A 56,494-nucleotide genomic window follows, 5' to 3' on the forward strand; every position below is an offset into this window, starting at 1 on the left:
GGCCGCTTCCCGCAGGTCTCCGGCCTGAAGTTCGCCTGGACCAAATCGAAACCGGCGGGCGAGCGTATCGTTTCCGCGCAGGTCATGGAGAACGGTGCGTGGACCCCGATTGATCCGGACAAGGTCTATGGCGTCGTCACCAACAACTACATGCGCGGCGGCGGGGATGGTTACAAGATCTTCGCCTCCGCGGGCATGAATGCCTACGACTACGGCCCCGGCCTGGAGGAGGTCGTTGCCGCATATCTGGGCAAGGCCAATGGCTATGCGCCCTATACGGACGGCCGTATCACCGAGGAATAGGCAGGCCGACCTGACCCGAATGCAGACGAGAGGCGCGCCGGAAGGACGGTGCGCCTCTTTTTTGCGGTTCAGTCGTATTTGAAGGACGATCGGTCATTATTTGTGCAGGCTGCCTTTGAAGTCCTGGGTTCGATTGGCAATTATTGCTCGACATGTCCAAATCGGATGCGTAGAAATTGAAGCATCAATATTTTTTAACTTTTTGACGCCGCAACGGAAGCTGCAGTGTGAGATTGGGATTTCGGAGCGCGACTTTGGGAGAAAGCCGTCTTACTTCTCCATTTCGGAAATTTGCCCGGTCATTTGCCGCGGCATTGTTGGTCGCTGCCGGCCTGACCGCGACGGATGCGCGCGCGCAGACCGCTTCTCCGGGCAACTCGGCGTTGCAGGCGCAACTGGCAGTGCGCCAGCAGCAACTCCTGCAAGTCATGCTGCGAAGGCCGGACGATCTGGATGCCGCGTTCGAATATGCAACCATATCCGCCCAGCTCGGTGACTATGAGGCTGCGATTTCCACTTTCGAGCGCATGCTGGTCTATGCCCCGGGCCTGCCGCGGGTGGAGCTTGAACTCGGAGTTCTCTATTTCCGGCTCGGTTCGTTGGACGCCGCCCGATATTACTTCGAATCGGCTTTGAAGGCTCCGAACGTGCCCCCGGAAGTCGAAGAGAAGGTGAGCGTTTACCTGGCGGCAATCGACAACCGGGAGGATCCTGCCAAATTCACGGCATCGATCGCACTTGGTGTGCGCTATCAGTCGAACGCGAATGCCGGACCGGGCGGGCGACGGGTGGTCTTGAACGGCACGCCGTTTCTGCTGAGCGAGACGTCGACCGGCCAGTCTGATGTGAATGCATTTATCGCAAGCCGTATCCATGGCGCCTATGACCTGGGCACACAGGGCGACTTGCTGGAGGGCGATCTGCTTCTCTACGGCGCGCGCTACTATGATCAGGTCAGGCTTGATTCCGGCATTGGCGAACTCACGTTCGGCCCGTCTTTCAACATGGAACGGTTCAACATCGACGATACGCGTGTCGGCATATACGGGATTCTCGCCGGCGTCAGGCTCAACCACGATGGTTACTCAGGTTCCCTGGGCCTGGGGTCGCGCTTTGTCACCGAGGTTTCGCCAACGACAAGGCTGACGGGCAAGGCTGAATTCCGGCGGCGGTGGTACAATGATACCACGGAGTATCCGACTGTGTCGGATCGCAGCGGCTACGTGATCCTGGGTGACCTTGTCCTCTATCGCCAGATTTCCCGGTCTGTCCTTTTGCGGTCCCAGATATTCGGCGATTTCGAAGAGGCGAAGAAAAACTGGAATCAAAGTTGGGAAGCGGGCTTCTCCGTTGGCGGAACATACAAGTTCGCGTCACTGGTCAAGTCTTTGCCGGATCCCTGGTCGATCGACATGGAAACAGGATTTGCCTACCGCGATTTCGACAGCCCCGATCCGATCATCAGCACGACCGAGTCGGAATATGATTACGAGGGCTGGGTGCGGGGTGTATTCTCCGTGCCGTTGCGGGAAAAGTTTACCGTGAACCTGACAGGCGAAGTGCGGCGGCAATACTCGAATTATGACCTGAGCACCTATACCAACGCCTCTGCCATGTTGAACGTGGTCAGAAAATTTTGAGAAGCGGGAGGTTTCCATGAGAAAAGTCTCCAGTCCCATAACGCGTCGCCGCCGGCTCGGTGGCGTCAGGGTGTTTCTGTCGGCCGCCGTCTTGTGGATGCCGGCGATGCCCGCTTCTGCTGTCGAAGTTGGCGTTGCCGCGGCGGTCAACAGTGCCGCCTTCGGAACGCCGCCGGGTGGAAACAGAACCACCAAGGTTCTTGGCGACAACGTGATTTACAACGAGCGCATCGAAACCAGCACGGGCGGACTGGTTCAGGTGTTGCTGGTTGACGGATCGACCTTCACCGTCGGCGCCAATTCCGATCTTGTCATCGATGAATTCGTCTATGATCCGAACGCGGGCACCGGAAAACTGGTCGCCTCCTTCAGCAAGGGCGTTGCCCGGTTTGTCGGCGGCAAGCTCAGCAAGAACCAGGGCGGGGTGACGGTCAAGACGCCGGTGGGGACGATCGGGATCCGGGGCGGCATCGCAAACCTCAATCTCTCCGGCAACAATCCGACCTTCTCGCTGCTGTTCGGCAAGGAGCTGAACTTTCTGGGCACCAATGGGCAGCATCTGCGCGTCTACGAAAGCGGCTACACTCTGAACGTCAATCAGCTCGGCGCGGCCAGCATTCGCCGCACGACCCAGGAGGACCTGGGGCAGGTCCAGAGCGCCATGACCAGCCGCAACGGTCAGCGTGGCGGTGCGAGCAGATCGCCGACCGACGACAGCGTTTCCGGATCGGGTTTTGTCAACAGCAATTCGGGACTTGGCTTGATCAGTACCTTGCCGCGGCCAAAGCCTGAGGTGGTTCTGAGCACGAAATTTTCCGATGTGGACGATACGCTTATCAACATAAACCAGGCGAATACGGAAAATGCCGAGACGGAGGTCGAAACATCCGAAACGACGAATGTGCGGGTCCTGCGGGCCGGCACCACGTATTCGCCGTCCTTCAACAGCTCTCTGGTCATCAGCAATCCGGGAAATCAGGGTCTGATCGGAGGGCCTGACGGCACGGATATGACGGCGACGTTCAAGAGCGGAAAGATTTTCAGCGGTAATTCCAAGGCTCTCTATATCGGGTCGGTCGGTGGCGATCCGGTCTATATTTTTGATCCGAAGAATAATGGGCTGAAATATTTCTCTCAGGTGAGCACAGATCAGGGGAACGTCTTCGAGAATTACTCTTCATCTTATGTCCCTGCCGTTCCCCTTCTCAATGGCACCACATACGGCAATGCCAAGACAAATGCGCAGGGCGTGATGGTGACCGGGGATCAGTTTGCCGCTGCGGCCTATTTCCTGGCCACGGGGCAGATCGGGACCAGCAATCCGACCTTCAATTACGGCGGACAGGACGTGATCTACCTGTTGTATGGCGTCGGGACGGATTTCTCGTCGTTCGGAAATGCCAGCGATCCGCTCAAGGTCCGGTCCTACAAGCTCTATTCCGATCCGCTGACCATGTTCCAGCTGGGAACCAGCAACTCCGACGGCAGTTTTCAGCCGGTGACGACCAACGCCCTGTTCGTCAATCCGCTCGTGGCACAGGACCTCGGCGCAAGCTTCATGTCGAATGTATCGTCCACCGGCCTGTTGATGATCGAGGACAGCCCGACGACGCTGGACAATGCCAAGTTCCTGGCATCTTCCTTCCGGATTGAGGGGACCGGTGCCAGTCAGAAATCGATGATTTCCCTGGGCGTCGGCACCATCTTTGAGGAAAGCGGGGTGCTGCAGACCAGCTTCGGACGCCGCGGCAGCCATCGAACGAGCACCACCCAAAGTTCCGCCGTTTATGGCGGGGCTGTCGGCACCGAGGCCGGACCCGATGGCGGCCATTTCTTCGGCTCCAACGCCCAGAACCTCCTCCTTTCCGGCGAGGTGGAAAATGCGGATGCCTACAGCGACAGCTACCTGAACCTGCCGAGTGGCACGTCTTCGGCCGATACCGTCAGCAACACGGTTCACCCGGCCGAATTGCAAACCGAATATAACGTCAGCAGTCTGTCCCGTACTTCGCGCACACTTTACGGCTATGGCGCGGGCATGGTCGAGTCGAGCGAAAATACCAATCCGGTCGCCTTCAGCAGCTCCAAACCGGACGAACTGATGCTGACGTTCAATGCCGGCAACAACTCCCTGCTGGCGACATTGAACATTACCGACAGACAGGCGCAGGATTCGAATGTCGGGGGCTACACGTTCAAGTTCGGGACGGAGAGTGACGGATCAGGCGCTTCCCGCTCGGCCTTCATCGACGACGACAACTATGCCGCCCGCGATTCCAAGACGCCGACCGATACCTCTGCCACCCTGATCGACGACCTCGGGGGCGTTAACGTGCCGCATGTCGCTGATGACAACGTCAACAGCTACATGGTTCCGAACACGCTGGTGGGCGATGCGGACAATGCGATCATGTCCGGTGTCAACGAATGCACCTGCGCATTCCTGGAGTGGGGGTATTGGGGGACGAAGGCCAACTTCAAGAACGCGAACTTCAGCGGTGGCGAACGGACCGACTATGTTCATCTGGGAACCTGGGTCGCCGGCAGTATGACGAACTCGGCCGACCTGCCGACGACCGGATCGGCGACCTACGCCGGACACGCGGTCGGCAATGTCGTGAACGGATCGGACCAGTACCTGGCCGCCGGCAATTTCAACATGTCCCTGGATTTTCAGTATCGCACCGGGACGGCGTCCGTATCGAACTTCGACGGCAAGAATTTCAGCGCCACCCTGTCGGAAACGACGGTCAGCAGCGGCAACCTGTTCAACGGCTCGGTTTCCGGAGCCTTCAGCGGGGAAATCAACACGTCGGTCGTTGCCGGTCCGTCGACCAACCACGACGGCGTGATCGGCAGTTTCAACGTCAAGGAAGGAAGCACCTGGAAAGCGACGGGTATCGTTGCCGGTCAGCTGCAGTAAACAGTGGCGATGCTCCAGGCTAAAGCACTGAAAAAGAAGGGGTATCAGGGCAGAGAAGAGGGGTTGGCAGAAAGCGCGGGCAGCCAACCCGTCCTTGTTGAAAAACTTTGCCGGGGCGCTGGACAAGGCCCGGTCCAGCCTCTATAAGACCCGAGCTTTCAGCGCTCGGACGGCCCCGCCGCCAAGTGCAACAGGCCCGGATAGCTCAGTTGGTAGAGCAGCGGATTGAAAATCCGCGTGTCGGTGGTTCGAATCCGCCTCCGGGCACCACTTCCCCTATTTCATTTCAGATGACTCCCCGTTAGATCCCGTATCGCGACGGATGATCAATAGAGCGACTTTGCTTGCGATTTTGCCTCCTGTCTGCAATTGACCCGATGCTCAATCTTCGCCCACTTTGGCGAGGAGCCTTCTGCCGGATTTTGCACCATAGGAACTTGCGATGACCGAAGTCGGAAAAATTGTTAAGTTGTCTATATCTGTCATTTCGTTGTCTCTGGGGTTGTTCTTATCCCTTCCATATTTGAATTCAAATTTTGAATACATGATTTATACGAAATTTGATTATCAAATAATCTTCATAATTTTGTATATTTTATTGCGTCAAAAGGGGGGTGTTCAAAAGATTCTGGATCTATTGGTTATGTCGGTGTTTCTTTACATTAATCTCGAGATTATTCCGATGAATTGCCTACCGATCATCGGACAATAACGTCGACGGTTATCCATTGTCTTCCTTGGGGCGACGAGTGTTACGGTGATTTCATCCAACCAGCGAACCAAGCGGCACACCCCACCTTCAAGAAGCGGATTCGCCTTTTTTAGCTCTGAGGCGGTAGCGAAAATGACCGGCAGGCAGTCAAGAAATTGCAGTGTGCGTGCGCGGAAAAAACATCGGCAGGAGCTTGGTATTCGGCTGTTCCGCCTCTGCTGCCCCGCAGTTTAGGAGCTGTCCATTATTTTCTGATAATCGAAGAAACGGATCGCCGGAAGCCGGTGGTCTGTGAGATTATTTTTGGTAATTTTGCAGGGCGCGGGAAAGCGTCATGTTGAGGCGGGGGGCAACGCATGACCGTCCTGATCACCGGCGGCGCCGGATATATCGGATCTCATTGCTGCGTGGCCTTTCTGGCCGCAGGGCATGATATCGTCGTACTCGACAATTTGAGCAACTCCAGAACCGAAAGCCTGCAGCGGGTCGGCGAGATTTCCGGCCGGAAGATCGCTTTCGAGAAGGTCGATGTCCGGGATCAGGCGGCCGTGGAAGGCATTCTCCGGCGCTACGGCTGTGACAGCGTGGTTCATTTCGCTGGCAGCAAAATCCCCCGGGAGTCCATCGACCGGCCACTGGACTACTACGACAACAACGTCGTCGGTACGCACCGGCTCCTGTCGGCCATGGCCGCCGCGGGCGTTCACCGGCTGATCTTTTCCTCCACGGCCGCCGTTTACGGCCAGCCGCAGTTCTTCCCCGTGACCGAGGACCATCCGCTGGCGCCGGGTCATCCTTACGGGCGGACGAAGCTGATGGTGGAGGACATGCTGCGCGACGTTTCGGCCAGCGACGACCGCTGGCGCTTCGGTATCCTGCGCTATTTCAATCCGGTCGGCGCCCATCCGAGCGGGTTGATCGGAGAAGATCCCCTCGGCGTTCCGGCCAACCTGATGCCCTTCATCGCGCAGGTGGCGATCGGCCGGCGCGAGTGCCTGCAGGTGTTCGGCAATGATTACGACACGCCGGACGGCACGGGCGTGCGCGACTATATTCACGTCATGGATCTGGTCGAGGGCCATCTCACCGCTCATGACGCGCTGGATAGCGCGACGGAGGACAACCGCTGCTACACGGTCAACCTGGGCACGGGCACCGGCTACAGCGTGTTGCAGATGATCCATGCCTTTGAGCGGGCGTCGAACCGGACCATTCCCTATGTCATGGCCCCGCGGCGCGACGGCGATGTGGACGAGTGCTACGCAGGTATCGAAAAGGCGGCGGACGTGATCCACTGGCGGGCGAAGCGCGATCTGGAGGCCATGTGTCACGACACCTGGAACTGGGTCTGCAAGAACCCCAGGGGCTACGAAGCCGCCTGAACTCCTCGTCCTCGCTGACTTGCCTTACGCGATCAGTTGCCGGGCAAGCAGGGTATCGCTCATCTCACGCAAGGCCCCCTTTCCGCCGGAGGCCTCCAGTACGATATCGGCTACGGCAAGCGCATCGGCATGAGCATCGGCGGGCGCGAAGGCCAGGCCGCAGGCCGCCATGCAGGCAACGTCATTGATGTCATTGCCGATATAGGCGATCTCGGCCCATTCCAGCCCGTGCTCGGTGCGCCAGGCGTCCAGGGCGGAAAGTTTGTCGTCCACGTGGTTCTGGACCGGCATCTTCAACTTGGCCGCGCGGGCCTTCACCACCGGGTTGGCTTCCTTCGACAGGATCAGGAGGCGGACACCCCGGTCCCTTAGCCGTTCGATCCCCATGCCGTCCCGCCGGCTGCACAGCACGGCTTCCTGGCCGTCCTGGCTGACCAGCACCCGGTCATCCGTGTGGACGCCATCGAAATCGGTCACCACTGCCTTGATCCGGCCAGTCCTCGGCTCCCGGCGCGGCGGCCGGACCTTACGGGAGACCTCAAAAGCTTCGGCCATGTCCCAATCTTCCGGGGTGTCGATTTCGATGGTCGGCGCGGTCACCGGAACCAGAACCGTGCGGCCGCAGAACCGGGTTTGCTCGGCCAGGAACGGCTCCACGCGCATGGCATAGATCGCCCCGTTTTCCCGGTAGCGCGGCGTCATGTCCTGGCGGCGTTGCCGGGGCTTTGTATGGTCGTGAGTGATGCCTTCGGCGAAACCGGCACTGTCCTCCTGCCAGATGAAGCCGTGATCCTCGACCGCCGAAAACGCGCTCTCCGCTTCTTTCTGGAGCATCGTGTCGACCACAAGGTCGATGTCCGCCGACGTCGTGAACGGCGAGGTGCATTGCAGGAAGACGAGAATGTCCGGCAGGCCGGCTTGGTCCGCCTTCAGGTGCTCCAGGGCATGCAGCAGTGCGGATTCGGAACTGGCGGTGGCACCGCTGATCTCTGCGGGCCGGACGATGGCATGCGCCCCGGCGGCCCGGGCCACTTTCAGGATCTCCACATCGTCGCTGGAAACGAAGACGCGCTCGATTGAGGCGGCATGGAGCGCGGCGTCAACGGTGCGGGCAACGAGCGGCACGCCGCCGAGCGGACGGATGTTCTTGCCCGGAAGCCCTTTCGATCCCCCGCGGGCCGGAATGACCGCGACGACCCTCATGTTACGAGACTTGCCGGATCTGTCCGCGCTGCTTTGCTTCCTGCCATTTCAGCTTGTCATGCTGGACCTGCTCCACGTCGAGGAGATCCTTTTCCTTGTAGCGAAGCGTCTTGGAGACATTGCGCAGGTCGCGACACAGGCGGCGCAACCCGTCCGGCTCCAGGCTGGCGGCGTGGTCCGTGCCCTTCCAGGTGCGGTTCAGGGTGAAGTGGCGCTCGATATAGGAAAGGACGCCCTGGCCGTAGCGCTGGAAGCCGAGGACGCCGGCGGTCATGGCGGCGATATCGGTCGCGATGCCGTGATGGTGTCCGGAAAAGCCGATCGACTTGACCCGGTCGCCGTAGATTTCCTGCAGGCGGTTGATTTCCAACAGGCAGACATCCTCGAATTCCACCGGATAGCCGGAGGTGCAGGCATAGACCACCAGGTCCTTCGCCCGGCCGCGTTCCTCGTAGAACTCGACCATCCGGGCGATCTCCGCCCGGGTCGTCATGCCCGTGGAAACATGGATCTCGCCGTCATAGTTGCGGCAGAGATAGTCCTGAAGTTCGAAATGCTGGTTGGTGGCGGACGGGATCTTGATCAGCATTGGCTGCAGGGCGACGATTTCCTTCGCCGAGGTCAGGTCCCACACGGAGGTGGAATAGTCGATGCCGGCCAGCCGGCACTCTTCCTGCAGTTCCTTGTGCTGGCCCGCAGTGAATTCCAGGAACTCCCGGTGCTCGCCATAGGTGGCGCCGTAGGAGTTGTGCGGGACCGGATGGGGCGTTTTGAACTCGGAACCGGACAGCAGTTCACGATTGTTGCGCTTCTGGAACTTGGCCACATGGGCGTGGCAGACATTCGCCGCGACCTGGATCATCTCCTTGGCGATGTCCATGTCGCCCTTGTGATTGCAGCCGATTTCGGCAATCACCTTGATTTCGTGAGCCATGGTCTGAAGCCTTTCCCGGCGGCTTGATCTGGTGACGTCGTGCACTGACGTTCCGCGTCGACCGGCCGGGCGATCGATCCGATGATCGTGACGTAAAGCCCGCGAATCGCCCGAATCCCAGGACGCAGTTCAGATAGAATGCCTAAAGACCGGGCAATGCCAAGGCACTTGCCATGGTTATGCTCAAGAGTTTGCTAAACGTGTCTGCCCGTTTCGAGCTGTCCGGAACGCCTGTGATAATTATACGAAGACCCGGGCGAGCGAGGTGACGGCCATGGCGGTGATCGCCCGGCGCGGGCCTTCCAGGGCGCCGTCCTGTTCGGGAAGGGTCATGGCGATCCGGTTGAGGTCGGTTGCGTCCATACGGTCGAGATCCGCTGCCTTGGCGGCCTCTTCCGCCGCAAAGCGGATCGTATCGAACAGCTTCACCAATTGCCGCCAAACGTCCAGCGGCGGGCTGTCCGCGGTCTCGCACCAGCGGATAATGTCGCTCGGTTCCGCCTTCAGATAGCTGGCGGCTTCTTCCGGTGTCAGTCCGAACAAATCAATGATCGTCTTGAAATTACTCATCTCTGTGATCCGCTGTTGGTCTCTCCGAAACCTCTGAACCGTTCATATTGCACTGCAATATGGCGAAATGTCGAGCGGTAAACTGTCGTTGGGTTAATCGGTGGGGATAAGCGGATGGAGAGAGGTCGGTTGTCGGGTCAAACGAGGGGCATCTTGTTGCCTTGATCCGAAATGTGACTACAGGTGAAATGCTTATGGCTTCGCTTCCGCTCAGGGCCAACTTCCGGCGTTGGTCAGAAATCAGGGCGGCGTCAATGAATTCGGTTTGGAGCAGTTTGCTCCAAAGGAGGGACGATGAAACGAGGTGTGTTAGGAGCAGTTTTAGCGATAGGTCTGTTCCACGCGGTGTGTGTGCCTGCCATGGCCGGTGACGGGGACATGCGGATAGAGATCCGGCAGGGCTATGCCGGGACCACCCTAAAACAGGTTTTTGACGCCTCCTCGATCAGGCAGGGCGATTATACCAAAAAGGTCTTGATCAATGGCGAGACTCTATTCGTCACGCAAGCCGCAGCGGAAAGATTGCAGGAATGGGCCAATTCGAAAAACAGCGTGTTTAGCTATAGACTTGTGAAAGAGTCTGATGACCCTGCGCGCCTTCCGCTTCCTTCCGGAATTCCGGGCTCGGAGCGGAATAAGGCCTTGCAGGGCGACATCTACCAGACCTTGGTCACCAGTGGACCGAACGAGTGTTACAATCGCTGCCTTGGCGACCAGGGCTGTGCGGCCTGGATGTTCTACGAAGGCATGATCTGTGCCTTGTACACGAATGCCGACTATTCCTTCGACCGTCCCGACACGATTTCTGGAAGGTTGTCTCGCTAAAAGCCGGTTCCTGCGCGGCAATGACGGCAGGGGGCGGAAATTCCGCCGCATATTTGGCTGTCACCCAGGCCCGGTTTTCAGCCCCTGCTTTCAGGCGACACGGCAAAGCGTATGGATGATCCTGATCTCATCCGCAAAGTCTTCGTTTTCCGGAAGATACCGGCGCGGTTCGCTGATGTGGAGCGCGGTCCACAGGCCGTCGCTTTCGAGCAAGCCGATCAGTGCGGCGAAATCGAGCGACTCCCAGCGGTCGGTACGCTGGGTAAAGGCGATGACGCCGCCGGTGCGCACGCAGCGGCACAGGTCGCGGAACAGCGCTTCCGCATCCGCGATATAGGTCAGAACCCCGACGGAAATGGCGGCGTCGTAGCTGTCGTCTTCAAGCGGCAGGGGATGTTTTTGAAGATCGTGGCATACCAGCTTCTCGTAGCCGCCGCGCGTCTCCGCCAGCTTGAGAGATTCAGCCGAAATATCGATGCCATCGATGTGAAACTCCCCAAACCGGCTCAGCGCATCGGCGACCAGTCCGGTGCCGCAGCCGACGTCCAGGATATGCGCCATCGGAGCAAGATGAGGCGCGAGCAGGGCGGCCGCATCTTTCGGCGCCTGATAGTCCCACGCGGCAAGCGTCTCATCGTAGGTTTTGGCCCAATCGTCGTAATAGTCCGCGATTGCGTCCGGGTCCGTTGATCCTGCCTTAAGCGAGGGAAAGCCGCCGGATCGGGATTTGTCGTCTTGTGCCATGCCGTGGTCCTTGATCGATGGGTTCCGGATACGCCGTTTTTTTGCGGTGTTCCGGAAACAGGGGTCAGGGGGGCGATCAGGAGTAACAGGCCGCAGGCGACGGAAGCAAGGCAGGGCAGGGGATAAGGCGGCGCGGCTCCCCGCATGGATGCGGGGATTGCCGAAGACCCTGAGGAATGCGCTCTCCCGGCAATGACGGCGGAGTTTGCGGTGTGGTTGTAGCCAACAAACCGGCTCCGAGGCGGAGCCGCACCTCGGATCGCTCACCCCTCGTGCACGATCTCGCGGGTTTCGCGGAACTTCACGTCCGGGTATTTCTCGCCGATATAGCCGACTTCCCAGGCGTTCTTGAACAGGAACACCGGCCGGTCGTCGCGGTCGTTGGCAATCGACATGCGGTGGTTCTCGATCATCTTCTGCAGCGTCGCCGGGTCGGTCTCGATCCAGCGGGCGGTGGCGTAATTGACCGGTTCGAAGCCGATTTCCGCGCCGTATTCCGCCTTGAGCCGGTCGACGACCACGTCGAGCTGCAGGATGCCGACGACGCCGACGATCCAGTTGGAGCCGATGTCGGGTTTGAAGATCTGAACGAGGCCTTCCTCGGCCAGGTCCTGCAGGCCCTGGCGCATCTGCTTGACCTTCATGGTGTCGCCAAGACGCACCCGGCGCAGGATTTCCGGCGCGAAGGCCGGCAGGCCGGTGACGTGGATGTCCTCGCCCTCCGTCAGCGTGTCGCCGACCCGGAGCTGGCCGTGGTTGGGCACGCCGATGACGTCGCCCGGATAGGCGGTCTCGGCGATCTCGCGTTCCTCGGCGAAGAAGAAGATCGGCGCGGTGACGGCGATCACCTTGCCGGCGCGCACGTGCTTCAGCTTCATGCCGCGCTTGAACGTGCCCGAGCACAGGCGCACGAAGGCGATCCGGTCCCGGTGCTTGGGGTCCATGTTCGCCTGCACCTTGAAGACGAAGCCGGTGACCTTGTCCTCGTCCGGCCGGATGGTCCGCCCGCCGGTGGCCGGTTGGGAATGCGGAGGGGGGGCATAATCCGCGATGAAGTCGAGCAGTTCCTCGATGCCGTAGTCGCGCAGCGCGGAGCCGAAGAACACCGGGGTCAAATGGCCTTCCAGGAAGCTGTCCCGGTCGAAGGCCGCATAGCCTTCCGCGCCCAGTTCGACGTTTTCGGTGAACTCGTCCATGATCCGGTCGAAGACGGTGTCCACGAGGATCGGGTCCTCGAGGCCGGAAACGTCGAGGGTGCGGGCGTAGGCGCCGCCGCGTTCGCCGGCAGAGGTGTGGAACTTCTTCTTCTGCCAGTCGTAGACGCCGAAAAAGTCGGAGCCCATGCCGACCGGCCAGGTCTGCGGGGACACGTCCAGCGCCAGCGCCTCCTGGACCTCGTCGAGGATTTCTAGCGCGTGCCGGCCTTCCCGGTCGATCTTGTTGACGAAGGTGATGATCGGAATGTCCCGGAGGCGGCAGACCTCGAACAGCTTGCGCGTCTGGGCCTCGATACCTTTTGCCGCGTCGATCACCATGATCGCCGCGTCGACGGCGGTCAGCGTGCGGTAGGTGTCTTCGGAAAAGTCCTCGTGGCCCGGCGTGTCGAGCAGGTTGTAGATGATACCGTTCCGCTCGAAGGTCATCACCGAGGACGAGACCGAGATGCCGCGTTCCTGTTCGATCTTCATCCAGTCGGACCGGGCGCGGCGGCGCTCGCCGCGGGCGCGCACCTGGCCGGCGGCGCGGATGGCGCCGCCCGACAGGAGCAGCTTTTCCGTCAGCGTCGTCTTACCGGCGTCCGGGTGGGAGATGATCGCAAAGGTGCGTCGCGTCAGATAGGGCGCGCCGTTCATGGTGGCCATTCAAAAAGCTCCTCGGGCTCCGGCCGGTACAAGGACCGGAGGCGCGCGACGCTCTGGAAAACTCCGGGGCGCGCCGGTCTGTCAGGCCTGGCTCGAAAATGGGTGTTGCCGTTGGCGCTTGGTTCTAGAGAAAGCGGGCCGAAAAGGCCAGCAAAGAATGCGGCTCTATGCAGTGCGGCTCAGCGCTTCGGCGAGGAAGTCATAGACCAGACGAATGCGGCGGGACGTGTTGAGTTCGCGGTGGGTAACGAGCCAGACCGGAAAACGGATCGGCGCCATTGCGGGAAGGACCCGGACAATGCCGGGCGTGCGTTCGGCGACGTCCTCCTGCATGATGCCGATGCCAAGTCCCTGGCGCACCATCTGCCAGCCGACAACGCCGCTGGCGGAATCGAACCTGATGTTCGCAGCGGTGGCCTTGAGGCCGAGCCCGTTCAGAAACCGGACCATTTCCTCCCGATTGCCAAAGCCGACGAAGACCTCTCCGGTCAGATCCTTGAGGGACTTCGGACGCCCCGTTCGCTCCAGCAGGCTTTCGGCGGCGTAGAAATGGGCGCTCGCCTCCCGGATCAGCCGGGCGACCAGATCTTGATGCTGCGGCCGGACGTGGCGGATCGCGATATCGGCTTCCCGGCGGCGAAGGTCGGAAAGCGCATTCGAGGCGATGACTTCGATTTCGATGCCCGGTGCCGCAACGCGCAGCTCGGCCAGGATCTCCGGCAGTACGAAGGCGGCCATCACGTCGCTCGCCGAAATGCTGACCCGACCTTCGATCGCCTCCGACCTGGCAGAGGCCGTCAGGCCCGTCTGCAATGCGGCTTCAGCCATTATGCGCAACGAGGGGAGCAGATCGCGTCCCGCGTCCGTCAGAACGATGGAGCGGCCGGCGCGTTCGATCAGAACGACGCCGAGGGCTTCTTCAAGGGCTGCCACCTGGCGGCCGATGGTCGGCTGGGTGAGATGAAGTGCCTTTGCCGCGGCCGACAGTGAGCCGAGTTCCGCCGTGGCGAGAAATGCCCGCGCCTGGTTCCAGTCAAAGCCGATTGCCGCCCAATTCATGCGTTTTTGTATAGAAGGTCTGCATAATTATGCAATTCTGGTTTTATGGCGAAGATCGTATAGAGACCGGATCGCAAACGCAGTCGACCGGGGCTGCCGCAGATTGCCCTCATCAACCGACAGGGGATGCCGATGACGGATGGAGCCAGTTTCTGGGACAAGGTCGCAACGCGCTATGCCCGCTTGCCGGTTCGAAATGAAACTGCCTATGCCGAAACGCTCGCCCGCACGCGTACGTATCTCAAACCGTCCGACCGGGTGCTTGAGATCGGCTGCGGCACCGGCACCACGGCGTTGAAGCTCGCTGAGACCGTGGAAAGCATCCTGGCGACCGATGTGTCCGGGAACATGATCGGGATCGCCACAGGCAAACTCGCCGACGGCTCGGCCGGCAACGTCAGTTTCCGGCAGGCGGAGATCGGTGCCGATACCCTTGGCGGCGGCTCATTCGATGTGGTGCTTGCCTTCAACCTTTTGCATCTCATCGGCGATACCGCAGGTGCGATCCGCCAGGTTCGCGATCGACTGAAACCGGGCGGATTGTTCATTTCCAAGACCGTTTGCCTTTCCGAAGCAGGACTGTTGCTTCGGTCCTTGTTCCGCCTCCTGATCCCGGTCATGCAGCTCTTCGGCAAGGCGCCGTTCGTTCATTTTTTGAAAATCAGTGAGCTGGAGAGGCTTATCCGAGCGGAGGGATTCGAGATCATCGAGACCGGCAATTATCCGGCGAAACCGCCGAGCCGGTTCATCGTCGCCCGCAAGGTCTGACCCTGTCAGTCGGATCCGAGCTGGGCGAGATGCTTTAAATGCCGGCGGACAATGTCTGTATCCAACGGTCCGCCGTGGCCGACGTAAAATGCTCTGGCGCCTCTTGCCAGCAGAAGTTCGAGCGAAGCGACAACCTCGTTGACGGCTTCCTCGAACGGCGGTCGCTTCGGATGTCTCCTGAACATCAACCCGCCAAGCAGAATTCCGGAAGCGGCCAGATCCCCGGCGAAGGCGACGCCGTTTTCCGTGAGGATCGACAAGGAACCCGGCGTGTGTCCGGGTGTGTGGAGGGCATGACCGGGAAGGCCGAAAGGCCGCAGGTCCAGCGGGGCGCTGCCGGTCAGCAGGATATCCGGTTCGAAACTGTTGAAGGGACGTTCAATCGCTCCTGTGAGATTGAAAAGCTGTCCGAACAGGCCGGTTGGCTTCAGGAGCGGCAGTTCTCCCAGGCAATAGGCCCGGTCCTGTTCGTGCAGGAGGATCGGCGCACCGGAAAGATCCCGGATCCGCTTCGCACTGCCTGCGTGGTCGATATGGCCGTGGGTCACGGCAATGAGTTTCAGGTCGGACCAGCCAAGGCCGTTCGCTGCGAGTGCCCGTTCCACCTTCCTCTCCGAACCCGGCAACCCGGTATCGATCAGCACGGCTCCGGTGTTTGTTTTGAATAGAAAGGCATTGACCATCCCGCCTGGGAGGATCGGAATCGTTGTGATTGTATTTTCTGACATCATTGCAACAGCTCCGTCCTGGTCTTAGGTTTTTCTGCGAGCCTGCTTAGGCTGAGCTGCAAATCCGCTCAATTAGGTACCTTTTTGTAACCGGAACGGCGAGGGACGGCATGACGGCAACGAGGCGGAAACTCTGGTCGCTACCGGATACGGACGTCTGTCCTGTGGCCGACACGCTGAAAAGCATCGGCGGCAAGCACACGCCTAAGATCCTGCATTGCCTGACGATACAGGACCATCATTTCCTGGAACTGACCCGTGCGTTGCCCGGTATCAGCCGGAAGGTTCTGACCGAGGAACTGCGCCATCTGGAAGCCATCGGACTGGTGACGCGCACCGAACGCCTCGATGCCAGGCATCGGGTGCGCTATGGCCTGTCGGAAAAGGGGCGAGGTCTTGCCGTCATTCTCGGTGATATCTTCAGCTGGGCGATGAAATATCCGGCGGACGTTTCCGTCACGACTGAACGGCAATCGAACCGCATGTCCGGCTGATCAGGCGCGTGAACACCTGAACCCGCATGGAACTCCGGCCGGGCTTTCCGAACTCCCGTTCGCTTTTTTAAGGGGGCAAATTAAGGAGCATCGGTAAAAAATGTTTAATATTCAAACGCTTGCATTGGTGTAGGTGCGGGTCCACTCGTCCACTCCGACGAAGGCAGCCGTACAGACGACGGCCAAGCCGGAAGGTTTCAAGAACCGATGGAGAATGACGCCGAAATCGAGAGCAGCAATTGCCTCGCTGGTTGCAGCAGGCTTGATCGGCGCCACGGCACTGACCTCGGCAGCAGTTTATGCGGCGGAGGCCTCTCATCAGGCGGACATGGCCAAAATGGACCAGAAGGCTTCCAATGTGGCCGACACCTTCCTCAAATTGTCGATGGACGGCCTTGAGGCCATGTCCGATGTGCATGCGGCCTGTCTGGCGATCTATAACGGCGACACGGACAAGGCGGAAAAGGACGCCACGACCCTGGATAAGGTGGTCAAGGCCGGAACTGGATCGACGAAGGGCGGTGATGAAAGCCGCTATCTTCCGCTGAATGCCCAGATCTCGGTTCTGAAAGACTACGCCCTCAAGACGGGCGACAACAAGCACGCCGTGACCCATGCGGCGCTGATCGATCAGCAGGTGGCCTACACCTATGTGGCGGTGCCCTATGACCAGTTGACCGCTAGCCTCTACCACGCAGGCATGAACCGCAAGGACAAGAAGGCCCAGTTGGCGAACATGGACCTGAAGGCCTTCGAGGACAGCCTCGTCGTCGACCGGGTTTCGATCGACGGCATCCCGGACATGGACGTCCAGGGCTGACACCCCTGCAAAATCTCAAAGCAAGCCGGGAGTTGTTCGCGCCCTCCCGGCAGCAGTGTTTCGGAGCCTTCTGCCGAAAGGATCAACTCACATCCGGCTCAGCCGTTCGGCAGCGCTTTTGCTGCAACCGATCCCTTCGACGGCGCTGCACAGGGATTTCAGGGCGGCCGTGTCCTCCGCTGTCCATCCCGCGGGACCGGTCACGGCGGCCCAGGCGTCGATATAGTCCATCTTGTCGTAGTTATGGCCGTGTCGTTGCGGCAGGTGTGTGGCCAGCAGCATGTCGAGGGCAAGCTGCAACTGGGTCACCACCGGCATGAACGTCAGCTCCGGCGAAACGTCGGGGGCGGGTTTTTCCCGCATCCACTGGGGCGACCGCCAGAAGGAATTGGGATCGAAAAAGACGATCGGGTCCGAGGCGTATTGCAGGAACACGATCCGCACTCTGCCCCAATGGCTGCCCTGTTCCTGCGGCGTCACATACTGGGAGGCAAAGCGGATCACCTCGCCGTCCTCGATCCGCGGCAGGACGAAGGGCGTTCCGGAGTTACGGGCGGCGGTTGCGTGCAACCAGTGTGCGGAGGGAAACGGCGGTCCGGACCACAAGGCGCCGGCAATCGGTTCGTTGATCATGTGGATGATATCGAAGGAATACATGGACGACCAGGCACCGAGACTGATGCCGTGCATGTAAAGCCTGGGGCGGCCGTCCTCGGGCAGCTGCCGCCAATAGCGGTAGATGGTGTCCATGGTGGCCGAAGCCTGATCGAGGCCGGTGCGGGTTTCAAACACCAGCGCCAGCGGGGACTGCAGATAGGAATATTGGACGGCAACGGTGGCGACGTCACCGTCGTGCATCATTTCGAGAATGTCGTGGCTGCCCGGATCGAGCCAGCCGGTCCCTGTCGGACTGGCCACCAGCAGGATCTTGCGGTCGAAGGCTTTCAGCCGGATCAGTTCCTGCAGCGCGAGTTGGGCCCGAGCCTTCGGGCTCTTGTCCTGCGAACGCCCCACATAGACACGGATGGGTTTTTTGGCGGTCCGGCCGGTGAAGTCCGATATTTCCGCCGCCGTCGGTCCTCCCATGATGAAGTTCCGCCCGGGCTGGCCCATCGCCTTCCAGCTCACCAGGGAATTGGCGCCGCCGGGAAAGTCCGGGTCACCGGGGGGAGGGGGCGCGGTGTCGAACAGGTTCTGGGCAGTTTCGTAGGAGGTATCCAGAAACTGAAGTGTCGCCGGCAGGACCCAGTCGCGGGACGCGATGAAGGCAACTGTCAAGAGGACCGCCAGTCCGAGAACTCCGGCGGCACGCGGGGCCATGTACCGGTACAGCCGGAACCGCAGGATGTCGAATATCCTCTGGATTGCCACTCCGATCAGAAAAAGCGCGGAAAACACGGCCAGGCTGAGGAGAACGATGCCGACGATCGTGGTGGATTCGATCGGCTCCATGTCCACGTGCAGCCGGACGGAGTTCTGCCAATCGGTTGTTTTTGAGAGGTTATGGATGAGCAGCGCCAGCGCCGGCAACAGGACGGCAGTCCGGGCAAAAGTCAGGAGCCTTCCGCGCGGCTTTGGAAATTCCAGGGCGGTCCAAAGGAAGATTGCGAAGCGTCCGAGCATATAGCCGATCGCCATGACCAGACCGGCGAGAATTCCTTGAAGCAGCCAGCCTCGGGGAATGAGCGACGGCGTGAGCGCGGCCGAGAAGAAAAGCAGACCGACGGACAGCGGGACGATGCCGGGCATGTGCAGGCGGAACATCTTTAAACCGGTCATTTAAACAGCCCTCGCATAGGTTCCCTCACGGTCGGTCCAAAACGGCGTCGATCTCGCGTTTGAAAGTGTCGCGCGCCTGGTCCGCAGCGGCCAGAATGGCTTCCACCTTGAAGAACTCCATGGTGCTGAACTGGCCAATGGGCGGGCGCACCAACAGGTCTGGATGGGAACCGGTCAGTTTCGCTTCCACGATTGAATGCAGGGTGATGTTGAAGGAGCTGATCCAGACCTTCATCGCCCCTGGCGTGTTTCCGTCGTCGTGGCTGTCGCTGCCGGTGACGTCGATGCCGATGGTCGCGATATCGTCCGGAGTATCCAGCACATCAAAAGGTGTCGGGTTGACGAAACCGCCGTCGATCAGCAGCACCCCGTCGCGGCGCACCGGTGTCAAAAGGACCGGAAGCGCGGACGAGGCAGCAATCGCGCTCAACAGAGGGCCTTCGCTGATCAGATACTGGCTCTGGCCATGATAATCGGTCGCGACGACTTTCAACGGGATCTGAAGGTCTGAAAAATCCCGCTTGAGACTGTCGGGTAGGAGGGAGCCGAGCAGAACCTCGGGATCGATGACCGCGGGCTTCACAAGGTTGAACAGGGAGGCCCAGTTTTCGCCGGTGTCCAGCAGCAGTTTCTGCATGAGGGGACGCCGCTTGGCGAAAAGATCCAGCGTGTAGGTTCGGATATCCCGGCCGCTCATGCCGGAACAATAAACCGCCCCGAGGATCGCCCCCATGGACGTTCCCGCGATTTGCGTTGGGCGAACACCCAGTTCGTCCAGGCATTCCAGGAACGGGATATGGGCGAACCCCTTCGCCGCGCCTCCGCCAAGTGCCAGGGCAATGCCGTCTTTGCGGGAGGGGGCGGGGTCCTGCGCATGACCGCTGTTCACGATCCAGTTCGGCAGGGGTTCTGAGGCGGCAGACGAAGCTGCGGCAAGGAGCCCGGCCCCGGCGGACAGGAGAATATCGCGGCGCTCGATCATGAAAAGCCCCTCCCTTAAAGGCCCGCAGCATAAAGAGATGCCGCCATCCGATCAATCGATGCGCCGCAGCCTTGCCGGTACCGGTCTGAAATCAATCCAGCCTCTTCTTGAACCGGAGCGTTGCGATGCTTTTCGCAAGACCGACTATTTCCCGGACGGCAGCTTCCTTTTCCCATTGAGCCTGTGCAATGACATTTTGAATGAGCTTTCGCATAGCTCGCTTCTTAGTTCAAACGGCTCGTAAGGCAGGTGGGCCGAATAATCGATTGGTTGGTTCTTGTTTGTAAATGTTCCGACATTGCAATAGTTTAAAGGCATTGTACCTGGAAAGAGCGTGTCCGGTACGCTTTGTATTCTTGCCAGCGAGCGCTCTAAGACTTCAAGGGTCGACAATAGGTCCTCGCTCAAATTGTTTCCCAGGCAATTGTAAACAGCTCTCGGTGCCGACAAAAATGAACACCCTGTCGTTTTCGGGTAGCTTGGGGAGGTAATCCGATACGGCGCGGACATAGTTGTTCCAGGCCGGGGGGCACGCAGTCCGGTTGAGTGCGGGATTGGCCGCTACCTCAAACGGCCAAGCCAGCGACAGGATGCCGACTGCTCGGAAAACCCGGAAAGTACCGCGCATCTTATCGCTTCTCATCAAAACTTCCTCCTGCGGTCATGCCGAAAGGGTACGTCGAGTTAATCCAGCCGTTTCTTGAATCGGAGCGCGGCCAGAGCCATGCCCAGGGCGAAGAAGCCGGCGAGCCAGAGCGCGTCGAACTGGAGGTCTGCCAGCTCTGCCTCGCGCAGGACGATGCCGCGGATCATGCGCATGAAATGGGTCGCCGGCAGGACCTCGGCGATATACTGGGCGGCGATCGGCATGCCTTCATAGGGGAACATGAAGCCGGACAGCAGGATCGACGGCATCAGCACGAAGATCGTCATCTGCATGGCCTGAAGCTGGCTGTTCGCAAGGGTGGAGAACAGCAGGCCGAGAGACAGGCTGGCGGCGATGAACAGGAGCGTACCGCCCAGAAGCGGCAGCAGTCCTCCGTTGAACGGCACGTTGAAGACCGCATAACCGAGCCCGAGGATGATGGCCACCTGCACAAGGCCGATGAAGATATAGGGGATGATCTTGCCGATCATCAGCTCGATGGGTTTCACCGGCGTGTTGATCAGCATTTCCATATTGCCGCGCTCGCTTTCGCGCACGATCGCCGCGGACGTGAACATGATCATGGTCATGGTCAGGATCACCGGCACCAGCCCTGGCACGATATTGACCACCGTCCGCTGTTCCGGGTTGAAGAACAGCGCCACCTCGAAGGTCGGCGTGGAACGGTTCGCCGGCTTGTGCAGGAGCTCGGTGAGCGGCATGGCGCGCAGGGCCTTGATCGCGCCAGCGATCATTGTGTCGGACCCGTCCACGATCCACTGGGCGACCGGCCGGCTGGTCTCCTCGCTGGTCGAAGGCGGGGTGCCGAGGCCGACGCTCGGGCTGCGGGCAAGGCGGCTGGCGAGATCCCGCGGAATGATCAGCGCGGCGCGGACCCGGGAGCCGGTGATCGCCGCCTGGGCTTCTTCCACGGTGTCGTAATGTTCTGTGAAGTCGACCACCTGGGTCGCCAGAATGGTCTGCACCAGGATCCGGCTGATACCTGAATCCGAATGATCCACCAGCGCCACCGGGATATGGCGCACATTGGTGTTGATGGCATAGCCGAACAAAAGGAGTTGCATCAGCGGGATCATGACGATCATGCCGAAGGTCATCCGGTCCCGCCTCAACTGCATGAATTCCTTGAACAGGATTGCGGAAATGCGCCGGAGGGATCTCATTGCCCGCTTCCTTTCGCAGCTTGCCCCGATACCGGCATAACGCCGGTGTTGGTGACGAAAACGTCCTCGAGATTCGGCCGGACCTTGCAGACCTGTTGCGCTTCCTTGGACTGGGGCAGGGACCGGAACCAGGCTTCCGGATCGGTGACGTCCTTGGTGACCAGAACCCGGAGCCGTGCACCGAGCTGGGCCGCAGAGCGAACTTCCGGCAGGGCCGTCAGGTCCTTGCGCAGGGTCCTGAGATCATCGCCCTCGATCTCCAGCACGTTGGTGGCCATGTCCGCCATCAGTTCGGCCGGCGTTCCGTCGGCCCGCTTGTGGCCGTGTTCCATGATCGCGATGCGGTGGCAGCGTTCCGCCTCGTCCATGAAATGGGTGGAGACCACGATCGTGGTGCCCGCATCGCTCAGGTCGAAGAGCTGTTCCCAGAAATCCCGGCGCGATTCCGGATCGACCGCCGAGGTCGGCTCGTCGAGAAACAGAAGGTCCGGTTCGTGCAGGACCGCGGCGGCAAGGGCGAGCCGCTGGCGCTGGCCGCCGCTCATGCTGCCCGCACGTTGCTTGGCGAGGTCGGTCAGGTCGTAGATGTCCAGAAGGTCTTCGATCCGCCGGCGTTCCTGTTTGCGCCCCAGGCCGAAGATCTTGGAGAAAAACTGAAGGTTTTCCGTGACGCTCAGGTCCCGGTAAAGGGAGAACGTCTGGGTCATGTAGCCGATCCGGTATTTCAGGTTTTCCGCGTCTCGTGGCAGGGTATTGCCCAGGACCTCCAGTTCGCCGGAGGTCGGCGTCAGAAGACCGGTCAGCATGCGCATGGAGGTGGTCTTGCCGCAGCCGTTGGGGCCGAGAAAGCCGTAGATCATGCCTTTGCCGATCTCCAGGTCGACTTGGTTCACGGCCGTGACCTCGCCGAATTTCCGGGTCATCCCTCGGGTGCGGACCACCAGGTCGCTCATGGCAGCAGAACCTGGGCGGGGACGCCGCTCGGCAGGCTTTCCGCCGATGCGGGCAGGTCGACCTCCGCCAGATACATCAGCCGGCTGCGCTGCTCCTGATTGAGGGCGTAGTAGGGCGTAAAGGCCGGCTCTGAACTGATCCAGCGCACGGTGCCCTCCAGCGGATCGTCCAGGCCGTCGATCCGTACCGTCAGCTTGTCTCCCTGCTTCACCTTCACCCGGTAGGGTTCGGGGACGTAGACCCGCGCAAAGGGCGCATCTCCGGCCAGCAGGATGGCAACCGGGCTGCCCATGGTGACCCGCTCGCCGAGGTTCCATGGCAGGCTGTCCAGAATTCCGTCGCGCGAAGCCTCGATCGTCAGGTCGGACAGGACCTTTTCCTGGCTCTCAAGACTTGCCTGGGCGGCGGCGAGTTCCGCTTCCGCCATGGCGAGATCTTCCCGCCGGGCGCCGTTTTCCAGCTGGCGCAGCTCTTCTTCCGCGCTCTGGAGCGAGGCGTCGGCCGCGTCCCGGTTGGCAAGGGCGCTGTCGTAGCTCGCCTTGCTGGCCGTTCCCCGGGAGCTGAGATCCTGGGCGCGCTCGAAACTCTGTTTCGCCTCCAGAAGAGCGGCCTTGGCACCGCTGACCTTGGCACGGGCGGCCGCCAGTTCCTCTTCCCTTGCGCCGTTGCGCAGCTTTTCCAGATTGGCCGCGGCCCGTTCGACCTCCGCCTTGGCGCGGGCGACTTCCGCCTGTTGCTGCTTGTGATCGAGCCGCACCAGCACGTCGCCCTTCTTGACCGGCGAACCCTCCGCGACAGGCAGGTCGATCACGACCTCGGCCGCTGTTGCCGTCAGGGCGACCCGGTCACGTTCGATGGTACCGAGGGCGATGTTGCCGCCGTCCTCCTGACAGGCGGCCAGGAACAGGAGGCCAAGCAGCGGGGCAAGTCTGGCGTAGGAAGGACGGAGAAAGCGTTTTCGCATGAGGCGGGACCTTGATGTAACGCTGAACGGGAATACGCAGAAGTCACGAGGCACCATAAAGAGGGTGCCCGGAATTGCCAATCATCGCGGCTGGGATTTAAAGCTGTTGAAGCAAGGTTCCCGCTCTTGCTTTCGCAGCGTGTCGAACGCCAGTCTCCCTGCGTGCGTGCCCGGAACGGGCCCGCAACTTCGGGTGAGGGTAGAGCGTGAGAACACGGACGATCTGGCTGACCGGCATTGGCATGATCCTGGCGACGGCAGTCCTTCTGCTCGCCATGGGGCGGATCCCGATCTGCGACTGCGGCTATGTGCTGTTCTGGACCCCGGCCGAGGACGTCGCGGGCAGTTCCCAGCACATCGCCGACTGGTATACGCCCTCCCACATCATTCACGGGTTCCTGTTCTATCTCGCGCTGTGGCTGCTGTTCCGGAATCGCCCGGTCGGCGAACGGGCGCTGGGCGCCATTTTCATCGAAGCTTCCTGGGAAATCATCGAAAACAGCCCCTGGGTGATCGACCGCTACCGGGAGGCGACGATCGCGTCCGGCTACACCGGCGACAGCGTGCTGAATTCGGTCTTCGACATTCTGTGGATGCTCGCCGGCTTCTGGTTCGCCTGGCGGATGCCGGTCTGGCTGACGGTTGCCGTCGGCGTGGCGTTCGAGCTGCTGGCGCTCTGGGTGATCCGGGACAATCTGACCCTGAATGTCCTGATGCTGTTGTGGCCGGTGGACGCGATCCGGGTCTGGCAGGGCGGCTGACCATAAAAAACGGCAAACGGGGGAGGCCCGTTTGCCGTGTGTCGATGGGGCGAAACCTGTCGGTGAGGCCTTATGAGGCCTTCTTGAAGATGTGGTACCAGCGCTTTTGCGGGATCACGATGGCCCGTTCCAGCACTTCGGCGGCGAACATCTCCGCGTTTTCCTTGGCCTTGTCCAGATTGGTGATCTGCTTGGGGTTCTGGTCGCCGAGCCCGCCGCCGAATTCGAACAGGTCGCGGTAGGCGGCCCGTTCCACGATCGGCGTCGCCAGCACATCGATGCCCTGAACGGCGAGGAAGTCCTGAACCGCTTTCATGGCGCGGGTGGTCACGGCCGCGTTGGTGCGGGTCAGGACCACGCAGTGCTGGATCTTGTGTCGGACGATCTTTTCCAGCTTGCCGATCATGGTCAGGATCTTGGCGCCGCCCCGGGCATCCATGGAGGATCCCTGGATCGGAACCACGACCAGGTCGGAAACCGACAGCGCATTGGCGACGACCAGGTTTTCCGTGCCCTCCAGGTCCACGATCACGTAGTCGGAAACCGCCAGGGCATCGGTGATCTGTTCGGTGATGGAGGACGGGGTGATTTCGCTGACGACGGAAATCCGGGAACTCCGGTTGGGCAGTTCGTGCCACTTGGAGATCCATTTCTGCGGATCCGCGTCGAAGATGGTCACGCTTTTTCCCCGTTCGGCGACTTCTGTCGCCAGCAAAAGTGCTGCGGTTGTCTTGCCGGCGCCGCCTTTTGCGTTCGCGAAGGAAATGACTGGCATGTCTGTTCTCCTGAACTGAACCCCGAGGCCTTCTGCCAACGGGTTTCTTATGCCTGAGTTTCAATAGTTTATGGTTACCAATCTGTTAAAGAGTAAGAATTAGGGAAATCTGTTTAAAAAAACGAAGGCTGGTATGATAACGACGTCGATATACATCGATGTTTTTAACTAGAGCGGCGAAGCAGCACGTAAAGTTACATATGAGGTAGAACGAAGCCTTTCGAAAAATCTTGCGTTGGTTCGAGTATATCTGTTCGCCGAAACTTGAAATGAAACCGGGCTCGATAACGCTGCGGTTCTCGAAGATTGAAGCCCTTGGCCATCCCGGTTAGGCTTCCCGAAAGTCATCAATTGGACGTGCAACACGGACACCGAATCCGGTATTCATATCGGCTGTGGCCGGCACAGGCCCCTGTCATGAAACGGATCCGGTCATAGGGAGCGGGGAATGCTAAGCATTCGGAAAATTTCAGCCGTCTTCGCAGCCTTATGCCTCGCGGTGGTCTTCGGAGCGGGGACTGCGGGCGCCGAAGCGCTGGCGCCGTTCAAGGATGGGCTCTTCAAGTACAAGAAGATCACCGCTAGCCACATGAACGGCGATTTCATCGTCGTGGAATATTCCAAACAACGCGACCTGCGCGACCGGGACAAGGTCGACGAGCGCGAGGTTTTTGGCAATTACGTCTCCTACAAGCCGAAGCGCAGCCGGTCGAGCTACGAACTCAAGGCGAACGGGCGCACCGTCAAATACATGGGCGTCGGCAAGGCCCAGGGCGGCGCGAAAGTGATCGTCATCTACATCCACGGCCAGGGCGGCAACCGCTTCCAGGGGATGAACGACGTGTCCTTCGGCGGCAATTTCAACCGGGTGCAGAACCTGATGGTGCGCAACGGCGGTGCCTATCTGTCCGCCGACATCACCTCCTTCGGTGCCAAGGGGACACAGGATGTCGCCGCACTGATCGGTTATCAGAAGCAGCTCTCCCCCAATGCCCGGGTCATCGTTGCCTGCGGTTCCATGGGCGGTATCATCTGCTGGGATCTCCTGAAGAACGGAAACTATGCCCGCAATCTCGACGGCATCCTGTTTCTGGGCTCACCGCAGGATCCCGGCTTTTTCTCCTCCGGGGCGCTCTCCCGCAAGGTGCCGATCTACATGGGCTACGGCAGCGACGATCAGGTTTATAACTGGGAGAAACAGGCGAACTTCTTCAAGAAGATCAAATCGTCCGCGCCCGGCTACCCGATCAAGTTCACCCTGTTCGACACCGGTACCCACGGCACCCCGATCCGCATGACCGACTGGCGACTGGTGCTGAACTGGATGTTGTCGCAGTAGGGGCCGGCGGTACGGCTTACCGTTCACATCGGCTTGATTGCCGCCGATCAGAGGCTTGCTTGCCTGTCCGTGAATTCACGTGGCGGCAGAAAAAACGCCGTAGCGTCATAATTTTTGCTGCATTGCGGTATAGTCCTGAAAGCAAGGTGCCTTTCCGCCGGCGATGACCGGGCAAGGAGTGTTGCGCCTTTTCGGACAGGAGAAATCCGCATGAAGGATGTTTTCGACGCGATTGCAGACGGCCAGAACGCATTCCTGGAAAAGCTGACCGATGCGACGGCCTGGTCGCCGAGCGAGCGGGTGAATGTGTTTCAGGCCCAGATGGCAGAGCTCTCCACTCTCAGCGAATTATTGGCGCGGGGCCTTTCGACCCACATGAACCGGATTTCGGAGACCCACAACAAGCGTCTGCAGAAGACGCTGGCCGATATGGGCGAACTGGCGCAACAGGCGTTCGGCCATGACCGGCAGACAGGCGCTCTGGTGGATGAGTATCAGGCCTATGCGGCGGACGCGGCCCAACGCATGACCCTGACCCTCGATACCCTGCGCCGGCGGGGCGACAACTTCCTGGAGCATGAGGAGGCGGGCTGTCCGCCGGTCCTGATCTACGACTACGAGGTCGTGCTGGACGGGGCGGATCTGCCCCGGCCGTGCAACTACATGCTGTTGAAGATCGTGCCGCCCGAGGGCGTCGAGGTGAAATCCTGGAAGCGGCCCTACATCATCATCGACCCCCGGGCCGGCCACGGTGCGGGGATCGGGGGCTTCAAGCTGGACAGCCAGGTCGGGGTCGCCCTGCATGACGGCCACCCGGTCTATTTCGTCGCCTTCCGGCGCATGCCGGAACCGGGCCAGACGATTGCGTCCGTCACCCATGCGGAAGCCGCCTTCGTGCGCAAGGTGATGGAACTGCATCCGCAATCGCCCAAGCCGGTCGTCACCGGCAATTGCCAGGGCGGCTGGGCGACCTTGCTTCTAGCCGCCACGAACCCGGATCTGACCGGCCCCATCCTCCTGAACGGCGCTCCGGTCCAGACCTGGTCGGGAAAGGTCGGCGAACATCCCATGCGCTACAATGCCGGCGTGCTCGGCGGCACCTGGAATGTCATGCTCGCCTCCGACCTGGGCCACGGCGTCTTCGACGGCGCGGATCTCGTGTCCAATTTCGAGATGCTTAATCCGGGGCGGACCGAGTTCCGCAAGTACTTCGATCTTTATGCAAAGGTCGATACGGAGCAGAAGCGCTTTCTCGATTTCGAACGCTGGTGGGGCGGGTATTTCTTGCTCAACGAGGCGGAAATCCGATGGATTGTCGAGGAACTGTTCGTCGGCAACCGCCTGTCCAAGAATGAGGCCCAGCTTGAGCCGGGGCGCAACATTGACCTGAAGCAGATCCGTTCGCCGATCATCGTTTTCGCCAGCGAGGGCGACAACATCACGCCGCCGACCCAGGCGATCAACTGGATCATCGACACCTATACGGACGAGCGGGAGATCGCGATCCGCGGCCAGCGGATCATCTACATGATCCATGAGCAGGTCGGCCATCTGGGCATTTTCGTCTCCTCCAAGATCGCGAAAAAGGAACACACGGAAGTCACCTCGACGCTCAAGACCATCGAGGCGCTGGCGCCCGGCCTCTACGAGATGAAGATCGACGATTTCGAGGGGCCGTTGTTGGAACGGACATTCACCGTCAGCTTCCAGGAACGCACGATGGAGGACTTGAAGTTGCTCGACGACGGCCGGGAGGACGAAATTCCCTTTGCCGCCGTAGCGCGCGCGTCCGAACAGCAGTCGGAGTTCTACGATGTGATGGTGCGCCCCTTCGTCCAGGCAGGCGTCAGCGAGCAGTCGGCCGATTTCCGACGCAAGACCCATCCGCTCCGGCTCCAGCATGCCCTGTTTTCAAGTCTGAACCCGTTCGTCGCGCCCCTGCAGGGCATGGCCGAGAAAGTGAACGCGGACCGTAAACCTGTGGCGCCGGACAACCCCTTCGTGCAGGCGGAAGGGATTGCGGCGGACGTGATCGAGCAATCGATCGACTTCTGGCGGGACCTGCGCAACACTTTTTACGAGACGACTTTCTTCACCCTGTGGGGCTCGCCCACTGCCCGCTGGTTCGGCCGCACCCATCAGCCGGGCCGCACCCTGAAGCGGAAGGAAGAGCTGGCCTGTCTGCCGGCTGTCCGCTCGGCGCTGATGCATATCGGCGAAGGCGGTTTCTGCGAAGCGGTCATCCGCATGCTGATCCTGCTTGCCGAAAGCCGGGGCAACGTGCGTCGCGACCGCCTGGAACGCTCCGCACGGGTTCTCAATCAGGACGAGCCGTTCAAGTCGCTCACCAGCGAGGAACGGGCGATGATCATCGAGGAGCAGAACCTGATCGTGGAATTCGCTCGCGAAGCCGCGATCGCGACGCTGCCGCAACTCCTGAAGACGAAGGAAGACCGGGAACTCGCGGCCAGGGTCGTTCAATTCGTCCCCGGCGTCATCGACGAAATGGCCCCGCATACGCTGGAACTGCTGCAGACGTTCCATGAAGTGCTCGACCTGCCGCCGGTGACCGGCGACATCACCGAGGATCCGCTTGCGGGAGCCATGAAGGAACCGGCTCCTCGAAAGTCCGCCAGGGCCTCAAGCAAGAAACCGGAAGCGGCGGAGTAAACCCGCCGCTCAGATTGCTGGCAGAGCCCTCCCTTTTCGATTGTCACCCTGTCGTCTGCCGTCATCCCAGACAAGTGAGGCGGACCCGAACGCTGATCTGGGATCCAGATGTCAGCGCGAGCGACAGCGAGGACTGCTTTCAAAAGGAATCAGGTCGCGCTCACGCGCGGCTGATGTCTGAATTCCAGATCTGCACGCAGCATCGCTGCGCTTGTCTGGAATGACGACCGGAAGAAACCAAACAACAGAGTTGATGACAAAACCAAGGTTTGTCATCAACCTCCGCGGTCGAATACTTCAGCCGCTCAATACCGCCCGGTGCTTTCGCGGCGCTTGTTGAGCCACCAGCCGTATTGCTTCGGCCAGGTCTCGAAGGCCTTGTCGTCGCCGAGCGTATCGGCGGCGTGAACCGGCCAGTTCGGGTCGGACAGGGCCTCGCGGCCGATGGCGATGATATCGGCGCTGCCCGCGGCGAGGATGTCCTCCGCCTGCTGTGCCTCGGTAATCAGCCCGACGGCTTGCGTCAGGATACCGGTCTCGCGTTTGATCCGCTCCGCGTAAGGCACCTGGAAACCCGGAGGCGGTGGCGTGCGGCCGGCGGTTGCCGGGCCGGCGATACCACCGGACGAGCAGTCGATGACATCGACGCCGCGCGCCTTCAGTTCTCCGGCGAGCCAGACGCTGTCGTCCAGGTTCCAGCCGTCCGGCGTTCCGTCCACCGAGGAAATGCGCACGAACAGTGGTTTGTCCTCCGGCCACTCGGCACGCACCGCCTCGACCACCTCGAACAGCGCCTTTGCCCGGCCTTCGCGGCTGCCGCCATAGGCATCGGTGCGCTTGTTGGAATGGGGCGACAGGAAGCTTGCCAGCAGATAGCCATGGGCGGCGTGGATTTCAGCCACGTCGAAGCCGGCCCAATGGGCGCGGCGGGTCGCATCGACGAAGTCCCGGACCGTGTCGGCGATATCCTGAGCGGTCATTTCGTGCGGCACCAGCCAGCCTTCGGCCATGGGAAGCGGCGAGGGGGCGACGGTGCGCCAGGGCATCTCGCCCTTGGCGAATTCCGTCTCCGTGAGGGCCGCGTTGCCTTCCCAGGGGCGCTGCATGGAGGCCTTGCGGCCCGCATGACCGAGCTGGATTGCCGGCACCGATCCGTGGGCGCGCAGGAAGGCGGTGATCCGGGCAAGGGCGGCGGCGTGCTCGTCCGACCAGATGCCCAGGTCGCCATGGGTGATCCGGCCGTTGCGGTTGACGGCAACCGCCTCTGTAAAGATCAGCCCCGCGCCGCCTTGAGCGAACTTGCCCAGGTGCACCAGATGCCAGTCGTTGGCGATGCCGTCACCGGCGGAATACTGACACATGGGCGACACGGCGATGCGGTTTTTCAGGGTCAGCGACCGGAGGGAGAGCGGCGAAAACAGTCGGGATGTCATTTGGTCTCGCGAACGGATTGAAAAGCTTTGCGGTTTCGTAGCAACCTAGCGCTCAAAGAAGCTATAGGAAACGGGAAAACTGTAGTGCATCGCTGATGCATATCAGGCAGGGAGGAATAAATGGCAGATCAGTCCGCAGGCATCGTTTTCATCCACGGCGCCTGGCATAATCATGAAACCTGGGACCATGTCGTCCCGATCCTGAATGCCCGCGGCATCGCCACCACCGTGTTCGACATGCCCGGCGCCGGCGTCAACGCCAGGCTGCCTGCCTCATTCCTGAAACGTCCGCTGGATAGCCAAGCCTTCGCCACCGAGCCCTCGCCCAATGCGGGCGTCACCCAGGACGAGCGCACGGATTTCGTGATTAGCCAGGTTCGGGAGACGGCGGAAAAATGCGGCGGCAAGGTCGTTCTCGCCGGCCATTCGCTTGGCGGGGCGACGGTTTCTCACGTGGTCGAGCGCGTGCCCGAGCTGATTTCGGCGGCCGTCTACATTACCGCTTTCATGCTGCCGCCGGGCATGCCGCCGGTCGCCATGATCCAGGACGAATCCATGGCTGACGCGCTGGTGCCGGGGCTCTTTGCCGCCGACCCGGCCGCGGTCGGTGCCCTGCGGGTCGATTTCCGTTCCGAGGATCCGGACTACCAGGCCCGAATCCACGAAGCCTATGCCGGAGATGTCGGCGAGGAGATGTTCAAAAAGGCGGAAGCGCATCTGCACTGCGACGAGCCGGCACAGGTGGCGACCGTACCGTCACCGGTGACGAAAGAACGCTTCGGCCAGGTGCCGCGCCATTACATCCATTGCACCGAGGACCGGGCGGTCACGCCGGCCGGGCAGAAGAAGATGATCGCGCTGATGGATGAAGCCATGGGCAACAAGACGGCCGTCCATGTCATGGCGACGAGCCATTCTCCCTTCGATGCCGACCCGCAAGGTCTGGCCAAGATCCTTGGAGACATTGCGCTCGGCTGAGGTCGGGTATGGACCCACTGGTGCTCGGTTTAAGGGCGTAAGTGTTGAAACTCTGGCTTATCCGCTTGTTTTCCTCTCCCCCCTTGAGGGGGAGATGTCTCCGTCAGGAGACAGAGGGGGGTATAAGCCTTTCAGAAAATTCGGCTTTTCAGAAAATGAGGCACCGTTTCACCCCCCTCTGTCGGCTCACGCCGACATCTCCCCCTCAAGGGGGGAGACGGGAGTGAGCGGGACTGCCTTTCGTCTCCACTCTATTCCGGAGGAGGAATGCCAGCGATATGTCAAATACTTGGAGAAAGACTTCATAAGCAAACCCGACAGCAGCGGGTGTTGACCCGTGAACCTCAGCCGAATTCCGTCTCCATCTTGCGGCGGAATTGATAGGCGCTGTCGGTCTCGTCCAGGACCACGTCTGCCCAGGTGAGCATCTGGCCCTCGGCCACATCACGGGTAAGCTTGACGTTGTGCGACAGGCCGAGCGGCAGATATCCTGCGGCAAGCGACGCGGTCGCTGGGCACTGCTTGCCCCAGACGGTGAAGCCGCCTTCGCCGTCGAGCATCTCGCCGGCCTTCATGGCTTTTTTGGTTGTCGCGACCACGTCGGAGTGAAAGCCCACCGCCGTGCCTGTCGGCTCGCCGCGCAGGGCGGCGGACGCCACCGACCAGCCGAGTTCCATTCCGATCATGTGGGTCGGACGGTAGAGGGCGGCGAACTGGCCGCTGTCATCCTCCAGCATGTGATACTCGGTGAAGCATTGCCGGGCGTAATCGGTCTCCGCCTCGATCACCACATAGGTGCCCATGGCGAGATGATGCGGCACGTCCGTGCCGTCCCGGTAGAGCGAGGAGACGACTTCCGTCGTGCCGGTGCGGGTCAGCGTGCCGCCGTTCGCCTGCGGCTTGCACACGGAAGAAAGCTCGAAGCGGGTGGCGGGCGGGAAGGCGAGGCCGTCGTCCTGGGGGATCAGACCGGTGGCATTGCACACCGCCGTCATCTCGATCCCGGACTTGGTGCCGTCCAGGAACGAGTTGAACATCTTCAGATTGATTTGGGTAGGATCCTTGAGCGCCAGATAGGTCTGCAGCGTTTCCCAGACCGTGTCCGGCGTCAGGTGGTGATAGCTCGGCAGGTAGCGCGTGCCCTTGCCGGCACAGACCACCTTGAAGCCGCAGGCGCGCGCCCAGTCCACGTGATCGGCGATCAGCGCCGGCTGGTCTCCCCAGGCGAGCGAATAGACGAGCCCTGCCGCTTCGGCGCGCCGGGCGAGCAGGGGTCCGGCGAGCGCATCCGCCTCCACATTGACCATCACCACATGGCGGCCGTTCTCGAAGGCCATCAGCGCGTGGCGGATGCCGGCCGCCGGATCGCCGGTGGCATCGATCAGCACGTCGAGCCCGTCGGCCTTGATCAGGTCCTCGCCACTCTCGGTGATGAAGGTGCGGCCCGACTGGATTGCGGCAGGAAACGATGACGTGTCGGTCTGGTCGTCCGGCCAGCCGGCGCGCTTCAGGGTTTCGCGCAGGCGGGTGGGGTTCAGGTCGGCAATGCCGAGGATATGGATGCCCTTCGTCAGTCTGGCTTGCGTCAGGTACATGGAACCGAACTTGCCGCCGCCGATCAGGCCGACGCGGACGGGGCGGTTTTCCTCGGCCCGCTTGGCGAGCTGGCGTGACAGGGTCATGATGTTCCTCCCGGACGGCATCGTTCTGGCGGATTGCTGCGTGCCGTTTCCACGCCTATTCGAACCCGGCTTCAATCCTGCTGTCAACGCTTCCCGTTCCGGGATAAGCTGTTTTTCAAACAGGGAAAAACGGGAGCGTCGATGCTCGACGTATTTTACAAGAGACGCCTGAAACACGACCTGGAAACCTGGGTCGAGCGCGGCTGGGTCGGGTCAGCGGGAGCCGCCCATATCCTGGAGGAAATCTCCACCGGCGACGGGCGCTCGCGCCTGCCGATGGTGCTCGGCGGCATCGGTGTCGTCTGTATTGCCCTTGCGCTGGCAGCCTTCATCGCTGCCAACTGGGACGGCATTCCGAAATACGTCAAGCTTGCCGGCATCGTCGCCATGATCCTGGCCGCCCATGGTCTCGCCGCCTGGGCCTCGAATGCCGGCCGCAAGGGGGTGGCAGATCTAGCGACCGCCTTCGCCACGCTGGTCTTCGTCGGCGGCATGGCCCTGGTCGGCCAGATCTTCCATCTGCCCTCGGACTGGGCCGGCGGGGCCTTTCTGGTCTGTCTCGGCGCGCTCGCGGCGGCCTGGATCACCGGCTCCAAAGCCTCGCTGATCGTGGCCGCGGTCGCGGCGATCAGCTGGCAGATCGGACGGGCTGACGTTGGTGAAACCTCCACGCTTGGCGATCTCATCGGGCTGGTCCTGCTGGTGGCCGTCTTCCTGCATCCGGTTGTTCATCCGAACCGATTGGCGCGCTGGGCGGCCCTATCGCTGCTGCTCGTGACCTTCGGCCGCTGGCTCATGGATACGGTCGATATCTTCGGGAACGGCGATGACACGAATTTTGCGATCATGATCCTGGCCGCCGCCGGCTTGTCCGCCTGCCTGATCCAGCTCGGCCAGGTCGCCGATCTGGCGGTCAAATGGGGCGGAGACGTTCCGCGGAAGAGCCATGGCCGCTGGCTGATGCTGATGTCGATGCAGGATGTCGGCTTTGCCATCCTGTCGGCCATTCTCGCATTTGTCATTGTGGTGCAGACGGATCTGGACAATGCCAATCTCTTGAAAGCCATGATGAGCCCGCCGGCCGCCGCGGTCCTGCTGCTGGCTTTGGCGCTCTGCGGCTTGGGTCTGCTGTTGTCATTCAAGACCGGCAAGGCGCGCTCGTTCTTCGGGGCGGTTCTTCTGGCTCTTGTCGCCGTTATCCTGCCGATCGCTATGCAGAACATCATTCTCGTGTCGGCCCTGGTGCTGGCGGCCCTGGTCGGCCTCAGCCTGATCGGCACCCTTTACAACAACGCCTTCTGGACGCTCTGCGCCTATGCCGGCCTGACGGCCGTCGTGCTGTGGCTGCTTGACGAGACGATCGGCTCGCTGCTCGGCCAGTCGGTGTTCTTCCTGATCGCCGGCGTGATTTTGCTGGGCATGGCCTTTGTCGTGACCCGGGTTCTGCGCCGCCAGAACCGCCGCGAAAGCGGGACCGGGCAAGGGGAGGCGGTATCATGAGCCTCCCGAACGCCCTTCGCTCGCCCTTTCTCCGCTGGGGAGTGCTGGCGCTGATCCAGCTTGCCCTGATCGCCGTTCCGCTCGCCGACCGGTTGCAGGTCCAGATGAAAGGCCAGGAAGTCATCCTGAACCTCATCCCCGTCGATCCGCGCGATCTTCTGCGTGGTGATTATGTCATTCTCAATCTTGAAATCGGCCGGGTACCGGCGCAACTGCTGAAGGGCGGCGTCGGACTAGAGCCGGGCGATACGGTTTATGCCGGTCTGGAAGTCACCGATAGCGGCGCGGCCAGGGTGGTTCGTGTGACCCTGACCCGAGAGGAGGCAGGGCCCCTGGCCATCGCCGGCACCTATCGATCCATGTCCGGCGGAGAACTGAACATCGACTACCACATCGATGCCTTCTATCTGCCCGAGGGCGAGGGCAAGGAGATCGAACGGCTTCCCGCCAAGCGGATTCAGGTCGTCGTCGCCGTTCATCCGGACGGCCGCGCCCTGCCGCTCCGGCTGCTGGTCGACGGCAAGGCGTTCAAGTCCGACGCCGCCTTTTGACCTTTGGACATGGCGGGTCTATGAGAGCGGTCTTTCCGCCCTGCCGGCGGCTTACCTGTGGCGTTTAAGCGAGTATTTCTAAAGCCGATGTCCGACCCCGCGTTTGAAACCCTGATCCTGCCGATCGAAAACGGCGATATCCCCTACACGGGGACCGAGCGCGTGCTGTTCCTGCGGGCGCGGATGCACCCGGCCATGAAGCTGTTTCATGAAGGGCAGGTGACCTGCGAGCAAAGCTTCGCGCCCGAGCGCGACCGGCTGCAGGCGGGCGGCTTTACCGTCGTCGCGGAGACGGACGAAACGGATTTCGATCTGGTCTTCGTTCTTCCTGGACGCCAGCGTCAGGAAGCCCGCGCAGAACTGGCCCGAGCGGCAACGCTGGTCAAACCCGGCGGCTGGGTGGTGGTCGCCGCCCTCAATACCGAAGGCGCCAAAACGCTTGTTTCCGACATGGCGGCCCTGTTCGGTTCGGTCGATCAGCTGTCGAAAAACAAATGCCGGGTAATCTGGATCGAGGAGACCAGCGCCGAGCTCGATCAGTCGCTCAAGGCTGAATGGGCGAAGCTCGATGCGCCGCGCCCGATCCTGGACGGGGCCTGGATCAGCCGGCCGGGCATCTTCGCCTGGGACCGGATCGACCCGGCGTCACGGCTGCTTGCGGATCATCTGCCGGACACGCTGGCCGGCAAGGGTGCCGATCTCGGTTGCGGTTTCGGATTTCTCGCGCGCACCGTTCTGGAACGCGCGCCGAAGGTGACCGCACTCGACCTCTACGAGGCAGAGAAGCGGGCGCTGGATCTGGCCCGGGAAAACCTGAAGGCCTTTTCGGAAACGAAGATCCTGCACGGCCTCTGGTCCGACGTCACCCGCGGGCTGGAGGGGACCTACGACTTCATCGTCTCCAACCCGCCGTTCCACCAGTCCGGCAAGGCCGGCCGCACCGACGTCGGTCAGGATTTCATCCGCGCAGCCGCTGCGGGACTGAGGATCGGCGGCGTCTTCTACATGGTCGCCAACCGCCATTTGCCCTACGAGGCGACCCTGAAGGAAACCTTCCGCGCCGTCGACATGATCGCCGACGAGGGCGGTTACAAGGTGATCCGCGCGATCAAGGGCGCGGTTGGCGGCGCGGCGAAGGGCAAGGGGCGGTAGGCAGATGCGTCTGGTCAAACTCATTGCCAATCTCGGCTACGGCAGCCGCAAGGAAATCCAGACGGCGATCCGCCACGGCTGGGTGACAGACCGGGAGGGAAACCCGCTCAAGGCCGACAGCAAGACGCCCCATGAGGACATTCTCTTCGACGACGAGCCGCTCGATCCGCCCGAGGGCATGGTCCTCCTGTTGAACAAGCCGCTCGGCTACACCTGTTCCATCAAGGATCAGGGCCGGCTGGTCTACGACCTGCTGCCGGACCGGTTCCGGATGCGCAAGCCGGTTCTGTCCACCATCGGCCGCCTCGACAAGGAAACCTCCGGTGCGCTGCTCTTCACCGACGACGGCACCTTCCTGCACAAGGTGATCTCGCCGAAATCGGAAGTGCCCAAGGTCTACGAAGCAGACCTCGACCGGCCCCTGAAGGGCAACGAGGCGGCGATCTTTGCCTCGGGCGAGATGATGCTGGAAAACGAGCACAAGCCTTTAAAGCCCGCCGAACTGGAAGTCATCGACGACACCCACGTCCGCCTGACCCTGCACGAAGGCCGCTACCACCAGGTCCGCCGCATGTTCGCCGCCACCGGCAACCACGTGACCGCATTGACCCGCATCCGCATCGGCGGGCTGGGGCTGGAAGGACTGGCCGAGGGCGAATGGAAGCTGCTGGGCGAGGAGGAGAAGGCGAAGATTTTCGGATGAGGGTGATCCGTATTACCGCTGGTATTGCGTCTTACCTGGTTATCAATTGAATTTCGGGTTCGCCCTTATCATTCATGTGGGTCGTCACCCCGATAATCTCCGTTTCATCCGGAAGGCGTTCGAGCTGTAGCGCAATTTCTGCATTCATACGCATGACGACCCGTGGACTCATCCTGACGATGTTGGCTACATCTTCTGTGCCGCCGAGGAGCAGATGAGGCGAATAGGTCAAGAGCTCGTTCCATCCGGAGGAGCCGAAGGCTTTACGGCACTTTTCAACCATATGATCATAAGGGGCTGTGACGTTTGGCAGGAACTCAATTTGCCAGAACTCCGGGAAACTGTCGGCAAGTGGATCTGCGTCCATCGAATATGCGTCGAGGAGAAAAACCGCCGAGTGACCTTTCTCCGCTAGAGACGGCAGGTGATAAGCGTATTGATCGCCCCAGGCGGTGGTTCCGAAGCACAGGAAGTCATCCACCCGTCCCTGCCAGGCATATTTCCAGAGGTTCGCATCGTTCCAGACCTCAAGATCGCGCTCCGGGTCTGTATGGAACCCAAAAAGCCGAAAATAACCGCTGTAGATCGACAATCCGTTCGCCCTGGCCAACAGGTCGATATGCGCCTCGGGCAATCTGACGCCGGAGTGCAGCTTCGCGTCTTCGGCGAGATGCGAAGCGGGTGGCCCAAGTTCGACGTCGTGCCGCTCGGTCAAGTCTGAAATATCAACCAGGGTCATGGTTCAGCTCTCAGTTGCAGCTTCAATTAGGCAAATAATAGAGCGGGAATCAATCGCCATTGCCATGCTCGGACTTAATCAGAGCATCCATGCCGTGACCTTACTCCAAGCACACCCTGTGAGTGTGATTGGCCGCACGGCATAGATCCCATGATCAAGTCATGGGATGACGGAATGGGACGGGGCACAGCAAGGCCACCGGCACGATTGTCATCCCGGTTTGACGCGTAGCGTCAAGACCGGGATCCAGTACTCCGTGTGGCTTGTAAGTGAGAAAGAAAAGCGAATTCAATAGATTACTGGATCCCTGCCTTCGCAGGGATGACAAAATAGGAGCGACGCCCGTTCAGGACTCCATCTCTTCCTTCAACATCTCGAGTTCCAGCCACTGTTCTTCCGCGGAGTCCTTTTCCGCAGTCAATTCGGTGATTTGCGCCGAAAGCTTCGCGAATTTGTCCGGGTTCTTCGAGTAAAGCGCCGGGTCGTTCATCTCCTGCTGCAGCTTGGCAAGTTTTGACTCAAGGGTCTCAATGGTTTGCGGCAGGGTCTTCAACAGATGTTGCTGGGTAAATGAGAGTTTCGACTTTGCGGCGGGCTTCGCGGTCTTTTCCGCCGGTGCAGGCTCTTCCTTCGTCTTCTTCGGGGACGTCTTTTCCACCTTGCGGGCGGTCACGCCTTCGCCGCGTTGGGCGAGCATGTCGGAATAGCCTCCGGCATATTCCTGCCACTTGCCGTTGCCCTCGGAGACGATGACGGAGGTCGCGACACGGTCGAGGAAGTCACGGTCGTGGGAGACGATCAGAGCGGTGCCCTCATAGTCGGAAAGCAGTTCCTGCAGGAGGTCGAGGGTTTCCAGGTCGAGATCGTTGGTCGGTTCGTCGAGCACCATCAGGTTCGACTTGGCAGCCAGCGCCCGGGCGAGCATGGCGCGGGCCCGTTCGCCGCCGGAAAGCACGCCGACGGGGGTCCGCGCCTGTTCCGGCGAGAACAGGAAGTCCTTCATGTAGCCGATGACGTGCTTGGTCTCGTTGCCGACGACCACCGTGTCGCCGCGCCCGCCGGTCAGGACCGAGGACAGCGTGTCGGCGGGGTTCAGATGTTCCCGCTTCTGGTCGAGGGTGACCATCTCCAGGTTGGTGCCGAGGCGGACCGAGCCGGTGTCGGGCGCGAGTTCGCCAGTGAGCATCTTCAGAAGCGTCGTCTTGCCGGCGCCGTTCGGACCGACGAGGCCGATCCGGTCGCCGCGCTGGATGCGGGTGGAAAACTCCGTGACGATCGCCCGCACGCCGTAGCTCTTGGAAATGCCTTTCGCCTCGATCACCAGCTTGCCGGAGACCTCAGCGTCCGTGGCGGCGAGCTTGGCGGTGCCCTGCGGGCCGCGGTGATCGCGTTTCTGCTGGCGCAGATCGGCGAGTTCGCGCACCCGGCGCATGTTGCGCTTGCGCCGGGCGGTGACGCCATAGGTCATCCAGTGCTCTTCGCGCTTGATCTTCTGGGCAAGCTTCTGCTGGTCGATCTCTTCCTGCTCGAACACCTCGTCGCGCCAGGCCTCGAAATGGGCAAAGCCCTTGTCGAGCCGCCGGGATAGGCCCCGGTCGATCCACACGGTCGCGCGCGACAGGTTTTCCAGGAAGCGCCGGTCGTGGGATATCAGCACGATGGCCGATTTCAGGCCTTTGAGTTCCTCTTCCAGCCATTCGATGGCCGGAAGGTCCAGGTGGTTGGTCGGCTCGTCGAGCAGGAGCACGTCCGGCTCCGGCGCGAGCGTGCGCGCCAGTGCGGCCCGGCGCGCCTCGCCTCCGGACAGCGCCTTGGGGTCCTCCTTGCCGGTCAGACCGAGCACGTCGAGCAGGTACTGGCCGCGATAGGGATCGTCGCCGGGCGCAAGCCCCTCATTCACATAGTCGAGCACGGTCGCGTAGGCGGAGAGATCCGGCTCCTGCGGCAGGTAGCGGATGGTGCGGCCCGGCTGGAAGAAGCGCTCGCCGCCATCCGCCTCGATCTGGCCGGCGGCGATCTTCAACAGCGTCGACTTGCCCGAGCCGTTACGCCCGACCAGGCAGATCCGGTCGCCCTCGGAAACGGAAAGCTCCGCGCCGGTGAGCAGCGGCGTGCCGCCGAAGGTCAGGTGAATGTCGCGGAGCGTCAGAAGAGGAGGGGCCATGAAAATCGATTACGTGTCTGGAGCGGTTTCGGGATTGCCGGGAGCCGACAGGAATACGATCCGGGCGCCGGTTTCAAGTGCTTTCCTTATTCGCGCCGTGTTTTCGGCGTCTTGTGATAGTCTTCAGACCTTGGGTTGGGGTGTTTTGGGCGTCCTTGTTGTGGAGGATGGAGATGATACCGTCTGTGTTTTCTCTCAAGGCCAATCGACGGGTTGGCCATGTCTGCCTGACCGCGATCGCCGCGATCGGTCTTGTCGCCGTCAGCCTGTCCCCGGCCGAGGCCGGTGGACGTTATCATCGTTACAACGATTGGGGTGGCGCGGCCGCTGCCGGGGTCATCGGTCTGGCGACCGGGGCGATCATCGGTTCGGCCCTGTCCAGCCCGGGTTATTATGCCGGGCCGTCCTATTACGGCGGCCCGATCTACTACGATCCGCCGCCCTACCGGTACCTGCCGCCGCCGCCCTATCCCTACCGGTCCGAGGCCTATGTCGGCCCGCCGCGCTATTATCAGCCGCCGGCCTATCGCCCGGTCCAGTGGTCGCCCGAATGGATCGCCTACTGCGCGCGCAAATATAAATCCTTCAATCCGCGCACCGGCACCTACCGAACCTACAGCGGTCGGGTTCGCACGTGTCGCTGAAGCGAAAGATCAGATAGCGTTCGGAAAGGGGAACGCGGAATTCCATAGTTGCTTTGGCGTCATCTGCGGCTCGCCCTGGCGGTCGTTCTCGAAAACGACCGCATAAATATCGGGTGCCAGATTCTTGACCGACTGAGCGATATGGCGCTTCATCCGCCGCTTGGCGGATTCCGCATCGCGGCGTTCGAACGCGTCCAGGATGTCGATATGCCGCGACCCCTCGTTCCGGTTCCAGATGATATTTCCCTGATGGGGGGAGACCATGTAGCGGTGCAGCTGTAACAGCGCGCGGTTCAGAAACGGCTCGAGCATGGGCATTTCCGCCATATCGAAAATGAAGCAATGCAGATGCCTGTCGATTTCCGAGCAGGTAAAGACGTCGTGTTGCTCGCGGCTTTCTTCGTAGAGGTCCATAAGCTCCCGGAGATCGTCGAGCTTGGCGTCATCGGCCGCCGCGACCGCGCGTTCGACCCCGGTGCACTCCAGGTGCACCCGCATGCGGGTCATGATGATGGCTTCGTCCCGGGTCGTTCGGGTGACGAAGGTTCCCTGGTAGCCGCGCCGATCGACGAGCCCGCATTCCTGCAGCCGGAGCAGGGCTTCGCGTACCGTTCCTTGCGAGCAGGAAAACTCCTGCGCCAACGCCTGCTCGGTAATCGGACATTCGTCCGTGAGATATCCCAGCAAAATCCGGCGTTTCAGTATCTGATGTACCGTTTCAGACTTGCTTGCGCCCTTGCCGGCATAGAGCGGATTGTTGGCAATGTCGGCCAATGTCATTGGTCGGTCTGTCTCCAGTTAGATCCAGACTGCCATCCCCAAAACCGCACAAGCCGTATTTCCGGTCGAATGCCGGATTGTTATCGGTCGCTTCGGTTTAATCCGGTCGATTGTTCCTGATCGACGGATCGATGGGGCCGTGCAGATCCTTGTTTAAATCCGGTGCACTCAGGTTCCGAAGGCGGTTGTTCTGGTGAGCTACATTCCGGCTTTTGTCCGGTAACGCAGCTCCATTTTTTAATCGTTTGCCCACGACACTTGTTTGCACCTGCCCGGAACGGACCCTCCAGAGGGTCTGTGCCCGGCTTTTGATTCATGTCTTATCCATTGTTGTTTTGGCTGCGAATTCGGACAATTACTATATTGGACTGAGCGATCACAAATTCGCGACTTTTTGAACGATCAGTCAATTCTGCGTGTGCGACAATACGCGCAGCCAGTTTTTGTAAGACAGTTTTTCAATAAGCTCTTCGTCGAAACCGGCATCCCGAAACGCCTGAACCAGCTTTTGCAGGCCGGAAGAATCACCAAGCTCCGCCGGCACCATGCAGCCATCGAAATCCGACCCGAAGCCCACCCGGTCTTCGCCGAGCCGTTCCACAAGGTAGGCGAAGTGGCGAACGATGGTCTCCAGCGGTGTGCTTCGATCGTGGCGCCCGTCCTCGCGCAGGAAAGCCACATGGAAATTGACGCCGACCAGACCGTCGCTTTCCCGGATCGCGTCGAGCTGGCGGTCGGTCAGGTTGCGGGCGTTCTGACATAAGACGTGGGCATTGGAATGGCTGGCGACCAGCGGATGGCGGCTCGTTTCCGCCACATCCCAAAATCCCTTTTCGGTGATATGCGACAGGTCGACCAGGATCTTGAGGTCGTTGCACGCCCTGACCAGCGCGCGGCCGGCATCGGTCAGGCCCGGTCCCGTATCCGGCGAGGAGGGAAAGGCCATCGGCACCCCGTCGGCGAAGGCATTCTTGCGGCTCCATACCGGCCCGAGCGAGCGCAAACCGGCCGCGTGCAGCACTTCCAGCGCGTTGAAATCGGTGTCGATCGCCTCCGCGCCCTCGATATGCAGAACCGCGGCGACGCTGTCTGCAGCCATGGCCTTTTCGATGTCGGCAACGCTGCGGCAAAGGGTGAAGCCTCCCTCGGACGCCCGTTCCAGCCGTTGCGCGCGGGCTGCCATGCGCAGGGTAAAGCCGAGTGCCTCCGGCTGGGGTATCTCGGCGTAGTTGGCCGGATCTCTCGGATTGAACGGCCTGGTGAAATCCTGGTGGATGTTCGACGGTACGAACATGGCGAACAGCCCGCCGGCAAATCCGCCCTCACGCGCCCGCGGCAGGTCGATATGGCCCTGTTGGGTGCGTTCGAAAAAACTGCGTTCCTTCGGCGTCCCCGCCTCGATTTCCAGTTTCAAAAGGGTGTCGTTGTGACCGTCGAAGACGGGGATCTTGTTCGAAGGCAAAAGCTGGAACCTCGGACTGGGGAGAAGAGGGGAGGGAGAGACAAGGTTAAGGTCTGTCTCATATTTGTCGATATCGGTTTGAAATTTCCAGTGTCAAACCGGATCGGCCCCAGAAAGCGCTTGCCAACGGGCCCCAAACTGCGCATGAAAATGCGAGGAAAACAGCGGAGCCATCATGCCGAGCGAATTTGAAGCGATGAAAACGTCCCCTGCGGCACCTATGAGCAGTTCGTTCAGTCGTCGTGCCTTTTTGGGCGGCGGCCTGGCGATGATGGCGGTTCCGCTTTCGGGCTGCTACTCGGTCGGTCTGCACGACCAGCCGGACCTGCCGGATGAAACCTTCGACTATGCTTCCGCCTATGCGGCATGGCCCGACGGCGACTACACCTGGCCGGCGATCAACTACAAGTCGTTCGACCGGAAGTACTGGCGCCAGGTCGTGGACTACAAGTCCCGTGAACAGCCGGGCACGATCATCGTCGATCCGTATAACAATTTCCTCTACTGGACCCTGTCCCGCAAAAAAGCCCTGCGCTACGGCATCGGCGTCGGCCGCTCCGGCTTCGCCTGGTCCGGCGAGGCTCTGATCCGCGTCAAGCGCGAGCATCCGATCTGGCGGCCTCCGCAGGAAATGATCGCGCGCAAGCCGTCGCTCGGCCGTTACTGGGAAAAGGGCATGGAGCCGGGGCTGAAGAACCCGCTCGGCGCCCGCGCGATGGATCTCTGGCAGGGGCCGGTGGACACGCTGTTCCGCATCCACGGCACCAACAAGCCCTCCAGCATCGGGACGAAAGCCTCCTCCGGCTGCATCCGCATGTGGCAGCAGGATGTGATCGATCTCTTCAGCCGCGTTCCGCTGCGCACCAAGGTCATCGTTCTGACCAAGGAACAGGCGGAACAGCAGCAGGTCGTCTGACCGGGTTTCGAGAGCGGAATGATCGCGTATCTGGGTGAGAACAAGCTGCTTACCCTGGTTCTGGTCGTTCCGCTTGTCCTTGCGTTCATTGCCGGAATTGCGATCGGAGCAAAAGGCCCGTCAAGACAAACAAGCCGCGGCGGGGCCGTTTTCTCGGGGTGTCTCCACGAAGTTCTCGGCATCGCCTGGTTCTTTGCAGTCATGTACGCCGTAGCTGATGGCGGCTTGCCGGACCTCGGTAAATTCGGGATCTGGTATGGACTGTTCTACCTTATCTCCTTCGGAGTTCTGCAGGTCCTGGTCCTTCTCGGGCTTTACTCGCTCGGCCGTTATGGGGGCTGGGCCTTCTATCGATTTAAAACCGGGAAGTGGGGCGGCTCGGACGATGAGGCCTGATCCTCTTCTGGGAAAGCCGTGGTCGATGGAGCCCGAGTTCAGGGGCGGCAATTCGCAGCCAGCGTCTAACTGGCCGTCACCGGCATAAGCGCCACGTCATAAAGCACGGCGCTGAAGTGGCAGATGGCGGCCGCCAGCACGAAAGCGTGCCAGATGGCGTTCTGGAACGGCAGTCGTTTGCAGGCGTAAAAGGCCGTTCCGACCGTATAGAGCAGGCCGCCCAGCAGGATCATGCCGAAGCCGAAGCCCGACGCCTTGTCGAGCAGCGGTTTGAAGGCGAAAACGACCACCCAGCCCAAAGCCAGGCACAGGGGAACGGTGATCCGCTCAACTCCGTTCAGGTTCACGAACTTCAGGATCGCGCCTGCGAGCGCGCCCGTCCACACGACGGCGAGCAGAATACCGCCGGTCCAGCCGCCGATGATCATCGACGCCAAAGGGGTGTAAGTGCCTGCGATCATCAGGAAGATCGCCGCGTGATCGAGCTTGCGCAGCAGCCCCTGCTTCTTCTCCCTGGCGAAGATGTTGTAGAGGGCGGAGCAGATCAGCATGGCCATGAGGCAGCCGGTGTAGACGAACACGCTCACCTGCCGTCCGGTGTCGGGCGAATTCCACAAGATTGCGATCAGGGCGATGGTCGCCGCCAACCCGAGACCGATGCCGATCACATGCACGGTTCCGTCGGCGATCTTTTCCGCAAGCGTTTCAATGCGCATGGATGCTCCCGCTGTGTGCGTTCAAGACACGGGTGAGCGTGACGGAAACTCGAGGTGCTTTCAAGGCGGGATGGCGATCGGACGCGCTTAATTATCCGGCAGCGCTGCGCAGCGGCTGTTCGGCTTCGGCTTCCTCCCGGTGCGATGCGACCGAGGCGACGAAGTCATTGAAGCGCTCGCCCTGGATCAGGACATGCTGGCGCAGGTGGTCGCCCGCTGCCTCCGCATCGCCACGGGCGATGGTGTCGACGATCTTCTGGTGCTCGGCCAGAGACATCTCGACCCGATTACGCACGCGCAATTGCAGGCGCCGGTAGACCTTGAGCCGGTTCTGCAGGCTCCGGGCCTGATCGGCGAGAAAACCGTTGTGGCTTGCCTTGTAGATCGCCTCGTGGAAGGTCTGGTTGGCATGAAAATAGGCGTCCGGATCCCCGTCCTCGCAGGCGAGGTTGCAGGCCTCATGGGCGGCCTGAAGGGTCGCCAGTTCCTTGGGCGAAATGCGCCGTGCGGCAAGCCGGCCGCACATGGCTTCCAGCTCCGCCATCACCTCGAACATTTCGATCAGCCGGGGAATGCCGATTTCCCGAACGAAGGCGCCCCGCCGCGGCCGGATCTCGACCAGGCCGGAGACGGACAGTTCGATCAGGGCTTCGCGGATCGGCGTTCGCGAAACGTTGAAGCGGGTGGCGAGCGTGACTTCGTCGAGCCGGGTTCCCGCCGGATAGCGCCCGGTCGCGATGTCCCCTTCGAGGGCTTCGCGTAAGGTTTCGGCACGCCGGGCTTTGCTGCGGGGTTTGGTCATGGGCTCAATTTATGCAAAAGGCCTATTCTTGTATACAAAAAAGATTGACTCGCATGCGAGAGCTATGTTTGCCTTGGCCCTGGCGGGTAACCGCCCGCGCGCAGACTTCCGCAAAAACAGGATGGCGCGCTAACGGGAGGAAAATATGAAGACATTTATCAAGACGGCGCTCGTCCTGAGCGCTGCCGTTTGTGCCGCCATACCTGCGGCGAATGCTGCCGATGTCACTCTGAAGGCATCGCACCAGTGGCCGGGCGGAAAAGGTGACGTTCGCGACGAAATGGTCCAGATCCTCGCGCGCGAAGTGGAAAAGGCCGACGTCGGCGTCAAGATCCAGGTCTATCCGGGCAAGTCCCTGTTCAAGCCCAAGGAGCAGTGGGGCGCCATGGTCAAGGGCCAGCTCGATATTTCGGCTTTCCCGCTCGACTATGCCTCTGGCCGTCATCCGGAATTCTCAGCGACCCTGATGCCGGGCCTGGTGCGCAATCATGAGCGTGCGGCGCGGCTGAACACATCGCCGTTCATGGACGACATCAAGCAGGTCATCAATGACGCCGGCGTCGTGGTTCTGGCGGATGCCTGGCTTGCCGGTGCGTTTGCCTCCAAGAAGCAGTGCATCACCAGTCCGGAGACCATGAAGGGGCAGGTGACCCGCGCGGCCGGTCCGGCCTTCGAAGAGATGCTCGTGGGAGCAGGCGGCTCGATCGCGTCCATGCCGTCATCGGAGATCTACACCGGTCTGCAGACCGGCGTTCTGGACGCAGCCAACACCTCGTCCGGTTCCTTCGTGTCCTATCGTATCTACGAACAGGTGACCTGCCTGACCAAGCCGGGCGCCAATGCGCTGTGGTTCATGTACGAGCCGATCCTGATGTCCAAGCGCAGCTGGGACAAGCTCTCCAAGGAACAGCAGGACGCCCTGATGGCGGCAGCCAAGGTGGCCGAGGACTATTTCGCCGGTCAGGCCAAGGGTCTCGATGACAAGCTGGTCAAGGCCTATGAGGATGCCGGTGTCGAGGTCGTCGAAATGTCCGCCGACGACTACAACGCCTGGCTCGCGATCGCAAAGGAGACCTCCTACAAGAACTTCGCCGAGAAGGTCGAAGGCGGTCAGCAACTGATCGACAAGGCGCTGGCGGTCGAATAAGCCGGCAGAAACGACCCTGCGGCCCGGTGCGCAAAAGCGCCGGGCCGGCTGACCTTCACGAAAACCAGTAACTGGCAGCTTGCGGCGTGCGGGTGGCGTGCGTGCGGGAACGGCTGCCGCGACCTCGGATGTCTCGTATGACCGCCTATATCCGCTGGGTTTCCGCCCTTTCGCGTGGGGCCGCCGTCATCTCGCTTCTGCTCCTGGCCGCAGCCATTCTGGTTGTGACCCAGATGGTGGTGATCCGGTATTTTCTGAATGCCTCGACCGTCTGGCAGACGGAATTCGTCATTTATTCCCTGGTCGCCATGACCTTTCTCGCAAGCCCCTATGTCCTGATGGAAAAGGGGCATGTGAATGTCGACCTTCTGCAAATGGCCCTGAAGCGTCCCTGGAGGGAGTTCATGCAGTCGCTCGCCGGCCTGGTCGGCCTGGCGTTCGCGGCCATGCTTGCCTGGTCCGGATGGACCTATTTCGAGGAAGCCTGGAGCTACGACTGGACGACGGATACCGTCTGGGCGCTGCCGCTCTGGATCCCGCTTCTGCCGTTGCCGGTGGGCATCGGGCTGATGACGCTGCAATACATTGCCGAACTGGCCAAGATCTGGGGAGCGCACGAATGAGCCCGCTTGTTTCCGGCCTGCTGGTGCTGATTGCCCTTTTGGCCCTCCTCGGCATCGGAACGCCGATTGCCTTCGCTCTTGGCTTCGTCTCCGTGATGGCGCTCCTGATCGTTGACGGGCCCGGCAGCCTGACCATTTTAGGGGAAACGTTCTTCGGCGGGCTGGCGTCCTTCGGTCTCGTTTCCATCCCCATGTTCATCCTGATGGGGGCGGCGGTCGCGTCTTCGCCGGCCGGCAAGGATCTTTATGAGGCCCTCGACCGCTGGTTGAACCGGGTCCCGGGCGGCCTGGTCCTGTCCAATCTGGGGGCCTGTTCGATCTTTGCCGCTTTGTCCGGATCGTCGCCGGCGACCTGCGCGGCCATCGGCAAGATGGGCATTCCGGAAATGACCAAGCGCGGCTATCCGAACGAGATTGCCGCCGGGTCCATCGCCGCTGGCGGAACGCTGGGGATCCTGATCCCGCCGTCGATCACCATGATCGTCTACGGCATTGCCACGGAAACCTCCATCGGTCGCCTGTTCATCGCGGGACTCCTGCCTGGGTTCATGCTGACCGTGCTGTTCATGGCCTGGACGATATACGACTGCAAACGCCGGGGCGTGGGCCTGTCGGAACTCACGGAACGCTTCACCATGAAGGAACGGTTCGCGGCATTGCCGCGGGTGCTGCCCTTCCTGACGATCATCGTGGCCATCCTCTACGTGCTTTACGGCGGGGTGGCCACGCCGTCCGAGGCGGCCGGCGTCGGCGCGCTGTTCTGCATCGTGCTCGTGGTGGTGATCTACCGGATGTGGGATTTTTCCAAGGTGACGCGCATGTTCCGCGACACCTTGAAGGAAAGCGTGATGATCATGATGATCATCGGTGCGTCGGAACTGTTTTCCTACACCCTGTCGTCCATGTTCGTCACCCAGTCGATCGCCAACTGGATCGCGGATCTCGACGTCAATCGCTGGGTCCTGATGGCGATCATCAACCTGTTTCTTCTGGTCGCGGGCTTCTTCCTGCCACCGGTCGCCGTCATTCTGATGACTGCGCCGATCCTGCTGCCGATCATACTTCAGGCAGGCTTTGATCCCTACTGGTTCGCCGTGATACTCACGATCAACATGGAAATAGGTCTGATTACGCCTCCGGTGGGTTTGAACCTATATGTGATTAACGGGATCGCTCCGAACATCACGCTGGCCGAAATCCTGCGCGGGTCGATTCCTTACGTGCTGTGTATGGCGGCCGGGATCGTGATCCTCTGTCTGGTCCCCGGTATTGCCACATGGCTTCCGGAACTCATGCTGGGCAAGGCTTTATGAACACGAGCTTTTTCGGAGAACTGCTGTCATCCATCACCGAGCAGGGGCGGGCTCTTCTCGACGTCCGCAGGAACCGGAATTCCGGCATTCCGGTCGTCGAGTTGTGCGAGCAACTGCTATCGGGGCGCGGCGAAGCTTCCGGGGTCGCCATCGCACAGGAAGTGCTGACGACTTACGCCGCACTTGGAAACGAGGCCAAACTGGCGTTTTTCCAGGCGCTCCTGGAGCGCTTCAGTCCAGACCTGGACCTCGTTCGGAAGACGGCCGCGAAGATCCAGAAAACGCCGGATGACCCTGCCGTTCTGAGGCAGCTGCACGCGGTTTCCGAACCGCGCCGGCAGGAATTGATCCGGCGTCTGAACCTGGCGCCCGGCGGCACCCGTTCCCTGGTCGATATGCGTGCCGATCTCCTGGACCACTTGGCGGACCACCCGGAACTTCGGGAAGTAGACCGGGATTTCGAGCACCTGTTTTCCTCCTGGTTCAACAGGGGGTTCCTGGTGATGCGCAGGATCGACTGGTCGACCCCGGCCTCCATCCTGGAAAAGATCATCGAATACGAAGCGGTGCACGAAATCACCGGCTGGGACGATTTGCGCCGGCGCATCGGCCTGGAGGATCGGAGGCTTTACGCCTTCTTCCATCCCGCCCTGGTCGATGATCTTCTGATCTTCGTCGAGGTCGCGCTTACCCGGGACATTCCTGGTGCGATCGCGCCGATCCTGGCCGAAGAACGGGCCGAGATCCGAGCGGAAGAGGCGGCCACCGCGGTTTTCTATTCGATCTCCAACTGCCAGAAAGGCCTGCGCGGCATTTCCTTCGGCAACTTCCTGATCAAGCAGGTGGTCGAGGAGTTGCGCCGGGAGCTTCCCGGCCTGAAGACCTTCGTCACCCTGTCGCCGGTGCCGGGTTTCGCCCGCTGGCTTGCCCGGGATCTGAAGGACGAGGCCGGGCCGGCCCGGACGGCCCTGGGCGACGACCTGTACGAGGAATTGCAGACGGGCGACTGGCATCTCAACCAGGACACCTGCAAACGCCTGGAGCCGGCCCTGGCAGGCCTTTGCGCGCACTACCTGACCCGCGAGAAGGACCGGAAGGGCCGGCCGCTCGATCCGGTCGCCCGGTTCCATATCGGCAACGGCGCGCGTCTGGAAAAGGTCAACTGGCTGGGGGACGTTTCCCCCAACGGTCTCGCCCAGGCCCACGGCTTCATGGTGAATTACCTCTATGATCTGAGATATATAGAGCGGAATCACGAATCTTATGCCGAAACCGGGGCGGTCGCCTCCAGCTCCCAGGTCCAGAAACTGATCAGGGCCATTCCCCAAAACAAATCCTTGACGCCGGTGAGTTAAGCCCATGAACCATCTCTTTTCCGAAATCCGCGCCAACATGCCGGACACCGGCAAGGTTTTTCTGGAAACCCATGACGGGCGACAGATCACCTATGGGGATGTACTGACCCTGTCGGCCCGATATGCCAATGCGTTGACCGATATCGGTGTCGCGCCGGGCGACCGGGTCGCGGTGCAGGTGGAAAAGACGCCGGAAGCCTTGATGCTTTATCTGGCGACGGTTCGCGCGGGCGGTGTCTTCCTGCCGCTGAACACCGCCTATACGCCGTCCGAGATCGACTATTTCGTCACCGACGCGGAACCGGCCGTCCTCGTCTGCGATCCGTCGAAGGCCGACGCCCTTGCTGCGACGGCGAAGAAAGTCGGCGCCAGCCTGCAGACACTCGACGCGGCCGGCGAAGGCTCCCTGCGACGGCTTGCCGATGGCGCTTCCGAACAGTTTCAGGATGTGCCGCGCGAGGACAGCGATCTGGCGGCGATCCTGTACACATCCGGCACCACCGGCCGCTCCAAGGGGGCGATGCTGTCCCACGAGAACCTGGCGTCCAACGCCCGGACACTGGTGAATTACTGGCAGTTCACCGGCGACGATGTCCTGCTGCACGCCTTGCCGATCTTCCATACCCACGGGCTGTTTGTTGCCACCAACACCCTGCTTCTTGCCGGCGGCTCCATGCTGTTCCTGCCGAAGTTCGACCTGGATACGGTCCTGAATCTTCTGCCGAAGGCAACCTCGATGATGGGTGTGCCGACCTTTTACATCCGACTGCTTGGATCGCAGGCGTTCACCCGGGAGCTGGTGTCCCACATGCGGCTCTTCATTTCCGGGTCCGCGCCGCTGTCGGCCGAAGTGCACAAGGAGTTCAGCGAGCGCACGGGCCTCGCGATCCTGGAACGCTACGGCATGACCGAAACCAACATGAACACCTCCAACCCTTATGACGGCGAGCGCCGGGCCGGCACCGTCGGCTTCCCGCTGCCGGGCGTCGGTCTCCGGATCGCCGATCCGACGACGGGCAGGGAACTGCCCCAGGGCGAGGTCGGCGTGATCGAGGTCAAGGGCCCGAATGTGTTCCAGGGCTACTGGCGCATGCCGGAAAAGACGGCGGAGGAATTCCGCACCGACGGCTATTTCGTCACGGGCGACATGGGCCGGATCGATGAGCGTGGCTACGTCTCCATCGTTGGCCGCTCGAAGGATCTGATCATCTCCGGCGGCTTCAACGTCTACCCGGCCGAGGTCGAGGCTCTGCTGGACGAAATCCCGGGCGTCGCCGAAAGTGCGGTTATCGGGGTGCCTCATCCCGATTTCGGAGAAGGCGTGGTCGCGGTCGTTGCCGCCCGTCCGGGCGCCAGTCTCGACGCCAAAGGCATCACCGCTGCGCTGGCCGACAAGCTCGCCCGCTTCAAGCAGCCCAAGGAAGTCCACGTCGTGGAGGCGCTGCCGCGCAACACCATGGGCAAGATCCAGAAGAACGTTCTGCGAGACACCTACAAAAGCGATTTTGCTTAGGCAATTCACTGCCTTCGACGTCCACACCCCAGCCTGCCGCGGCACGACATTCGGCAGGTCCGGATGAATGCTTAGAGCTCTGGATCCGGGCCGGCGATTACCTATGTCCGGATAGGTCGTTCCCTGTCGGCAGCCTCTGTCTGAAAAAGGGTGCTTTGGCGGAATGCCCGAAAATGGCCGTTTTTTGGTGTTCTTCGGTCAAACATGGTGATTTCGTAATCTTCGATTGCGATCGTTTTCGTAAACGTCTTGGTTACCAAGTTTCTTCATAGTCGGAGATTGCTGGGGACCTCGACAGGCAGGGGCAGGGTTGCTGCCTTTAAGTGTCGATTTGTCGAACACGCGGTTCGTAATCCGCGGGTAAAGCAACGTTTGGGCGCATATGTATCGTAGTAAACAGCCTTCCGAACCTCAGGGGCCGGCAGCGGCGAAGTCTGGTGTCCGCAAATCGCGCGTGGCAATTCTGGGCGGGACCATCGCTCTTTCCGCTCTCGTTCTGTCCGTCACCCTCTCGCAATCTTCCGTTGGGCCGATTGAAGAGACCCTGTCACGGATCTTTGCGGACCCGGAAACCCAGGCCTTTGTTCCTCCTCTGCCTGAGGACAAGCCGGACAACATCATTACCGGCAGCATTCCGCCGGCGCATGCCAGCGCTGTGGTGGGACCCGTCGATCGCCTGACAACGACCGGGCAGGAGTTGACCTCCGAGCCGGCTCGCCCGCGTGCCTATTCGTCCGAAGAGACGCTCGCGCTGGTTATGGCCAGGCGCCAGCAGGAAGAGGACGAGGCGGCGGCGAAGGTCGCTCTTGTGGCCGAACTGGCTAAGGGCCTGCTGCGGCGCAGGCTGATCGCTGCCCGGGAAACCGGCAACGAAGCCGGTTCCGGAGTTGACGAAACCATCACGGTCGCGGCGCTGGAGACCGAGACGGATGATACGGAAACCGGCGAGGTGATCGCGGAGACCGAAGTCGCGGTTGCGGATACCTTATCCGAAGCGCCGCCGGTGCCGGCCAAGCGCCCGGAAGTCCCCGAGTGGGCTCGAACCAAAAAGGCCGAGACCGACAAGAAGCGTAAAAGCTATACCCAGCTGGCCTACGCGGCGCCGGAAGATCCGGCCACCACCGACGACAGTGGTCGGGGCAGCCTTTTCGGCGGCTTGTCAAAGGTGTTCAGCGGCGGCGACGCCAAGGGCGGTCTTCCCGGACGCGGCAGCGGTATCGCCGTCTATGACATCAAGTCTGCCACGGTTTACATGCCCGACGGTCAGAAGCTGGAAGCCCATTCCGGTCTGGGCCAAATGAAGGACAATCCCGATTACGCTCATCGGAAAAACCGGGGCCCGACGCCGCCGAATGTCTACAATCTCGTCATGCGGGAACGCCGTTATCACGGGGTGGAGGCGGTGCGCATGCTGCCGACCGACCGCAGTGCCATGCACGGTCGCGACGGTATGCTCGCCCATACGTCCCTGGTCCGCGGCACCAACGGGTCCCATGGCTGCGTCGCCTTCAAGAATTATTCGCGCTTCCTGAGCGCCTTCAAGGCGGGCAAGGTGAAGAAGATGATCGTCGTGCCGGACCTGCGCGAACTGCCGGTCTATATGGCCTCTTTGTAAGAGCATTGGACGGCGGCGCAAGGCCGCCGCCGGCCTTCCGATGCACTGCCATGTCGGCCAAGGTTTTGCTTTTTCACGCGATCCTTATGTAAGGGAAGACGGATGCCGCCGGGATTGAAACTGGTTTGCGCGCTTATCGTTTCGATCTGCGCGGCGCAGATCGCTTTGGCCCGGGCTCCGGGCGGTGCCGGTGTCCGCAAATTCGAGGTGTCCGATCCGGTAAGCGGCCGGATGATGGACGCGCTCGCTTTTTATCCGAGCCCGGCTGAAGGCGTGGTGGATGCCGGCCCGTATCATGTCGAGGCGGCGCGCGACGCGGAAATCGCTGCAGGCCGCTATCCGTTGATCCTGCTCTCCCATGGCAATCTCGGCAGCATGCTGGGGCATCATGATCTGGCGACGGCTTTGGCCCGCCGGGGCTATATTGTCGTCAGCCTTACCCACCCGGGGGACAATTTCCGGGATCCGAGCGGCCTTGGCGCCACCAGCACGACCCTGGGCCGCCCCTTGCAGATTTCAGCCGCCCTGACCGCCGTTTTGCGGGACACGCTCCTGTCCGCCCATGCAGACAGCACGCGGATCGGCTTCATCGGCTTCTCCGCCGGCGGGGAGACAGGTCTTCTTCTTGCGGGCGCCAAGCCGGATTTGAAGCGGCTTGAGACCTATTGCGCCAGCCGTCCGGACGACCATCACGTTTGCGAAGCCGGGGGCAGGATACGAAACGACCGCCCGGATCTGAAACCTGCAGCCGATCCGCGCATCCGCGCCTTTGTTCTTATGGCGCCCTTAAGCGTTGTTTTTCCCGAGGAGAACCTGAAAGACCTGCGGGGCCCTTTCCGCATCTATGTCGGAGAAAACGATCGGGAGTTGTCGCCGGAGGACAACGCCATAGCGCTGGCAAAGGCTCTGTCGCTTTCCCCCGAGTTGGAGATCCTTCCGGGGGCGGGGCATTTCGTTTTCCTGGCACCCTGTTCGACCGAACTCGGCAACACGATGCCGTTACTCTGTACCGATCCGTCCGGCGTCGACCGGGTCGCCATCCACCGGAAACTCGTATCAGAGATCGCAACGTTCTTCTCCGAGTCATTTGATGAAAAACCCTGATGAGAGCAGCTGAGAAGCAGGAGGCCTCCAAGGTTCTCCTGCAACGTGTTATGCTGGGAGATGCCTGACGGCCTTACGTCCTCTCAACCTTCGGCAGAAACACCGTCAGGATGCCGAAGGCCGGCAGGAAGGCGCACAGGCGATAGACGTAGTCGATCCCCTTCACGTCAGCGACTGCGCCCAGAACGGCCGCGCCCAGGCCTGCAATCCCGAAGGCGAAACCGAAGAACAGGCCTGCGATCAGTCCGACCTTGCCGGGCACCAACTCCTGGGCGAAGACGATGATCGCCGAGAAGGCCGAGGCCAGCACCAGGCCGATGATCACGCTCAGCACTCCCGTCCAGAACAGGTTGGCGTAGGGCAGGATCAGTGTGAACGGCAACACGCCGAGGATCGAAATCCAGATCACCACCTTGCGTCCGATCCGGTCTCCGACCGGCCCGCCGATCACCGTACCGGCCGCAACCGCGCCCAGGAAAAGGAACAGAAGCAACTGGGAGTCCCGGATGCTGACGTCGAATTTGTGCATCAGGTAGAAGGTGTAGTAATTGGTCAGGCTGGCCATGTAGATGTACTTGGAAAAGACCAGCATTCCGAGAACGGCAATCGCCAGCACGACCCGCGACCGCGGCAGACCGGGCCCGGCATGGGCGATCGCATGACGGGCCGTGGCTTTTCTCTTGCCCGAGTACCAGGAGCCGACCTGCCACAGCACCAGCATGGCGAGAAGGGCGGCCGCGGAGAACCAGGCAACGCTTTTCTGGCCGTGGGGCAGGACGATGAAGGCGGCGAGCAACGGCCCGAGCGCCGTGCCGAAATTGCCGCCGACCTGAAACAGCGACTGGGCAAGGCCGTGTCGCCCGCCGGAGGCCAGGCGGGCAATGCGCGAGGATTCCGGGTGAAACACCGCCGAACCCAGGCCGATCAGCGCGCAGGATACCAGCATCCACTCGAACCGCTGGGTATTGGCGAGCAGGATCAGCCCGGCAAAAGTCGAACCCATTCCGACGCTCAGCGAATGGGGTTGCGGGTGCTTGTCCGTATAGATGCCGACCAGCGGCTGCAGAAGCGACGCAGTGACCTGGAACGTGAGCGTCATCAAGCCGATCTGGCCGAAATCGAGCGCATAGTCCTCCTTGAGGATCGGATAGATCCCCGCCAGCAGCGATTGCATCATGTCGTTCAGCATGTGGCAGAAGCTGAGTGCCGCGATGATCGCAAAGGTCGTCGAGGGGGCAGATGATTGGCCTGCAGTCGTGGTGGCGTTGGTCATGTTCATCTCAATTGGTACCCGATGCCCTGAGAGGCTGGTCTTGCCTGTGAGAATAACAGGATCGTTTCGGCCTGCTTTCGTGCTATGGTCCATTTATTCTTCAAGTGGGCCAAACGTACAGGGTCATGGATGGCACGAGATATCCCCGGACATCAGGCTGCCGCTGGGCAGGGCAACGCGTCGGGCGCGGCCGATGCGAAACCGGCCGCGCCTGGTGAAACCCATGACCGGATCATCGAAAGTCTTGAGCGCGCACGCGGTCCGGTCATCGCCAAGGCGAGCGAATATCCGGATGGCTACGTGGTGCGGCCGCACCGGCACAGCCGGGCCCAGTTGATCTATGCGCTTGCAGGTGTCGTGACGGTTTCGACCGCAACGGGCAGCTGGATGGTGCCGCCCGACCATGCGCTCTGGGTGCCGGCCGAGCTGGAGCATTCCGTTACGGCGAGCGGCCAGGTCAGCATGCGCTCGATCTATGTGACCCCTGGTGCTGTCTCGGAGTTGCCGCGGGAAACCCGTGTCGTCGGCCTGACGGACCTGATGCGCAGCCTGATGCTGGAGGCGGTCCGGCTCCCGCAGAGCTACGAGGCCGCAAGCCGGGCCGGCCTGATCATGGCCCTGATCCTGGAAGAGATCCCCAATCTGCCGGAACGCCCGCTCGGCCTGCCGTTTCCGGCCGATCCGCGGTTGGCAAATCTTTGTCGCATCTTTCTGGCCGACCCGGCAGTCGGAGCCACCATCGATGACTGGGCCGGCACGCTCGCCATGAGCCGGCGCTCGTTCACCCGTTTTTTCCGGGCAGAGACCGGCGTCAGCCTGTCCGCGTGGCGCCAGCAGGCCTGCATCTTCGCCGCCCTGCCGCGTCTTGCCGGCGGAGAGCAGGTGACCAGCGTCGCCCTCGATCTCGGCTAC

General features: G+C 61.3%; 50 protein-coding genes and 1 tRNA gene (2 of these 51 only partly in view). 29 read left to right on the forward strand and 22 right to left on the reverse strand.

From position 1 onward, the window contains the following. The 5 genes from ACN0SO_RS15985 to galE form a co-directional block, all read left to right on the forward strand. Positions 1-303, forward strand: partial view of a bifunctional metallophosphatase/5'-nucleotidase gene (locus tag ACN0SO_RS15985; protein ID WP_417679479.1) — the 3' end only. 1,293 nt of this gene lie to the left of the window's left edge; only the last 303 of its 1,596 coding nucleotides appear in the window; its start codon lies off the left edge, out of view; the stop codon is at positions 301-303. Between the two features lie 314 nt (positions 304-617). After that, the gene (locus ACN0SO_RS15990) at positions 618-1,943 is read left to right on the forward strand and encodes a tetratricopeptide repeat protein (protein ID WP_417679481.1); all 1,326 of its coding nucleotides are present in this window, start codon (positions 618-620) and stop codon (positions 1,941-1,943) included. Positions 1,944-1,959: 16 nt separating this feature from the next. After that, positions 1,960-4,866 (forward strand): FecR domain-containing protein, encoded by a 2,907-nt coding sequence (locus ACN0SO_RS15995; RefSeq protein WP_417679483.1) that lies wholly within the window; start codon positions 1,960-1,962, stop codon positions 4,864-4,866. A gap of 194 nt (positions 4,867-5,060) precedes the next feature. Further along, a tRNA-Phe gene (locus ACN0SO_RS16000) sits at positions 5,061-5,136 on the forward strand. Between the two features lie 798 nt (positions 5,137-5,934). Beyond that, the gene (gene galE, locus ACN0SO_RS16005; RefSeq protein WP_417679485.1) at positions 5,935-6,960 is read left to right on the forward strand and encodes a UDP-glucose 4-epimerase GalE; all 1,026 of its coding nucleotides are present in this window, start codon (positions 5,935-5,937) and stop codon (positions 6,958-6,960) included. A gap of 24 nt (positions 6,961-6,984) precedes the next feature. Here the strand turns inward: galE and ACN0SO_RS16010 are convergent, their stop codons facing one another. The 3 genes from ACN0SO_RS16010 to ACN0SO_RS16020 all read right to left on the reverse strand — a co-directional run bounded on the left by ACN0SO_RS16010 (position 6,985) and on the right by ACN0SO_RS16020 (position 9,667). Next, positions 6,985-8,163, reverse strand: coding sequence for a cytidylyltransferase domain-containing protein (locus tag ACN0SO_RS16010; protein ID WP_417679487.1), 1,179 nt, complete (start codon positions 8,161-8,163; stop codon positions 6,985-6,987). A 1-nt stretch (position 8,164) separates the two neighbouring features. Continuing rightward, positions 8,165-9,097 (reverse strand): N-acetylneuraminate synthase family protein, encoded by a 933-nt coding sequence (locus ACN0SO_RS16015; RefSeq protein ID WP_417679489.1) that lies wholly within the window; start codon positions 9,095-9,097, stop codon positions 8,165-8,167. A 240-nt stretch (positions 9,098-9,337) separates the two neighbouring features. Continuing rightward, complete coding sequence (locus ACN0SO_RS16020) at positions 9,338-9,667, reverse strand: hypothetical protein (protein WP_417679491.1); 330 nt, start codon at positions 9,665-9,667, stop codon at positions 9,338-9,340. A gap of 294 nt (positions 9,668-9,961) precedes the next feature. Between ACN0SO_RS16020 and ACN0SO_RS16025 the strand changes: the two genes are divergently transcribed. Next, positions 9,962-10,492 carry a hypothetical protein gene (locus tag ACN0SO_RS16025; RefSeq protein ID WP_417679493.1) on the forward strand — a complete coding sequence of 177 codons (531 nt, stop codon included), beginning with the start codon at positions 9,962-9,964 and terminating at the stop codon, positions 10,490-10,492. A gap of 90 nt (positions 10,493-10,582) precedes the next feature. Here ACN0SO_RS16025 and ACN0SO_RS16030 read toward each other — a convergent pair whose 3' ends face one another. The 3 genes from ACN0SO_RS16030 to ACN0SO_RS16040 all read right to left on the reverse strand — a co-directional run bounded on the left by ACN0SO_RS16030 (position 10,583) and on the right by ACN0SO_RS16040 (position 14,157). Beyond that, on the reverse strand, positions 10,583-11,236 hold the full coding sequence (locus ACN0SO_RS16030) for a class I SAM-dependent DNA methyltransferase (protein ID WP_417679495.1): 654 nt from the start codon (positions 11,234-11,236) through the stop codon (positions 10,583-10,585). Between the two features lie 263 nt (positions 11,237-11,499). After that, on the reverse strand, positions 11,500-13,098 hold the full coding sequence (locus tag ACN0SO_RS16035) for a peptide chain release factor 3 (RefSeq protein ID WP_417679497.1): 1,599 nt from the start codon (positions 13,096-13,098) through the stop codon (positions 11,500-11,502). 165 nt (positions 13,099-13,263) lie between these two features. Next, entirely contained in the window at positions 13,264-14,157 is an 894-nt protein-coding gene (locus ACN0SO_RS16040; protein ID WP_417679499.1) for a LysR family transcriptional regulator, read from the reverse strand. Between the two features lie 132 nt (positions 14,158-14,289). Between ACN0SO_RS16040 and ACN0SO_RS16045 the strand changes: the two genes are divergently transcribed. Further along, positions 14,290-14,925 (forward strand): methyltransferase domain-containing protein, encoded by a 636-nt coding sequence (locus ACN0SO_RS16045; protein WP_417679501.1) that lies wholly within the window; start codon positions 14,290-14,292, stop codon positions 14,923-14,925. A 5-nt stretch (positions 14,926-14,930) separates the two neighbouring features. Here the strand turns inward: ACN0SO_RS16045 and ACN0SO_RS16050 are convergent, their stop codons facing one another. Next, positions 14,931-15,656: an MBL fold metallo-hydrolase gene (locus ACN0SO_RS16050; RefSeq protein ID WP_417679503.1), complete on the reverse strand. Its 726-nt coding sequence runs from the start codon at positions 15,654-15,656 to the stop codon at positions 14,931-14,933. Between the two features lie 107 nt (positions 15,657-15,763). Between ACN0SO_RS16050 and ACN0SO_RS16055 the strand changes: the two genes are divergently transcribed. Beyond that, complete coding sequence (locus ACN0SO_RS16055; RefSeq protein WP_417679505.1) at positions 15,764-16,147, forward strand: winged helix-turn-helix transcriptional regulator; 384 nt, start codon at positions 15,764-15,766, stop codon at positions 16,145-16,147. A gap of 214 nt (positions 16,148-16,361) precedes the next feature. Next, entirely contained in the window at positions 16,362-16,967 is a 606-nt protein-coding gene (locus ACN0SO_RS16060) for a YfdX family protein (protein WP_417679507.1), read from the forward strand. Between the two features lie 87 nt (positions 16,968-17,054). Here ACN0SO_RS16060 and ACN0SO_RS16065 read toward each other — a convergent pair whose 3' ends face one another. Both ACN0SO_RS16065 and ACN0SO_RS16070 read right to left on the reverse strand, forming a co-directional pair. Beyond that, a complete protein-coding gene (locus ACN0SO_RS16065; protein WP_417679509.1) occupies positions 17,055-18,746 on the reverse strand; it encodes an alpha/beta hydrolase in 1,692 nt (563 codons plus the stop codon). A 25-nt stretch (positions 18,747-18,771) separates the two neighbouring features. After that, positions 18,772-19,728 carry a patatin-like phospholipase family protein gene (locus ACN0SO_RS16070; protein WP_417679511.1) on the reverse strand — a complete coding sequence of 319 codons (957 nt, stop codon included), beginning with the start codon at positions 19,726-19,728 and terminating at the stop codon, positions 18,772-18,774. Here ACN0SO_RS16070 and ACN0SO_RS16075 point away from each other — a divergent pair. Beyond that, complete coding sequence (locus tag ACN0SO_RS16075; RefSeq protein ID WP_417679513.1) at positions 19,727-19,972, forward strand: hypothetical protein; 246 nt, start codon at positions 19,727-19,729, stop codon at positions 19,970-19,972. The two genes, ACN0SO_RS16070 and ACN0SO_RS16075, sit on opposite strands and share 2 nt — an antisense overlap. A 440-nt stretch (positions 19,973-20,412) precedes the next feature. On the opposite strand, the gene ACN0SO_RS16080 is transcribed toward ACN0SO_RS16075, so the two are convergent. Genes ACN0SO_RS16080 through ACN0SO_RS16090 form a run of 3 tightly spaced genes read right to left on the reverse strand, consistent with a single transcriptional unit; the run spans position 20,413 to position 23,476 of the window. Then, the gene (locus ACN0SO_RS16080; RefSeq protein ID WP_417679515.1) at positions 20,413-21,558 is read right to left on the reverse strand and encodes an ABC transporter permease; all 1,146 of its coding nucleotides are present in this window, start codon (positions 21,556-21,558) and stop codon (positions 20,413-20,415) included. Further along, entirely contained in the window at positions 21,555-22,511 is a 957-nt protein-coding gene (locus ACN0SO_RS16085) for an ATP-binding cassette domain-containing protein (RefSeq protein WP_417679517.1), read from the reverse strand. The genes ACN0SO_RS16080 and ACN0SO_RS16085 overlap by 4 nt, the downstream gene beginning before the upstream one ends. Next, positions 22,508-23,476: an HlyD family secretion protein gene (locus ACN0SO_RS16090; protein ID WP_417679519.1), complete on the reverse strand. Its 969-nt coding sequence runs from the start codon at positions 23,474-23,476 to the stop codon at positions 22,508-22,510. Before ACN0SO_RS16090 ends, ACN0SO_RS16085 begins: the two co-directional genes overlap by 4 nt. A 206-nt stretch (positions 23,477-23,682) precedes the next feature. Between ACN0SO_RS16090 and ACN0SO_RS16095 the strand changes: the two genes are divergently transcribed. After that, positions 23,683-24,237 (forward strand): DUF2585 domain-containing protein, encoded by a 555-nt coding sequence (locus ACN0SO_RS16095; protein ID WP_417679521.1) that lies wholly within the window; start codon positions 23,683-23,685, stop codon positions 24,235-24,237. Positions 24,238-24,307: 70 nt separating this feature from the next. Here the strand turns inward: ACN0SO_RS16095 and ACN0SO_RS16100 are convergent, their stop codons facing one another. After that, complete coding sequence (locus ACN0SO_RS16100; RefSeq protein ID WP_417679523.1) at positions 24,308-25,012, reverse strand: AAA family ATPase; 705 nt, start codon at positions 25,010-25,012, stop codon at positions 24,308-24,310. A gap of 448 nt (positions 25,013-25,460) precedes the next feature. Here ACN0SO_RS16100 and ACN0SO_RS16105 point away from each other — a divergent pair, with 448 nt between their 5' ends. After that, complete coding sequence (locus ACN0SO_RS16105; protein ID WP_417679525.1) at positions 25,461-26,351, forward strand: alpha/beta hydrolase; 891 nt, start codon at positions 25,461-25,463, stop codon at positions 26,349-26,351. Positions 26,352-26,561: 210 nt separating this feature from the next. After that, positions 26,562-29,021 carry a DUF3141 domain-containing protein gene (locus tag ACN0SO_RS16110; RefSeq protein WP_417679527.1) on the forward strand — a complete coding sequence of 820 codons (2,460 nt, stop codon included), beginning with the start codon at positions 26,562-26,564 and terminating at the stop codon, positions 29,019-29,021. A gap of 305 nt (positions 29,022-29,326) precedes the next feature. On the opposite strand, the gene ACN0SO_RS16115 is transcribed toward ACN0SO_RS16110, so the two are convergent. Next, positions 29,327-30,454, reverse strand: a complete 1,128-nt coding sequence (locus ACN0SO_RS16115) for an NADH:flavin oxidoreductase/NADH oxidase (RefSeq protein WP_417679529.1) — start codon at positions 30,452-30,454, stop codon at positions 29,327-29,329. Between the two features lie 120 nt (positions 30,455-30,574). Between ACN0SO_RS16115 and ACN0SO_RS16120 the strand changes: the two genes are divergently transcribed. Continuing rightward, entirely contained in the window at positions 30,575-31,432 is an 858-nt protein-coding gene (locus ACN0SO_RS16120; RefSeq protein WP_417679531.1) for an alpha/beta fold hydrolase, read from the forward strand. Between the two features lie 344 nt (positions 31,433-31,776). Here the strand turns inward: ACN0SO_RS16120 and ACN0SO_RS16125 are convergent, their stop codons facing one another. Further along, positions 31,777-33,114 (reverse strand): NAD(P)H-dependent oxidoreductase, encoded by a 1,338-nt coding sequence (locus ACN0SO_RS16125; protein ID WP_417679533.1) that lies wholly within the window; start codon positions 33,112-33,114, stop codon positions 31,777-31,779. Between the two features lie 141 nt (positions 33,115-33,255). On the opposite strand from ACN0SO_RS16125, the gene ACN0SO_RS16130 reads away from it, so the two are divergent. The 4 genes from ACN0SO_RS16130 to ACN0SO_RS16145 all read left to right on the forward strand — a co-directional run bounded on the left by ACN0SO_RS16130 (position 33,256) and on the right by ACN0SO_RS16145 (position 37,020). Further along, positions 33,256-34,614, forward strand: coding sequence for a DUF2157 domain-containing protein (locus ACN0SO_RS16130; protein WP_417679535.1), 1,359 nt, complete (start codon positions 33,256-33,258; stop codon positions 34,612-34,614). After that, on the forward strand, positions 34,611-35,165 hold the full coding sequence (locus ACN0SO_RS16135; RefSeq protein ID WP_417679537.1) for a GDYXXLXY domain-containing protein: 555 nt from the start codon (positions 34,611-34,613) through the stop codon (positions 35,163-35,165). Before ACN0SO_RS16130 ends, ACN0SO_RS16135 begins: the two co-directional genes overlap by 4 nt. Positions 35,166-35,252: 87 nt before the next feature. Next, positions 35,253-36,317, forward strand: coding sequence for a class I SAM-dependent methyltransferase (locus tag ACN0SO_RS16140; RefSeq protein ID WP_417679539.1), 1,065 nt, complete (start codon positions 35,253-35,255; stop codon positions 36,315-36,317). A gap of 4 nt (positions 36,318-36,321) precedes the next feature. After that, positions 36,322-37,020, forward strand: a complete 699-nt coding sequence (locus ACN0SO_RS16145; RefSeq protein WP_417679541.1) for a pseudouridine synthase — start codon at positions 36,322-36,324, stop codon at positions 37,018-37,020. Between the two features lie 31 nt (positions 37,021-37,051). Here the strand turns inward: ACN0SO_RS16145 and ACN0SO_RS16150 are convergent, their stop codons facing one another. Both ACN0SO_RS16150 and ACN0SO_RS16155 read right to left on the reverse strand, forming a co-directional pair. Further along, on the reverse strand, positions 37,052-37,759 hold the full coding sequence (locus ACN0SO_RS16150; protein ID WP_417679543.1) for a hypothetical protein: 708 nt from the start codon (positions 37,757-37,759) through the stop codon (positions 37,052-37,054). A 346-nt stretch (positions 37,760-38,105) separates the two neighbouring features. Beyond that, positions 38,106-39,923 carry an ABC-F family ATP-binding cassette domain-containing protein gene (locus ACN0SO_RS16155; protein WP_417679545.1) on the reverse strand — a complete coding sequence of 606 codons (1,818 nt, stop codon included), beginning with the start codon at positions 39,921-39,923 and terminating at the stop codon, positions 38,106-38,108. Positions 39,924-40,096: 173 nt separating this feature from the next. Between ACN0SO_RS16155 and ACN0SO_RS16160 the strand changes: the two genes are divergently transcribed. After that, entirely contained in the window at positions 40,097-40,567 is a 471-nt protein-coding gene (locus ACN0SO_RS16160; RefSeq protein WP_417679547.1) for a BA14K family protein, read from the forward strand. 9 nt (positions 40,568-40,576) lie between these two features. Here ACN0SO_RS16160 and ACN0SO_RS16165 read toward each other — a convergent pair whose 3' ends face one another. Together ACN0SO_RS16165 and ACN0SO_RS16170 are read right to left on the reverse strand one after the other, a co-directional pair. Beyond that, positions 40,577-41,347: a GntR family transcriptional regulator gene (locus tag ACN0SO_RS16165; RefSeq protein ID WP_417679549.1), complete on the reverse strand. Its 771-nt coding sequence runs from the start codon at positions 41,345-41,347 to the stop codon at positions 40,577-40,579. Between the two features lie 406 nt (positions 41,348-41,753). Continuing rightward, on the reverse strand, positions 41,754-42,809 hold the full coding sequence (locus tag ACN0SO_RS16170; RefSeq protein ID WP_417679551.1) for a dipeptidase: 1,056 nt from the start codon (positions 42,807-42,809) through the stop codon (positions 41,754-41,756). Positions 42,810-42,984: 175 nt separating this feature from the next. Between ACN0SO_RS16170 and ACN0SO_RS16175 the strand changes: the two genes are divergently transcribed. Both ACN0SO_RS16175 and ACN0SO_RS16180 read left to right on the forward strand, forming a co-directional pair. Beyond that, complete coding sequence (locus ACN0SO_RS16175) at positions 42,985-43,725, forward strand: L,D-transpeptidase (RefSeq protein WP_417679553.1); 741 nt, start codon at positions 42,985-42,987, stop codon at positions 43,723-43,725. An 18-nt stretch (positions 43,726-43,743) separates the two neighbouring features. Then, positions 43,744-44,121, forward strand: coding sequence for a hypothetical protein (locus ACN0SO_RS16180; RefSeq protein WP_417679555.1), 378 nt, complete (start codon positions 43,744-43,746; stop codon positions 44,119-44,121). Between the two features lie 65 nt (positions 44,122-44,186). Here the strand turns inward: ACN0SO_RS16180 and trhA are convergent, their stop codons facing one another. Both trhA and ACN0SO_RS16190 read right to left on the reverse strand, forming a co-directional pair. After that, positions 44,187-44,837 (reverse strand): PAQR family membrane homeostasis protein TrhA, encoded by a 651-nt coding sequence (gene trhA, locus ACN0SO_RS16185; RefSeq protein ID WP_417679558.1) that lies wholly within the window; start codon positions 44,835-44,837, stop codon positions 44,187-44,189. Positions 44,838-44,928: 91 nt separating this feature from the next. Further along, positions 44,929-45,639 carry a GntR family transcriptional regulator gene (locus ACN0SO_RS16190; RefSeq protein ID WP_417679560.1) on the reverse strand — a complete coding sequence of 237 codons (711 nt, stop codon included), beginning with the start codon at positions 45,637-45,639 and terminating at the stop codon, positions 44,929-44,931. A gap of 145 nt (positions 45,640-45,784) precedes the next feature. Between ACN0SO_RS16190 and dctP the strand changes: the two genes are divergently transcribed. The 7 genes from dctP (at position 45,785) to ACN0SO_RS16225 (ending at position 54,309) form a co-directional block, all read left to right on the forward strand. After that, entirely contained in the window at positions 45,785-46,786 is a 1,002-nt protein-coding gene (gene dctP, locus ACN0SO_RS16195) for a TRAP transporter substrate-binding protein DctP (RefSeq protein ID WP_417679562.1), read from the forward strand. Between the two features lie 137 nt (positions 46,787-46,923). Further along, positions 46,924-47,409, forward strand: a complete 486-nt coding sequence (locus ACN0SO_RS16200) for a TRAP transporter small permease subunit (protein WP_417679564.1) — start codon at positions 46,924-46,926, stop codon at positions 47,407-47,409. Beyond that, the gene (locus ACN0SO_RS16205; protein WP_417679566.1) at positions 47,406-48,722 is read left to right on the forward strand and encodes a TRAP transporter large permease; all 1,317 of its coding nucleotides are present in this window, start codon (positions 47,406-47,408) and stop codon (positions 48,720-48,722) included. Before ACN0SO_RS16200 ends, ACN0SO_RS16205 begins: the two co-directional genes overlap by 4 nt. Next, positions 48,719-50,077: a malonyl-CoA decarboxylase gene (locus tag ACN0SO_RS16210; protein ID WP_417679568.1), complete on the forward strand. Its 1,359-nt coding sequence runs from the start codon at positions 48,719-48,721 to the stop codon at positions 50,075-50,077. The genes ACN0SO_RS16205 and ACN0SO_RS16210 overlap by 4 nt, the downstream gene beginning before the upstream one ends. 4 nt (positions 50,078-50,081) lie before the next feature. Beyond that, positions 50,082-51,590, forward strand: a complete 1,509-nt coding sequence (locus ACN0SO_RS16215) for a malonate--CoA ligase (RefSeq protein ID WP_417679570.1) — start codon at positions 50,082-50,084, stop codon at positions 51,588-51,590. Positions 51,591-52,044: 454 nt separating this feature from the next. Further along, positions 52,045-53,205 (forward strand): DUF2778 domain-containing protein, encoded by a 1,161-nt coding sequence (locus ACN0SO_RS16220; protein WP_417679572.1) that lies wholly within the window; start codon positions 52,045-52,047, stop codon positions 53,203-53,205. Between the two features lie 102 nt (positions 53,206-53,307). Continuing rightward, positions 53,308-54,309 (forward strand): alpha/beta hydrolase family protein, encoded by a 1,002-nt coding sequence (locus ACN0SO_RS16225; protein ID WP_417679574.1) that lies wholly within the window; start codon positions 53,308-53,310, stop codon positions 54,307-54,309. Between the two features lie 73 nt (positions 54,310-54,382). On the opposite strand, the gene ACN0SO_RS16230 is transcribed toward ACN0SO_RS16225, so the two are convergent. Beyond that, a complete protein-coding gene (locus ACN0SO_RS16230) occupies positions 54,383-55,582 on the reverse strand; it encodes an MFS transporter (protein ID WP_417679576.1) in 1,200 nt (399 codons plus the stop codon). A 129-nt stretch (positions 55,583-55,711) separates the two neighbouring features. On the opposite strand from ACN0SO_RS16230, the gene ACN0SO_RS16235 reads away from it, so the two are divergent. Beyond that, positions 55,712-56,494 carry the 5' portion of an AraC family transcriptional regulator gene (locus ACN0SO_RS16235; protein WP_417679578.1) on the forward strand. The gene runs 102 nt beyond the window's last position, so 783 of the gene's 885 nt are visible here — the first part of the coding sequence; its start codon is at positions 55,712-55,714; the stop codon falls past the right edge of the window.

This window comes from Roseibium sp. (assembly GCF_048260565.1).
GTDB lineage: Bacteria > Pseudomonadota > Alphaproteobacteria > Rhizobiales > Stappiaceae > Roseibium.

Bases quoted from the DNA above. Each gene is read 5' to 3' on its own strand.
- ACN0SO_RS15995 (WP_417679483.1), top strand. From the start codon at position 1,960: ATGAGAAAAGTCTCCAGTCCCATAACGCGTCGCCGCCGGCTCGGTGGC.
- galE (WP_417679485.1), top strand. From the start codon at position 5,935: ATGACCGTCCTGATCACCGGCGGCGCCGGATATATCGGATCTCATTGC.
- ACN0SO_RS16010 (WP_417679487.1), bottom strand. From the start codon at position 8,163: ATGAGGGTCGTCGCGGTCATTCCGGCCCGCGGGGGATCGAAAGGGCTT.
- ACN0SO_RS16015 (WP_417679489.1), bottom strand. From the start codon at position 9,097: ATGGCTCACGAAATCAAGGTGATTGCCGAAATCGGCTGCAATCACAAG.
- ACN0SO_RS16020 (WP_417679491.1), bottom strand. From the start codon at position 9,667: ATGAGTAATTTCAAGACGATCATTGATTTGTTCGGACTGACACCGGAA.
- ACN0SO_RS16025 (WP_417679493.1), top strand. From the start codon at position 9,962: ATGAAACGAGGTGTGTTAGGAGCAGTTTTAGCGATAGGTCTGTTCCAC.
- ACN0SO_RS16030 (WP_417679495.1), bottom strand. From the start codon at position 11,236: ATGGCACAAGACGACAAATCCCGATCCGGCGGCTTTCCCTCGCTTAAG.
- ACN0SO_RS16035 (WP_417679497.1), bottom strand. From the start codon at position 13,098: ATGGCCACCATGAACGGCGCGCCCTATCTGACGCGACGCACCTTTGCG.
- ACN0SO_RS16040 (WP_417679499.1), bottom strand. From the start codon at position 14,157: ATGAATTGGGCGGCAATCGGCTTTGACTGGAACCAGGCGCGGGCATTT.
- ACN0SO_RS16045 (WP_417679501.1), top strand. From the start codon at position 14,290: ATGACGGATGGAGCCAGTTTCTGGGACAAGGTCGCAACGCGCTATGCC.
- ACN0SO_RS16050 (WP_417679503.1), bottom strand. From the start codon at position 15,656: ATGATGTCAGAAAATACAATCACAACGATTCCGATCCTCCCAGGCGGG.
- ACN0SO_RS16055 (WP_417679505.1), top strand. From the start codon at position 15,764: ATGACGGCAACGAGGCGGAAACTCTGGTCGCTACCGGATACGGACGTC.
- ACN0SO_RS16060 (WP_417679507.1), top strand. From the start codon at position 16,362: ATGACGCCGAAATCGAGAGCAGCAATTGCCTCGCTGGTTGCAGCAGGC.
- ACN0SO_RS16065 (WP_417679509.1), bottom strand. From the start codon at position 18,746: ATGACCGGTTTAAAGATGTTCCGCCTGCACATGCCCGGCATCGTCCCG.
- ACN0SO_RS16075 (WP_417679513.1), top strand. From the start codon at position 19,727: ATGAAAAGCCCCTCCCTTAAAGGCCCGCAGCATAAAGAGATGCCGCCA.
- ACN0SO_RS16070 (WP_417679511.1), bottom strand. From the start codon at position 19,728: ATGATCGAGCGCCGCGATATTCTCCTGTCCGCCGGGGCCGGGCTCCTT.
- ACN0SO_RS16080 (WP_417679515.1), bottom strand. From the start codon at position 21,558: ATGAGATCCCTCCGGCGCATTTCCGCAATCCTGTTCAAGGAATTCATG.
- ACN0SO_RS16085 (WP_417679517.1), bottom strand. From the start codon at position 22,511: ATGAGCGACCTGGTGGTCCGCACCCGAGGGATGACCCGGAAATTCGGC.
- ACN0SO_RS16090 (WP_417679519.1), bottom strand. From the start codon at position 23,476: ATGCGAAAACGCTTTCTCCGTCCTTCCTACGCCAGACTTGCCCCGCTG.
- ACN0SO_RS16100 (WP_417679523.1), bottom strand. From the start codon at position 25,012: ATGCCAGTCATTTCCTTCGCGAACGCAAAAGGCGGCGCCGGCAAGACA.
- ACN0SO_RS16105 (WP_417679525.1), top strand. From the start codon at position 25,461: ATGCTAAGCATTCGGAAAATTTCAGCCGTCTTCGCAGCCTTATGCCTC.
- ACN0SO_RS16110 (WP_417679527.1), top strand. From the start codon at position 26,562: ATGAAGGATGTTTTCGACGCGATTGCAGACGGCCAGAACGCATTCCTG.
- ACN0SO_RS16115 (WP_417679529.1), bottom strand. From the start codon at position 30,454: ATGACATCCCGACTGTTTTCGCCGCTCTCCCTCCGGTCGCTGACCCTG.
- ACN0SO_RS16120 (WP_417679531.1), top strand. From the start codon at position 30,575: ATGGCAGATCAGTCCGCAGGCATCGTTTTCATCCACGGCGCCTGGCAT.
- ACN0SO_RS16125 (WP_417679533.1), bottom strand. From the start codon at position 33,114: ATGACCCTGTCACGCCAGCTCGCCAAGCGGGCCGAGGAAAACCGCCCC.
- ACN0SO_RS16130 (WP_417679535.1), top strand. From the start codon at position 33,256: ATGCTCGACGTATTTTACAAGAGACGCCTGAAACACGACCTGGAAACC.
- ACN0SO_RS16135 (WP_417679537.1), top strand. From the start codon at position 34,611: ATGAGCCTCCCGAACGCCCTTCGCTCGCCCTTTCTCCGCTGGGGAGTG.
- ACN0SO_RS16140 (WP_417679539.1), top strand. From the start codon at position 35,253: ATGTCCGACCCCGCGTTTGAAACCCTGATCCTGCCGATCGAAAACGGC.
- ACN0SO_RS16145 (WP_417679541.1), top strand. From the start codon at position 36,322: ATGCGTCTGGTCAAACTCATTGCCAATCTCGGCTACGGCAGCCGCAAG.
- ACN0SO_RS16150 (WP_417679543.1), bottom strand. From the start codon at position 37,759: ATGACCCTGGTTGATATTTCAGACTTGACCGAGCGGCACGACGTCGAA.
- ACN0SO_RS16155 (WP_417679545.1), bottom strand. From the start codon at position 39,923: ATGGCCCCTCCTCTTCTGACGCTCCGCGACATTCACCTGACCTTCGGC.
- ACN0SO_RS16160 (WP_417679547.1), top strand. From the start codon at position 40,097: ATGATACCGTCTGTGTTTTCTCTCAAGGCCAATCGACGGGTTGGCCAT.
- ACN0SO_RS16165 (WP_417679549.1), bottom strand. From the start codon at position 41,347: ATGACATTGGCCGACATTGCCAACAATCCGCTCTATGCCGGCAAGGGC.
- ACN0SO_RS16175 (WP_417679553.1), top strand. From the start codon at position 42,985: ATGCCGAGCGAATTTGAAGCGATGAAAACGTCCCCTGCGGCACCTATG.
- ACN0SO_RS16180 (WP_417679555.1), top strand. From the start codon at position 43,744: ATGATCGCGTATCTGGGTGAGAACAAGCTGCTTACCCTGGTTCTGGTC.
- trhA (WP_417679558.1), bottom strand. From the start codon at position 44,837: ATGCGCATTGAAACGCTTGCGGAAAAGATCGCCGACGGAACCGTGCAT.
- ACN0SO_RS16190 (WP_417679560.1), bottom strand. From the start codon at position 45,639: ATGACCAAACCCCGCAGCAAAGCCCGGCGTGCCGAAACCTTACGCGAA.
- dctP (WP_417679562.1), top strand. From the start codon at position 45,785: ATGAAGACATTTATCAAGACGGCGCTCGTCCTGAGCGCTGCCGTTTGT.
- ACN0SO_RS16200 (WP_417679564.1), top strand. From the start codon at position 46,924: ATGACCGCCTATATCCGCTGGGTTTCCGCCCTTTCGCGTGGGGCCGCC.
- ACN0SO_RS16205 (WP_417679566.1), top strand. From the start codon at position 47,406: ATGAGCCCGCTTGTTTCCGGCCTGCTGGTGCTGATTGCCCTTTTGGCC.
- ACN0SO_RS16210 (WP_417679568.1), top strand. From the start codon at position 48,719: ATGAACACGAGCTTTTTCGGAGAACTGCTGTCATCCATCACCGAGCAG.
- ACN0SO_RS16215 (WP_417679570.1), top strand. From the start codon at position 50,082: ATGAACCATCTCTTTTCCGAAATCCGCGCCAACATGCCGGACACCGGC.
- ACN0SO_RS16225 (WP_417679574.1), top strand. From the start codon at position 53,308: ATGCCGCCGGGATTGAAACTGGTTTGCGCGCTTATCGTTTCGATCTGC.
- ACN0SO_RS16230 (WP_417679576.1), bottom strand. From the start codon at position 55,582: ATGACCAACGCCACCACGACTGCAGGCCAATCATCTGCCCCCTCGACG.